This is a genomic window from Bacillus aerius (assembly GCF_029894105.1).
Taxonomy (GTDB): Bacteria; Bacillota; Bacilli; order Bacillales; family Bacillaceae; genus Bacillus; species Bacillus altitudinis.
In genome coordinates this window covers 1,320,654-1,378,324 of record NZ_JARYHO010000001.1, presented here as the reverse complement: position 1 = coordinate 1,378,324, position 57,671 = coordinate 1,320,654, and the positions used below count along the sequence as shown (strand labels likewise).

61 protein-coding genes (2 of these 61 cut by a window edge) are annotated in these 57,671 nt (G+C 40.3%); 11 read left to right on the top strand and 50 right to left on the bottom strand.

Translation table 11 applies throughout. From position 1 onward, the window contains the following. The 4 genes in view from M2353_RS07115 to yknW are tightly spaced (at most 20 nt apart) and all read right to left on the bottom strand, a layout consistent with a single transcriptional unit that may run on beyond the window. On the bottom strand, window positions 1–1,065 hold the 5' portion of the coding sequence (locus M2353_RS07115; protein WP_073414367.1) for an ABC transporter permease. It extends 129 nt beyond the left edge of the window; the window shows 1,065 of its 1,194 coding nt (coding positions 1–1,065); the start codon lies at window positions 1,063–1,065; its stop codon lies beyond the left edge, outside the window. Further along, window positions 1,052–1,753, bottom strand: coding sequence for an ABC transporter ATP-binding protein (locus tag M2353_RS07110; RefSeq protein ID WP_041507366.1), 702 nt, complete (start codon window positions 1,751–1,753; stop codon window positions 1,052–1,054). The genes M2353_RS07115 and M2353_RS07110 overlap by 14 nt, the downstream gene beginning before the upstream one ends. After that, window positions 1,750–2,856, bottom strand: coding sequence for an efflux RND transporter periplasmic adaptor subunit (locus M2353_RS07105; protein ID WP_284725189.1), 1,107 nt, complete (start codon window positions 2,854–2,856; stop codon window positions 1,750–1,752). The genes M2353_RS07110 and M2353_RS07105 overlap by 4 nt, the downstream gene beginning before the upstream one ends. A gap of 20 nt (window positions 2,857–2,876) precedes the next feature. Further along, window positions 2,877–3,497 (bottom strand): YknW family membrane protein, encoded by a 621-nt coding sequence (yknW, locus tag M2353_RS07100; RefSeq protein WP_024719557.1) that lies wholly within the window; start codon window positions 3,495–3,497, stop codon window positions 2,877–2,879. Window positions 3,498–4,014: 517 nt separating this feature from the next. On the opposite strand from yknW, the gene M2353_RS07095 reads away from it, so the two are divergent. Beyond that, complete coding sequence (locus M2353_RS07095; RefSeq protein WP_039168668.1) at window positions 4,015–4,392, top strand: Rok-like winged helix domain-containing protein; 378 nt, start codon at window positions 4,015–4,017, stop codon at window positions 4,390–4,392. Window positions 4,393–4,439: 47 nt separating this feature from the next. Here the strand turns inward: M2353_RS07095 and moaD are convergent, their stop codons facing one another. Genes moaD through M2353_RS07065 form a run of 6 tightly spaced genes read right to left on the bottom strand, consistent with a single transcriptional unit; the run spans window position 4,440 to window position 8,570 of the window. Continuing rightward, the gene (gene moaD / locus M2353_RS07090) at window positions 4,440–4,673 is read right to left on the bottom strand and encodes a molybdopterin converting factor subunit 1 (protein WP_008345159.1); all 234 of its coding nucleotides are present in this window, start codon (window positions 4,671–4,673) and stop codon (window positions 4,440–4,442) included. Beyond that, on the bottom strand, window positions 4,666–5,157 hold the full coding sequence (locus M2353_RS07085) for a molybdenum cofactor biosynthesis protein MoaE (RefSeq protein ID WP_041092418.1): 492 nt from the start codon (window positions 5,155–5,157) through the stop codon (window positions 4,666–4,668). Before M2353_RS07085 ends, moaD begins: the two co-directional genes overlap by 8 nt. Next, window positions 5,150–5,677, bottom strand: a complete 528-nt coding sequence (mobB, locus tag M2353_RS07080; RefSeq protein WP_041507370.1) for a molybdopterin-guanine dinucleotide biosynthesis protein B — start codon at window positions 5,675–5,677, stop codon at window positions 5,150–5,152. The genes M2353_RS07085 and mobB overlap by 8 nt, the downstream gene beginning before the upstream one ends. Further along, the gene (locus M2353_RS07075; RefSeq protein ID WP_284725188.1) at window positions 5,659–6,933 is read right to left on the bottom strand and encodes a molybdopterin molybdotransferase MoeA; all 1,275 of its coding nucleotides are present in this window, start codon (window positions 6,931–6,933) and stop codon (window positions 5,659–5,661) included. Before M2353_RS07075 ends, mobB begins: the two co-directional genes overlap by 19 nt. Window positions 6,934–6,942: 9 nt before the next feature. Beyond that, the gene (locus M2353_RS07070; protein WP_284725187.1) at window positions 6,943–7,959 is read right to left on the bottom strand and encodes a ThiF family adenylyltransferase; all 1,017 of its coding nucleotides are present in this window, start codon (window positions 7,957–7,959) and stop codon (window positions 6,943–6,945) included. Between the two features lie 29 nt (window positions 7,960–7,988). Further along, on the bottom strand, window positions 7,989–8,570 hold the full coding sequence (locus tag M2353_RS07065) for a molybdenum cofactor guanylyltransferase (RefSeq protein WP_019743805.1): 582 nt from the start codon (window positions 8,568–8,570) through the stop codon (window positions 7,989–7,991). An 83-nt stretch (window positions 8,571–8,653) separates the two neighbouring features. Here M2353_RS07065 and M2353_RS07060 point away from each other — a divergent pair, with 83 nt between their 5' ends. Next, entirely contained in the window at window positions 8,654–9,571 is a 918-nt protein-coding gene (locus M2353_RS07060; RefSeq protein ID WP_079920060.1) for a coiled-coil domain-containing protein, read from the top strand. A gap of 62 nt (window positions 9,572–9,633) precedes the next feature. Here M2353_RS07060 and M2353_RS07055 read toward each other — a convergent pair whose 3' ends face one another. The 3 genes from M2353_RS07055 to ahpA all read right to left on the bottom strand — a co-directional run bounded on the left by M2353_RS07055 (window position 9,634) and on the right by ahpA (window position 11,973). Next, complete coding sequence (locus M2353_RS07055) at window positions 9,634–10,215, bottom strand: Rok-like winged helix domain-containing protein (RefSeq protein ID WP_007498648.1); 582 nt, start codon at window positions 10,213–10,215, stop codon at window positions 9,634–9,636. Between the two features lie 480 nt (window positions 10,216–10,695). Continuing rightward, window positions 10,696–11,154: a TlpA disulfide reductase family protein gene (locus M2353_RS07050; protein WP_008345174.1), complete on the bottom strand. Its 459-nt coding sequence runs from the start codon at window positions 11,152–11,154 to the stop codon at window positions 10,696–10,698. Window positions 11,155–11,430: 276 nt separating this feature from the next. Beyond that, a complete protein-coding gene (gene ahpA, locus M2353_RS07045) occupies window positions 11,431–11,973 on the bottom strand; it encodes a biofilm-specific peroxidase AhpA (RefSeq protein WP_007498654.1) in 543 nt (180 codons plus the stop codon). A gap of 271 nt (window positions 11,974–12,244) precedes the next feature. Here ahpA and M2353_RS07040 point away from each other — a divergent pair, with 271 nt between their 5' ends. Next, window positions 12,245–13,054: a mechanosensitive ion channel family protein gene (locus M2353_RS07040; protein WP_284725186.1), complete on the top strand. Its 810-nt coding sequence runs from the start codon at window positions 12,245–12,247 to the stop codon at window positions 13,052–13,054. Window positions 13,055–13,078: 24 nt separating this feature from the next. Here the strand turns inward: M2353_RS07040 and M2353_RS07035 are convergent, their stop codons facing one another. The 15 genes from M2353_RS07035 to fadH form a co-directional block, all read right to left on the bottom strand. Beyond that, window positions 13,079–13,321, bottom strand: coding sequence for a YkuS family protein (locus tag M2353_RS07035; protein WP_003211408.1), 243 nt, complete (start codon window positions 13,319–13,321; stop codon window positions 13,079–13,081). A 50-nt stretch (window positions 13,322–13,371) separates the two neighbouring features. Further along, entirely contained in the window at window positions 13,372–14,550 is a 1,179-nt protein-coding gene (locus M2353_RS07030) for an N-acetyldiaminopimelate deacetylase (protein WP_284725185.1), read from the bottom strand. A 34-nt stretch (window positions 14,551–14,584) separates the two neighbouring features. Further along, window positions 14,585–15,295, bottom strand: coding sequence for a 2,3,4,5-tetrahydropyridine-2,6-dicarboxylate N-acetyltransferase (dapD, locus tag M2353_RS07025; RefSeq protein ID WP_008347987.1), 711 nt, complete (start codon window positions 15,293–15,295; stop codon window positions 14,585–14,587). A gap of 109 nt (window positions 15,296–15,404) precedes the next feature. Beyond that, window positions 15,405–15,863: a flavodoxin gene (locus M2353_RS07020; protein WP_008347989.1), complete on the bottom strand. Its 459-nt coding sequence runs from the start codon at window positions 15,861–15,863 to the stop codon at window positions 15,405–15,407. A gap of 16 nt (window positions 15,864–15,879) precedes the next feature. Next, on the bottom strand, window positions 15,880–16,773 hold the full coding sequence (locus tag M2353_RS07015) for a WD40/YVTN/BNR-like repeat-containing protein (protein WP_249670228.1): 894 nt from the start codon (window positions 16,771–16,773) through the stop codon (window positions 15,880–15,882). Beyond that, window positions 16,763–17,239, bottom strand: a complete 477-nt coding sequence (locus M2353_RS07010; protein ID WP_008347992.1) for a flavodoxin — start codon at window positions 17,237–17,239, stop codon at window positions 16,763–16,765. Before M2353_RS07010 ends, M2353_RS07015 begins: the two co-directional genes overlap by 11 nt. A gap of 199 nt (window positions 17,240–17,438) precedes the next feature. Next, complete coding sequence (locus tag M2353_RS07005) at window positions 17,439–17,828, bottom strand: DUF4275 family protein (RefSeq protein ID WP_284725184.1); 390 nt, start codon at window positions 17,826–17,828, stop codon at window positions 17,439–17,441. Between the two features lie 103 nt (window positions 17,829–17,931). Beyond that, entirely contained in the window at window positions 17,932–18,813 is an 882-nt protein-coding gene (locus M2353_RS07000) for a transcriptional regulator CcpC (RefSeq protein WP_007498669.1), read from the bottom strand. 96 nt (window positions 18,814–18,909) lie between these two features. After that, window positions 18,910–19,353, bottom strand: a complete 444-nt coding sequence (gene cbpB, locus M2353_RS06995) for a cyclic-di-AMP-binding protein CbpB (protein WP_007498671.1) — start codon at window positions 19,351–19,353, stop codon at window positions 18,910–18,912. A 146-nt stretch (window positions 19,354–19,499) separates the two neighbouring features. Continuing rightward, a complete protein-coding gene (gene abbA / locus M2353_RS06990; protein ID WP_008347999.1) occupies window positions 19,500–19,691 on the bottom strand; it encodes an antirepressor AbbA in 192 nt (63 codons plus the stop codon). A 149-nt stretch (window positions 19,692–19,840) separates the two neighbouring features. Continuing rightward, complete coding sequence (locus tag M2353_RS06985; RefSeq protein WP_142154910.1) at window positions 19,841–20,356, bottom strand: ribonuclease H-like YkuK family protein; 516 nt, start codon at window positions 20,354–20,356, stop codon at window positions 19,841–19,843. A 139-nt stretch (window positions 20,357–20,495) separates the two neighbouring features. Further along, the gene (locus tag M2353_RS06980) at window positions 20,496–20,738 is read right to left on the bottom strand and encodes a YkuJ family protein (RefSeq protein WP_003212254.1); all 243 of its coding nucleotides are present in this window, start codon (window positions 20,736–20,738) and stop codon (window positions 20,496–20,498) included. Between the two features lie 184 nt (window positions 20,739–20,922). Further along, the gene (locus M2353_RS06975) at window positions 20,923–21,819 is read right to left on the bottom strand and encodes a manganese catalase family protein (RefSeq protein WP_019743902.1); all 897 of its coding nucleotides are present in this window, start codon (window positions 21,817–21,819) and stop codon (window positions 20,923–20,925) included. 261 nt (window positions 21,820–22,080) lie between these two features. Continuing rightward, window positions 22,081–23,301 carry an EAL domain-containing protein gene (locus tag M2353_RS06970; protein ID WP_039168704.1) on the bottom strand — a complete coding sequence of 407 codons (1,221 nt, stop codon included), beginning with the start codon at window positions 23,299–23,301 and terminating at the stop codon, window positions 22,081–22,083. Between the two features lie 64 nt (window positions 23,302–23,365). Then, complete coding sequence (gene fadH / locus M2353_RS06965) at window positions 23,366–24,130, bottom strand: 2,4-dienoyl-CoA reductase (protein WP_249670231.1); 765 nt, start codon at window positions 24,128–24,130, stop codon at window positions 23,366–23,368. Between the two features lie 139 nt (window positions 24,131–24,269). Here fadH and M2353_RS06960 point away from each other — a divergent pair, with 139 nt between their 5' ends. The 3 genes from M2353_RS06960 (at window position 24,270) to M2353_RS06950 (ending at window position 27,132) form a co-directional block, all read left to right on the top strand. After that, complete coding sequence (locus M2353_RS06960) at window positions 24,270–25,127, top strand: metallophosphoesterase (protein ID WP_249670232.1); 858 nt, start codon at window positions 24,270–24,272, stop codon at window positions 25,125–25,127. A 156-nt stretch (window positions 25,128–25,283) separates the two neighbouring features. Next, window positions 25,284–25,781, top strand: a complete 498-nt coding sequence (locus M2353_RS06955) for a L,D-transpeptidase family protein (protein ID WP_008348009.1) — start codon at window positions 25,284–25,286, stop codon at window positions 25,779–25,781. 73 nt (window positions 25,782–25,854) lie between these two features. Continuing rightward, the gene (locus tag M2353_RS06950; RefSeq protein WP_008348012.1) at window positions 25,855–27,132 is read left to right on the top strand and encodes an MFS transporter; all 1,278 of its coding nucleotides are present in this window, start codon (window positions 25,855–25,857) and stop codon (window positions 27,130–27,132) included. A gap of 225 nt (window positions 27,133–27,357) precedes the next feature. Here M2353_RS06950 and M2353_RS06945 read toward each other — a convergent pair whose 3' ends face one another. Beyond that, window positions 27,358–27,534, bottom strand: a complete 177-nt coding sequence (locus M2353_RS06945; protein ID WP_173407972.1) for a hypothetical protein — start codon at window positions 27,532–27,534, stop codon at window positions 27,358–27,360. A 165-nt stretch (window positions 27,535–27,699) separates the two neighbouring features. Here M2353_RS06945 and M2353_RS06940 point away from each other — a divergent pair, with 165 nt between their 5' ends. Together M2353_RS06940 and M2353_RS06935 are read left to right on the top strand one after the other, a co-directional pair. After that, on the top strand, window positions 27,700–27,915 hold the full coding sequence (locus tag M2353_RS06940; protein WP_058337408.1) for a hypothetical protein: 216 nt from the start codon (window positions 27,700–27,702) through the stop codon (window positions 27,913–27,915). A 477-nt stretch (window positions 27,916–28,392) separates the two neighbouring features. Continuing rightward, window positions 28,393–28,854 (top strand): YkyB family protein, encoded by a 462-nt coding sequence (locus tag M2353_RS06935; protein ID WP_007498684.1) that lies wholly within the window; start codon window positions 28,393–28,395, stop codon window positions 28,852–28,854. Between the two features lie 238 nt (window positions 28,855–29,092). On the opposite strand, the gene M2353_RS06930 is transcribed toward M2353_RS06935, so the two are convergent. The 3 genes from M2353_RS06930 to M2353_RS06920 all read right to left on the bottom strand — a co-directional run bounded on the left by M2353_RS06930 (window position 29,093) and on the right by M2353_RS06920 (window position 32,050). After that, entirely contained in the window at window positions 29,093–30,001 is a 909-nt protein-coding gene (locus tag M2353_RS06930) for a chemotaxis protein (RefSeq protein WP_008348035.1), read from the bottom strand. Between the two features lie 73 nt (window positions 30,002–30,074). Then, complete coding sequence (locus M2353_RS06925) at window positions 30,075–31,385, bottom strand: MFS transporter (protein WP_268430893.1); 1,311 nt, start codon at window positions 31,383–31,385, stop codon at window positions 30,075–30,077. 125 nt (window positions 31,386–31,510) lie between these two features. Continuing rightward, a complete protein-coding gene (locus M2353_RS06920) occupies window positions 31,511–32,050 on the bottom strand; it encodes an RDD family protein (RefSeq protein ID WP_045035146.1) in 540 nt (179 codons plus the stop codon). Window positions 32,051–32,350: 300 nt separating this feature from the next. Between M2353_RS06920 and M2353_RS06915 the strand changes: the two genes are divergently transcribed. Beyond that, a complete protein-coding gene (locus M2353_RS06915) occupies window positions 32,351–32,503 on the top strand; it encodes a hypothetical protein (protein WP_017367142.1) in 153 nt (50 codons plus the stop codon). 65 nt (window positions 32,504–32,568) lie between these two features. Here the strand turns inward: M2353_RS06915 and M2353_RS06910 are convergent, their stop codons facing one another. Next, window positions 32,569–33,453 (bottom strand): cation diffusion facilitator family transporter, encoded by an 885-nt coding sequence (locus tag M2353_RS06910; protein WP_243825200.1) that lies wholly within the window; start codon window positions 33,451–33,453, stop codon window positions 32,569–32,571. A gap of 294 nt (window positions 33,454–33,747) precedes the next feature. On the opposite strand from M2353_RS06910, the gene M2353_RS06905 reads away from it, so the two are divergent. Further along, complete coding sequence (locus M2353_RS06905) at window positions 33,748–34,920, top strand: aminotransferase A (RefSeq protein ID WP_217967270.1); 1,173 nt, start codon at window positions 33,748–33,750, stop codon at window positions 34,918–34,920. Between the two features lie 25 nt (window positions 34,921–34,945). Here M2353_RS06905 and M2353_RS06900 read toward each other — a convergent pair whose 3' ends face one another. Both M2353_RS06900 and M2353_RS06895 read right to left on the bottom strand, forming a co-directional pair. Continuing rightward, window positions 34,946–36,772: a PAS domain S-box protein gene (locus M2353_RS06900; protein WP_284725183.1), complete on the bottom strand. Its 1,827-nt coding sequence runs from the start codon at window positions 36,770–36,772 to the stop codon at window positions 34,946–34,948. A 156-nt stretch (window positions 36,773–36,928) separates the two neighbouring features. Continuing rightward, window positions 36,929–39,055 (bottom strand): peptidoglycan D,D-transpeptidase FtsI family protein, encoded by a 2,127-nt coding sequence (locus M2353_RS06895; protein ID WP_024719663.1) that lies wholly within the window; start codon window positions 39,053–39,055, stop codon window positions 36,929–36,931. A gap of 336 nt (window positions 39,056–39,391) precedes the next feature. Between M2353_RS06895 and M2353_RS06890 the strand changes: the two genes are divergently transcribed. Next, window positions 39,392–40,189 carry a CAP domain-containing protein gene (locus tag M2353_RS06890; protein ID WP_284725182.1) on the top strand — a complete coding sequence of 266 codons (798 nt, stop codon included), beginning with the start codon at window positions 39,392–39,394 and terminating at the stop codon, window positions 40,187–40,189. A 113-nt stretch (window positions 40,190–40,302) separates the two neighbouring features. Here the strand turns inward: M2353_RS06890 and M2353_RS06885 are convergent, their stop codons facing one another. From M2353_RS06885 to M2353_RS06815, 15 genes are all read right to left on the bottom strand, one after another. Beyond that, a complete protein-coding gene (locus tag M2353_RS06885) occupies window positions 40,303–41,175 on the bottom strand; it encodes an NAD(P)-dependent oxidoreductase (protein WP_024719662.1) in 873 nt (290 codons plus the stop codon). Between the two features lie 13 nt (window positions 41,176–41,188). Beyond that, entirely contained in the window at window positions 41,189–41,974 is a 786-nt protein-coding gene (locus tag M2353_RS06880; protein ID WP_039169125.1) for an SDR family oxidoreductase, read from the bottom strand. A 76-nt stretch (window positions 41,975–42,050) separates the two neighbouring features. Beyond that, complete coding sequence (locus M2353_RS06875; protein WP_284725181.1) at window positions 42,051–44,012, bottom strand: methyl-accepting chemotaxis protein; 1,962 nt, start codon at window positions 44,010–44,012, stop codon at window positions 42,051–42,053. Window positions 44,013–44,127: 115 nt separating this feature from the next. Continuing rightward, window positions 44,128–45,156: a spore photoproduct lyase gene (gene splB, locus M2353_RS06870; protein ID WP_007498710.1), complete on the bottom strand. Its 1,029-nt coding sequence runs from the start codon at window positions 45,154–45,156 to the stop codon at window positions 44,128–44,130. An 80-nt stretch (window positions 45,157–45,236) separates the two neighbouring features. Further along, window positions 45,237–45,479, bottom strand: a complete 243-nt coding sequence (locus tag M2353_RS06865) for a transcriptional regulator SplA domain-containing protein (protein ID WP_034646394.1) — start codon at window positions 45,477–45,479, stop codon at window positions 45,237–45,239. A 98-nt stretch (window positions 45,480–45,577) separates the two neighbouring features. Then, window positions 45,578–47,296 carry a phosphoenolpyruvate--protein phosphotransferase gene (ptsP, locus tag M2353_RS06860; RefSeq protein WP_008348058.1) on the bottom strand — a complete coding sequence of 573 codons (1,719 nt, stop codon included), beginning with the start codon at window positions 47,294–47,296 and terminating at the stop codon, window positions 45,578–45,580. Further along, entirely contained in the window at window positions 47,296–47,562 is a 267-nt protein-coding gene (locus M2353_RS06855; RefSeq protein ID WP_003211078.1) for a phosphocarrier protein HPr, read from the bottom strand. The genes ptsP and M2353_RS06855 overlap by 1 nt, the downstream gene beginning before the upstream one ends. A gap of 93 nt (window positions 47,563–47,655) precedes the next feature. Beyond that, window positions 47,656–49,755 carry a glucose-specific PTS transporter subunit IIBC gene (ptsG, locus tag M2353_RS06850; RefSeq protein ID WP_284725180.1) on the bottom strand — a complete coding sequence of 700 codons (2,100 nt, stop codon included), beginning with the start codon at window positions 49,753–49,755 and terminating at the stop codon, window positions 47,656–47,658. 202 nt (window positions 49,756–49,957) lie between these two features. After that, a complete protein-coding gene (gene glcT / locus M2353_RS06845; RefSeq protein WP_017359435.1) occupies window positions 49,958–50,812 on the bottom strand; it encodes a glucose PTS transporter transcription antiterminator GlcT in 855 nt (284 codons plus the stop codon). A gap of 55 nt (window positions 50,813–50,867) precedes the next feature. Beyond that, entirely contained in the window at window positions 50,868–51,857 is a 990-nt protein-coding gene (locus tag M2353_RS06840) for a LacI family DNA-binding transcriptional regulator (protein ID WP_256689214.1), read from the bottom strand. 292 nt (window positions 51,858–52,149) lie between these two features. Then, window positions 52,150–53,244 carry a M24 family metallopeptidase gene (locus M2353_RS06835; protein ID WP_284725179.1) on the bottom strand — a complete coding sequence of 365 codons (1,095 nt, stop codon included), beginning with the start codon at window positions 53,242–53,244 and terminating at the stop codon, window positions 52,150–52,152. A gap of 104 nt (window positions 53,245–53,348) precedes the next feature. Further along, entirely contained in the window at window positions 53,349–55,268 is a 1,920-nt protein-coding gene (locus M2353_RS06830) for a heavy metal translocating P-type ATPase (RefSeq protein ID WP_284725178.1), read from the bottom strand. Between the two features lie 294 nt (window positions 55,269–55,562). After that, the gene (stoA, locus tag M2353_RS06825; RefSeq protein WP_008348077.1) at window positions 55,563–56,051 is read right to left on the bottom strand and encodes an endospore biogenesis thiol-disulfide oxidoreductase StoA; all 489 of its coding nucleotides are present in this window, start codon (window positions 56,049–56,051) and stop codon (window positions 55,563–55,565) included. Window positions 56,052–56,105: 54 nt separating this feature from the next. Further along, window positions 56,106–57,422, bottom strand: a complete 1,317-nt coding sequence (locus M2353_RS06820) for a polysaccharide biosynthesis protein (RefSeq protein ID WP_041507392.1) — start codon at window positions 57,420–57,422, stop codon at window positions 56,106–56,108. A gap of 113 nt (window positions 57,423–57,535) precedes the next feature. Beyond that, a protein-coding gene (locus tag M2353_RS06815) for a cell wall hydrolase (protein WP_284725177.1) crosses the window boundary here: on the bottom strand, window positions 57,536–57,671 show its final stretch. 524 nt of this gene lie beyond the right edge of the window; only the last 136 of its 660 coding nucleotides appear in the window; its start codon lies off the right edge, out of view; its stop codon occupies window positions 57,536–57,538.

Here is a 57,671-nt window from a genome sequence, read left to right as displayed (position 1 = left end):
AGGCCACCCTGCAAACAGTGACACAAGTGAAGCACCTCCTAAGCCAAGCGCGATTCCAAGTAACCCACCGATCAGTGTAAGGACGACAGACTCAATTAAAAACTGAACGAGTATTTGAGCCCTAGTTGCCCCAAGTGCCTTTCGAATTCCGATTTCTCTTGTTCTTTCTGTGACTGATACGAGCATAATATTCATGACACCAATGCCGCCGACAAGTAATGAGATACCAGCAATTGAGCCAATGATTGTTGTCATAACAGACGTAATCTGACCAATGCCTGCTGCAATCTCTTCCAGATTGATCATTTCGTAAGCATCGTCTGTATGGTGATTTTCATTTAAGCGTGCAGCCGCACTCTTTCCTACTTCTTTCATTTGATCAACATGTGCAACTTGAATAGACAACTTATCATATTCTTTCACACCAAATGCAGTTGTCAGCATTGCAAAAGGGACATATATTTCATTCATATCAAATGAAAACAGCCCTTCCTGTTTTGCTAAAACCCCGATCACCTCAACCGGCTGTCCATTCATCCAAATCAACTCGCCTACTGCCTTCTCTCCATTAAACAATTCTTTTTGTATCCCTTCTGAAATAACAGCTGCCCTTCTTCCGCTCCTAAAATCGATTTCACGTAAGTCCTGTCCTTCTGCTATATGTAAAGAATGTACATTCGTGTAGCCTTCATTAATCCCATTGACCGTTGCATCTATTGTTGTATCTTGGAATCTTAATTGCATGCCTTGTGCCGTGGAGGAGGCAACCTGTTTAACCCCATTCAATGCTTGAACACTTTGAATGTCTTCTTCAGTAAATGTGGCTTCAAATAACGCATTCGGATTCGCATTTAACTCCTCATCAGAGGGTGTATAGGTCATATCAATGGTATTGTTTGGCCCTGAAATTGATTCTTTCAGCATTTGCTCGCCGCCTTGACCGATGGCAACGACTGCAATCACCGAGCCAACCCCAATAATAATGCCAAGCATCGTTAAAATAGACCGCAATTTATGAGCAAGGACAGAATTCAGCGCTATTTTGATATTTTCAAAGAGTTTCATTCATTGCGTCTCCTTGTATCAATCTATCTTGAGCGAGGCGTCCATCTCTTACAACGACTATCCGGTTTGTATACGCAGCTATTTCTTCTTCATGAGTAACGAGCACAACCGTTGTTCCTTCCTCATTGAGCTTTGTAAACTGTTCCATAATCGAGCCGCTCGTTTTTGAATCAAGAGCGCCTGTTGGTTCATCTGCCAAGATAAGCTCCGGTTCATTGACAATCGCACGTGCGATGGCTACTCTTTGCTTTTGCCCCCCTGACAACTCGTTTGGCATATGCTTCATTCGATCTGCCAAACCAACCTTTTCAAGTGCCATTTCCGCACGTTCTTTTCTTTCCTTTTGACTGATACCAGCGTAAATCATCGGAAGTTCAACATTTCGCCTCGCATTTAATCTAGGCAGTAAATAAAATTGTTGAAAAACAAAACCAATGGATCGATTTCGAATCACTGCCAGTTCTTGATCCTTTGCTGCCGACAGCTCCATACCTTGAAAATGGTACTGTCCGGAGGTCGGGTGGTCCAGACAGCCAATGATATTCATTAACGTTGATTTTCCAGAGCCGGACGGGCCCATAATGGACATATACTCGCCTTTACCAATGACGAGGTCCACTTCACTTAATACATCAAATGTCTCCTCAGCGACTTCGTAGCTTTTTGTCACGTTTGAAAGCTGAATCATTCAGCATTCACTTCCATTCCGTCATACATATCATCTGATGGCTCTGCAATGATTTGATCTTCTTTTGTTAAACCTTTCGTCACTTCAAGATCTTGACCTGACGTTTCACCTAATGTCACTTTTACTTTCTTCAGTGCATTCTTTTCAACAACATAAACGTATGAACCATCTTTGTCTTTTTTCACAGCTGTTTCAGGAATTGTGTGCACTTGACGCTTGTCCGTTTCAATTTCCATGATCATTTTAAAGCCTGGTTTTGCATCCGGCTTTTTCCCTTTTATTTCAATTTCGACTGGATATTGTACGGTTTGATCACTAGCAACTGTTTCTGCTGTTGACTGGGTAGGCATAGCGCCCACTTTTTTCACCACTCCTTGCCAACTCTTTCCGCGAATGACATCAGACGTTACCTTTACTTTTTGTTTCTTTTTGACTTTCATAGCATCATACTCACTGATTAAGCCTCGTACAATCATTTTTTTCTCATTGCCAATATGGATTACCGGCTGTCTCTCTTCTAGCTTCCCTGCGCCAGCATCTTGCTCGATGGAGATGACTGTTCCTTCAATTTTGCTATGTATCGTTAAATCTTCTATTTGTGCCTTTACTTTTTCTTGGTTAAGCTCCGCTTGTTTTTGCTCTAATTCAGCGGCTTTGAGTTCGAGTTCAAGCTGATCTCGCTCGTTTTTCGAATCAGAGCCCGCCTTTTTTCCCTGATTTTCATCTAATGTATTGAGTCTACTTTGTAATTGTTCAAGCTTTAGTGTACTTGATTCAGCCGCAAGTGCTTGCTGCTGTTCTTCAAGCTCCAGTTCCTTATTTTCATATGTAAGGAGCGGTGTTCCAGCTTTCACTTTTTCTCCTTCTTTCACAGCGATATGATTCAGGCTTCCCTTCTCCTCTTCTGTATAAATAAATTGCTCCTCCGAGAATGAAAGTGTTCCAGGCGTCATCACCTTAGAAGTTATTTCTTTTGGTGTGAGTTTAACTGTTTTAAATGCTGCCGTAGACACAGGTTTTGATTGGTTTTTTGCAATGTTAAATCCAATAAATAAACCAATCACAATAATCAAAATGGATCCGATGATGATTTTCTTTCTCATAAAAACATTCTACCCCCAGCTTACTGCATGTTGATGGTGATCGTAGTTCCTACATATTGAAAAATTAAAGATAATACATAAAAGACACTCACAATAATCCAAGATATTCTTGGCGAAATGCGGCCGACCTTGATCAATAAAAAGCCTGTTAAAACAAGATTCCAGATCACAAAAAGGTCAATATTTCCTAACACAGCATGCCATGAACCAGACATTCGAATGAATGCGTTTAATGAGGTAATAGTGATATCTTTTGGCACATGAAACATGATGATCGCTAAATGAGAAATGATCGTACCAATGATCGTAATAGGTGTGATATAAAGCACACCTGAAAATAGCTGCTGAAACGTTGCATCACCTTTTGCTAAAAAGACGATGAACTTGTATACGGCAGTATTAATGACAATCCCAATGACCAAACCAATGAGCGTGATCACATAAACGAAAGGGATTGGTAAAATTAAATCTGCCCACATTCCTTCATTCACTAGCTGAGACAAATAAGTGACAACAACTGTTAATACAAGCACACATGATAAAGGCCACCAAACGAATGGCTGCTCCCACACTCTTTTTAAATGCTCTGATGGTCTTGTGCTTACGCCTATAATTGTGGGTTTTTGCGTTGTTTCTTTCATCAAATGTCTTCCTCTCCATGTGCTGTAAGTATGGAAACGTTTTTTCATACTCTTGTTGTTTCTATTTTATCAAAAGATTGCCAATAAGTGATAGATCATTTGATTTTCTTATTTTCATAGTGATAGGATTGAATCTATTATTCTATTTTCATGAACGACATCCTTCAAATGATACTTGGACCGACCATATTCATATGAAAAAATCCTGATTTTACTGACTGAAAAACATTTTATGAAGTAAACAACATGTCTTTCGGAATAAATATCCTTTTCCTTTGGATTCAGATGGTCTCAGTTAGACACAACAATTTTTTGTTAAAATATTCCTAGTAATTTCAATGAATCCTGGCTTTATAGGACTATGTTTAGCGCCTTTTATAGAACAGATGAGCCTTTAGTAACAATACTTTCATATTAAAAAAATAAAAATAAAAGGATTTTACTTGATCAAATGTTATTTTTTCATATAATGTAAAATAGAGGTAGGTTAAATGATAGTGGAAATGGAGTCAAGTGAATGTTAAGAGAAAAATTGAAACTGCAATTGATTTTACTTTATGAAAAGGAACAAGAAGCATGGCAATACTTTCGAAAGGAAAGAGAACTGATTTATCATGAGCTTAAATTACTTGATATGAAAGAGAGCAGACCTTCTAATGACAAAATATACTACGCAGCAAGGTGTGTAGATATTATTAAAGAAAAAAAGGGAAGCATTGTGAGCACAAAAGAATTAAAAGAACAGCTTCAAGCACGAACAGATTTCAATGTGAGACGAATCAGCGAATTGTATGATCTCATTCAACAGCTCGATCCTCACATTTCTAAAGCACGCCGGGGATGTTTTATTTACGAAGATCATACCCAAGTACCTCTACAATCTTTTCACACATAAAAAACTTGGTTACAGCCGCCGGCCATAACCAAGTCCTCTAATATCTATTATCCACCACTTACAGGAGGAATGAGTGCAACAGTGTCCCCGCTACGCACTTCAGCATTTCCCCTCGTATATATTTCGTTGACTGCAACCATCACGTTTTGTGCAGTATCAACACCATATACCTCCTGTAATTCTATTTTAATCTCATCAACCGTTGTTTGATCTTTTTGAATGATGATTTGTTGTTTACCGGCCTTCTCAGCAAGGCCGGCGAACAATAATACGCTAATCATGCCGCTTCCCTTCTTTCTCGTTAAGTTGGAGAGTACTAGGTTTTCCTTCCGGGTATGAAACGGTTTCAAGCTGATCACCTATCCAAGCCTCTCCATCTTCCCAGTATTCCTTTTTCCAAATAGGAACGATTTCCTTTATTCGTTCAATCGCATATTCATTGGCTTCGTATGCAGCTTTCCGATGAGGTGATGAAACAGCTATTGCCACTGCAATGTCACATATCTCAAGAGTGCCAATACGATGCACAATAGCAGCTTCTGTATCGGGCCAGCGTTTTTTAATTTCTTGTCCAATTTGACTCAACATATTTTCCGCCATTGGTATGTATGCTTCATATGTTAAACGCAGCGTTTTTTTGCCATTTGTCCATTCTCTTACCGTGCCTATGAATGTCGTAATGGCTCCCGCTTTGCGTCTTGTGACATGCTGAATCAATTCATTCACATCAATTGGCTCTTTTGTGATGTTAAAAAGTTCATTCATACGAGGCTTCCCCCTTCAATAAATTAAAAGCAAATGTGATCCCGCGCTTATCAAATGCTGAAAACACAGGAAACGGGTATTTCTCAGTGAATTGTATTTCTTTATTGAAATAAATGGCTGCTTGTATATGAGAAAGTGTTGAAAGATCAATGAGTTCCTGTTCGTCTTTGACACACAGGATTTTGCGGTAAGGCGCCTGTTTGTATCCTTCGATCAAGACGGCATCTAAAGGAAGATGCTGACACATATTGAGTAGTTGTGCGAATGTCATGTGCCCTATGAAAAAGTGACATTCACCTTCTCCCTCCACACCTGCGGCAAATGCCCCCGCTTGAACATATCGATCCGTATCTTTTTGTTTGAACAGACGGTCTGGCTTTCCACCATGTCCGTGATGTTTGAAGCAGCCTAGCTTCATTTCTTCTTCATCCGCCAGCTGACATAATTTTTCGATCAGCGTCGTTTTACCACTATTTTGATAGCCCACGACTTGTAGAATGTTTAATTTGTCATCCAACATGGAGCACCGCCTTCGTGGTGAAATAGCAGAACGCTGACCTGGTCACCTGCACTAAACCCTCTTGTTCCTCCGGGCAAAACAATGAAACAATCAGCATGAGCAATAGATGTCACCGCACTAGATTTATCAAGACCTGTTGGCGTCACACTCAGCTGGCTGCCAGCGAAATCAAGTGATGCTCTAACAAATCGTGTGAACGGATTGGCTTTTGGAAAATCATGTGTCAGCTTCGCCTCAGCAAAAACGGGAAATGGATTTTCTTTCAAACACCATTTATAAATGATCGGTTTGACAAATAGTTCAAAGCCAACAAAACAGGCAGCCGGATTTCCTGACAGCCCATAAAGCAATTGACCATTTGGCAACGCAGCAACGGTCGTCACACTTCCAGGTCTCATGGCCACTTTATTAAACAACACATCTGCACCTAGTTTTTCATAAATAGCAGGTAAAAAGTCAAAATCACCTACCGATACACCGCCTGTTGTGATGAGCATATCAACTTTGCTTAAGGCTGCTTTTACTGCTTCATAGCTTTGATCAAAATCATCGGATACACCGCCTAAATCAAGCGGTTCTCCTCCAGCTTCAAGAACCTGAGCGTACACCATACTTAGGTTACTATTTCTAATTTTACCGTCCACCATGGCATCACTTACTTGTAGGAGCTCGGTACCTGTTGAGATGATACCGATGACCGGTTTTTTGACGACTGGCACAACCGCATACCCGAACGTTGCCAATATCGCCGTCACGCCTGGGGTAACTTTTGAGCCTTTTTTGATCATGACGTTCCCTTTGAGGGTCTCTTCTCCTTGCCGAGAAATATTGTCTCCCTTTTTCAGAGGTCTTTTAAGTGACATCATTGATTTGCCGTCTTTTTTAAACGTTTTCGTCAATTCGAGCATGATCACAACATTTGCTCCTTTTGGAATCTTCGCTCCTGTCATGATGCGAATCGCTTGAAAAGGACCGATCGTTTTTGCAGAAACAATACCTGCCCCAATATGATCAATGACCTCAAATTCAACCGGATGCTCGCTTGATGCTTCCTTTGTATCTTCTGCCCGAAGTGCAAAACCATCATACGGAGAACGATCAAAGGCAGGAACATCATGGTCTGCTAAAATATCCTCTGCAATCCATCTTCCAAGGCTGTTCTTTAAAGGAACCCATTCGACTTGTCCATGTTTTTGAAATGGGTGGACTTTCTTTACTGCCTCTTCTACTGGAATTGGCTGTCGTCTTTCCATCACTTCTCACTCCTATATGCCTAGCAGTCTTGCTAGTAATGAATTGGCTACTCTTTCATCATTTGTCCCATGGATTAATACACGTCCTCCTTTAAAACAAACGATACGGTGTGTTTCATAGCGTATATGAATTAAAAAATCGTTCACTTCCACCTCACAAATAGAGGACAGACGCTCTTTTACATGCTGAAATGAAAGGTTTTCCAAATCCTTCGATATGATCTGAATGGTGTCACGCCCGCAAAGAATCGCTGTTTTTTTTCGCTGTTCATCTAAATATGGATACGTTCTATGTGTGCCGCAAGATGGACAGCTTTCCTGCTTCGTACGAGATACATCCATTTTAAACGAAGACGACTGCCACAAATCAAACGTGACAAACTTTCGCTCCATTTGCTCTTCATGCCCTGTTAAATATTTTAATGCCTCTGTCTGCTGATAAGCCGACACCATTTGGACAGCCGGAGAAATAATACCAGCTGTATCACATGTCAAACCCCCAACAGGCACTGAGGTAAACACACAAGATAAGCAAGGTGTTTTGCCCGGCAAAATGGTCATATACATTCCCTGACTGCTCACACAGGCACCGTAAATCCAAGGCGTATTTGTTTCTAAAGATAAGTCATTCATCACCATTCTTGTCTCAAAATTATCTGTCGCATCAATGACGATATTTGCTTTTCGGAATAAAGGTCTTAACAGCTCTACTCCTGCATCTTCAATAAGAGCGTGAATGGTCACTTCATGGTTGATCTCTTGGAGACGTTTTTTAGCTGCTGCCGCTTTTGGCACATGCATCTTTGCATCGTATTCAGTGTACAGCTGCTGCCGCTGTAAATTTGAGAATTCGACATAATCACGATCTACAATCGTCAAAGTACCAATTCCTGAACGGACAAGCCCTTCAGCAGACGCTGTTCCAAGTGCACCAGCTCCAACAATAAGGACATGACTTTCGGCAAGCGCAGACTGCCCTTTTTCCCCTACCGGAGGGAACAAGATTTGCCTTGAATATCGCTCGTTCAATATTGTTCTCTCCTCCTCGTTTTTATGTATCATATCATACCGTTTTCAGGTAAATCGCTTCTTTTATTGATATTGTGAAATTCATTTGGTGCCACGTTCAGTTCGTCGGCTGGAACAACCTGGACGTGAAGTTTTTGTAATAAGTCTTTGATAGCTAATTGATTCTCTTTTAAGCACGCAGAAATAAACGGAAGACTGCGGCGGTGATAAAGCGCAAATAACGGCTGTAATCTTTCCTGCACCATCGGGACCACAGCATCTACATGCTCATGGCAATAAGAAGATAAAGCGACGGCTGTCTCTTTTCGTATGAATGGCATATCACATGCCGTCACTAAATACCACTCTGCTTCTTGCTTTTGCATAGCGGTATATATGCCTGCAAGCGGGCCATACCCACGCACCTGTTCATCATCTAACCAAACAGCTTGTTCCCCTCTTGCTTTGAAAAAAGGCAGAAGCTTCGGGTGACTGATGATGATGGTTTCCCCTTTCAAAAGTTGCTCTTTCACATGTTCATATAGTGGTTTCCCCTGATAGACATGACTTGCCTTTGGCTCTCCAAAACGCCTAGAAGCACCTCCGGCTAGTATCACATTCACTATTCTCATCATCTCATCCCCTTTGATATGGTTGTTCTAATCGCACTCATTTCGCATACTTTATTGATAACATGAATAAGGAGGGTCTACCTATGAACCGGCGCCATGCTTCTCCCCTATTCCATGATCTGTCTCAAGAAAATCTATTTTTAAAAGCTGAAACGGCCAAATATCAACAGATGATTTCAGATTTACAGTCCACGTATACGTATGCTAAAAACAAGAAGCTATCTCAAGAATATCATGAGATGAAAAAGGATTTCACTCAATTAAAACAACAATTGGATGAAATGACCATTGACCAGGACGAAGCATCATCTAAAATACAGGATCTCTCTTATAGCAAATCGGAATTATTACATAAAATCGTCCTTCTTCATGAAATGCTGCAAAAGGAAACCTATCATAGACGAAAAGAAACAGAGGAAAAGCACCGATTGCATTTGAAGGTTGTAAAATATAAGGAAATGTCTCAGCAACTACAGGAGCGATTACTAGACCAAGATAAACAGCTTGCAAAAGAGGAGAAAAAAGGAAATACTTTATCCGCTGTGATTGAAAAACTGCAACAAACTCTAAGCGATAAAAACGCAGAGCTTCATTTATTACAAGAAGGCGTGCGGCATCTACAGGAGCGTTTTTATGAAACACAAGAAAAATTACTGCAAATCGAAAAAGCAAAAGAAGCCATTTTTTACGAAACGCTCACGAGCTACCAAAAACAGTTAGCCGAAAGCGAGGAATGGATCGCTTCTCATTTTGCTGATATCGACCAGTCAGCCCAAACAAATGCCGAGCCGTTCTCACAAGACCCTATTTTGCAAACGACCGAAGAAATAGGACCGATTTTGAAGAAACTAAACGAACAAGTAGAAACGCTCCAGGCAAAAGTTGATGCGGTGCAGCGGAGTGGAGAGGTCATGACAGTGAAGATCGATGGATTTAAAAAACAGCGCGACAACATGCCCAAAGAACGAAAGATTGTCTATACAGTTGATCAAAAAAAGTGATCCATTCATCACGTACGCAAGAAAAAACTGCTGGCATTTACGCCCAGCAGTTTCTTTTTTATTTATTCGTCTTCTGTTTGAATGTCGCCTTCTAAAATATACTGTCCGCGATAAGGTTTCTTCACTTCTGGGTACATTTTAATTAAGCTTTGCATAAACGTTGTCATATTTGGAATTTCAAGACCGCTCTCTTTTTCAATCTCTTTTTGAAGTTCAGAGCTTTTAATCGCCGCATTATGACGCTTTAATGTTTTGATTGCAGCTTCACGAAGCTTAGCTGCCTTTGATCCAGGTCTAGCTGTGCCTCTTCTGCGTCTTGTAGATCCTTCAGGAATACCTACAGGTGCACCATTTAGCTGACCTGTTCCTAAAGATGATGTAACGTTTGACTGCGTTTGCGCAGGCTGATTGTAGCTTCTCATTTCTTGTGCAGCCAGCTCAGCTAATACAGGCAACGAATCCGTTTTTCTCTCTGTACGCACTTCTTTTTTTGTATCTGTGACGAGACCTGTACCTTGACGGTCTAATTCTCTTAGTTTTGCGTAAATCGCATCTCGTTCAATTTGATATTCACGGATGACCTTTACTTCTGCTTCGTTTAATTGTTCCAATCGTAAACGTAACGCTTCCCTCTCATTAAACAATGGATTTCCCCCTCATCATATAAAAAATATTCTATAGTAAATATTAGATTAGAAAACTAATTTTATCAACTATTTTTTTATCATTTTACAGTTTGCTATCAGATAGGTATTTCCAACTAAAATTTTGCCAAAGAAGAAAAATCGGCACCCATTTCATTGCCACTATAGGCTTTTGACCACCTTTAAAATATTGTAAAAATTTTAAATAAATGCTTATACTACTTGATTTATATAGTTATTTACCAAACTGAAATTTCTTTTGTGCAAAAACGTTCTGAATAGTAAAAGTTAAAATCTTTACATTTTCATTTCAAAACGAAAATGTAAATAGGTCATAATACCTTTTTATTTCAGGAAATTTTTTTAATGAAATCCCTCATTTTCTCTTTTCTTAGGCATTCCACCTACAATCATATTCATCCAGTGCAATATGTCTCCTATTTTTCCCCATGAAAAAACCCCCATGAATGGGGGGAAAGCCTATTCTGCAGCCTTTTCAGACTCAGAAAGAACTCGATTGACACGTTTTTCAAGCATTTTCATACCGCTGCCGCCAGCTTGGAAGTGGCGTAAAGCACCTGTTTTATCGAATACATAGTAAGCTGGTACATATTCGTTCTCAAATGCTTCTGTTAATTTATGGTCGCTGTCTACAAAGATTGGCTGTGTGATTTCATGCTCATTTGCAACCTCTTTGATTTTTTCTAGATCTAGGTCATCCTCTGAACGTGGCATATGAACTGCGATCACGTTTAGTTGATCCTTGTATTCATCACGGAATTGGTTCACTTGCGGCATCGCCTCTTTACAAAGGTGACAGCTAACTGACCAGAAGTGGATCAATGTTGGTTTATCACCAATTAATTCTTCTCTTGTTACTTCTCCATTTAACCATTCTTTTGCACCAGTTAGTTCTGGCATTGGTTGACGTAATTTCATTTTGAAGCGCCTCCATCCATTGTATGTCTCGAAACAAAAAGGTCTAACATCAGTTAGACCCCAGCATGTAGACATACCCTTGCATTCTTTGTCAGTCCTGCGTGCTGATGCTCACAAATGTCACATTCGCTTCGCGCCAGTACTCGTCCTTCCTAGGGCTGCAAAGGTTTTCTATCACGCTGAAAAGAAGACAAAGGGCTAAAATCAAGTTCATTTTAGCCCTTTGTCAACAATCTGAAGGTCTAACATCAGTTAGACTGCTTCTTCAACTATCAATTAAAGTGTTTTTTGACCAGGCTTCCAGTTCGCTGGGCAAAGTCCACCAGTTTGTAATGCTTGAAGAACACGTAGTGTCTCATCTACATCACGACCGATATTGTTGTGGAATACTGTTTGATATTGAAGTTCGCCTTCTGGGTTAATGATGAATAGACCACGAAGTGCAATTCCTTCTTCTTCAATTAAAACACCGTATTCTCTAGATACTGTGTGGTTTGTGTCAGCAGCTAGTGGGTATTTTAATTCTCCAAGACCATTGTCTTTACGATCTGTGTTGATCCAAGCAAGATGCGTATGGATTGTATCAGTAGATACACCGATGATTTCTGCATCTAAATCTTCGAACTCATCATAACGATCGCTCATTGCTGTAATTTCAGTTGGACAAACAAAAGTGAAATCCATTGGATAGAAGAAAAGAACTGTCCATTTGTCATTCTTGATGTTTTCCTCTAAACTCACTTTACCAAATTCCTTATTAGCAAGTACTGCTTCCATTTCAAAACGTGGAGCTTGTTTTCCTACAAAACGCTCTGCCATATGTAAATCCCTCCAAAAATAATATCTTTATACAGACTTCTTAGCTGTATATAAAATGAGAATCAATAGGTTAAATTCTCATTTAGTTAATAACTTCACAAATATAATTATAATACTTAAGCGATTTTTAGTCAATATTAATTAATAATAAATTTAATTAACGATTTGTCACAATCTCTCGCTCCAACTATTAAAAGTTTAACATGACTTGCATAAGGGAACAAATGATTAGCTTCTCATTTCGCACATACATAGAAAGGTTTTGAAGATCATGAAAGCACTTGAACAAGTAGATTGGGTTTCCATCATCATGAATATCAGTATGATTTTGCTAAAACTCATTGCTATTTTTGTGATTTATTTTATCATCAGAGCGATTGGAAATAAGATGATTAAGCGTGCTTATTCAGCATTCTCTGAAAAGCATGATGTCTCTTTATCACGAGCTCAGACGCTGCAAAGTCTTACCTTAAATATTTTCGCCTACTTGCTGATTTTTATTCTAGTTGTGATGATCCTCGACTTATTTCATTATAACCCAACCGCCTTGCTGGCTGGGGCAGGTGTTGTAGGACTTGCCATTGGTTTTGGCGCTCAGGGATTAGTGAGTGATATTGTGACAGGCTTCTTCATACTGCTGGAAAAACAATTTGATGTCGGCGAGTATATAACGGTTGCTGGTTTCGATGGGATCGTTGAACAAATTGGACTGAGAACAACACAGCTTAGAAGCTTTGATGGCACTCTTCATTTCATTCCAAACCGAAGTATACTTAATGTAAGCAATCATTCACGAGGGACGATGCAGGCACTCGTTGATATCGAATTATCCCCAGATGAAAATGTGGATCAGATGATCACCACTTTGCAAGCAGCCTGTGATGAAGTTCGTGAGAGCATGCCGCAAATCATCGAAGGTCCTCAAGTCGTTGGAGTGGAATCATTTGGCTCCTCATCCCTCGTCCTTCGTATCATTGCAAAAACTGAAACGATGGAGCAGTGGCGTGTCGAACGAATTCTGCGCAAAAAAATGAAAGAAGCACTCGATCTAGCCAAAGAGCAAATAGAACCAGGATCATAATATCCTGGTTCTTTTTTGTTAGTTTTATTGAACACGCTGTTCTACTTCTTGACATATTTCATCAGCCGTCATACCTGACGCTGTAATAACAGATGCCTTTGTCGTTGTGTCTGAAATGCCAAGAACATTTGAATCTAACCCTGTGACCACATAACAGTCACACTGATCCATTTGCTGTTCATTTTGAATACGTACGACATCATACCCTTTTTGCTTCAAAAGTTCTTCTACATCGGATAAAGATGGTTCTACACCAATTCTTGTCATAATCAAGAACACCTCCTGTTCATAAGGTGTACAGGAGGTCATTTGATTATTCATTCACCTGCTTGCTTTTTAAAATAAGCTGTCATGACGTTCACAGCTGTTTCAATCGCATTTTCGTCAGGCGTGAGTTTTGCATGGTGCAGACCATATTCTGAATCTACCCCTAGCCAAAACATGAACCCAGGATATTTTTTCAGCATGTAGCCGAAATCTTCTCCTGTCATCGCTTCTCTGCATTCAATGACATTTGCAAGACCTTCTTCGGCTACATATGACATAAATTCCTCTGTCAAATCCTTTGAATTGTCCACTTCGTAATAAGCTGAAGGGTATCGAACTGTCGCCTTGCATTCGTAGCCAATTTCAATTCCCTTTGCAAGTGCTTCAATTCGTTTTCTCACCTTTTCCATAGACTCTGGGGAGAGCGTGCGAATGGTTCCATCCAGCTTTGCGTGCTGCGCAATGATATTTTGAGCAGTGCCACCTGTAATCGTGCCAACTGTAATGACGGCACTATCAAGAGGGTCCACATTTCGTGAAATCACCGATTGCAGCTGCCCTACTAGTGCACTTGCAGCCACCACCATATCATTTGCTAAATGAGGGTATGCGGCATGCCCGCCTTTTCCTTCAAGATCGATCACAAGCTCACTCGTATTAGCAAATAATAGGCCCGGCTTTGTTGCAATCGTGCCGACTGGATATTCAGGTGCAATATGCAGCGCTGTAATAAAGTCTGGCGTCCACTTTTTTAGAACATCACTTGCAAGCATTGGTTCAGCTCCGCCTGGCCCTTCTTCTGCCGGTTGGAAAATAAATAGCAGATCTTCTTTGATTGGCTGATGCACGAAATGATCAATGATACCAAGAGCAATGGTCATATGAAGATCATGTCCACATGCATGCATGTAGCCTTCATGTACCGATTGAAATGGGTAGCCCGTTTTTTCAGGGATAGATAATCCGTCCATATCTGCACGATACGCAAAGACACGCGTAGGATTTGTCCCTTTTACTTTCACAAAAAGTCCAGTCCGCCATGTTTCCATCTCGATTCGATCTGTTGAGTACGATTCGAGATGCTTGATGAGGTAAGCTTGTGTTTTAAATTCCTTAAAACCAAGCTCAGGAATTTGGTGCAAATCTCTTCGAATGGATATTAATTGCTCACGATTTAACAAGTGAACTCGCTTCCTTTCCTCTATACGAATAAGACGTGGATATATCATCCACGTCTATGTCTTCTGCTGCGAATTGTGTCAATTAAAGCTGACGCAGTTCTTGTTTGATTTCAGTTTTACCTTTTGTTTTTTCATCAATGTCTTTAATTTTCTTTGCAGGTGTACCTGCTACAACCGTGTAAGGCTCAACATCGTTCACAACGATCGCTCCAGCTGCTACAACCGCACCTTTCCCAATTGTCACACCTTCTAAAACAACAGCGTTTGCACCGATGACAACATCATCTTCTACTACAACTGGCTTAGCAGAAGGCGGCTCAATAACACCTGCAAGAACAGATCCCGCACCGATATGACAGTTCTTACCTACTGTCGCACGGCCGCCAAGAACAACGTTCATATCAATCATCGTACCTTCACCGATGACTGAACCGATATTAATAGAAGCACCCATCATGATGACTGCATTATCGCCAATTTCCACTTGATCACGAATAATTGCACCTGGCTCAATACGTGCTTTGATGTTTTTCAAATCCAACATAGGAATCGCAGAGTTACGACGGTCATTTTCCACGACAACATCTTCAATTTTGTCTTTGTTTGATGCTAGAGCTTCTTGAATTTCGCTCCACTCACCGAAGACAACACCTGTATTGCCTGTAATAAATGTTTTTGCATGTTCACCAAATTCAATACCTTCTAAGTCACCTTTAATGTAAACTTTAACAGGTGTTGATTTTGTACTATTTTGAATAAATGAAATAATTTCATTAGCGTCCATTTGTTTCATGTATGTATGTCCTCCTCTTAATTTATACTTCATTACTGTACCAAAGGAGAGTTTTAATGACAAGTGAAAGAATCGTCTGCGCCTTGGCAAATAAAACAAGCGGGCCTCTTTATCCCGCTTCTTGCTGGTGAAGATGAACAAATTGTCTACCAAAAGAAATCAATTCCTCTTCCTCGTTTCCTTCTGGATTCAGCTCAATTTTGATGGATGGCAGGACGATATCACCGCCCAGCTCCTTCACTTTTTCTTCAATTAAATCCACAGCTCCGCAAAAATGTTCATAAGATGTATCTCCAGAACCGAATACAGCAAATGCTTTACCCGTCAAATCAAGCTCTTCCATTTCCTCATATAGATCAATAAAATCATCTGGAAGATCACCATCTCCCCAAGTATATGCACCTAACAGAATGTGCGAGTAATCATGAAGAAGTTCAGCATCAATATCCATCGCTTCATGCCGGTCCACGCTAGCCCCAGCTTCCTTTAATCCTTTTTCGATTAAATCAGCCATTGCTTCTGTATTTCCTGACATTGTGGCATACACCAATAAAACTTTTTTCGTCACTTTTTCTTCCTCCTTATTAATGAATCAGTGCAGGTTCCTCATAAGGCCTGACAAACTTACTTTCATATAAACCCGCACAGAAAAAATTCTCCTTTTGATTGGCGACACGAAAACCATGCCCTTTGATCGTATCAAACCACTTGAGCTCTTTTTGCTCTATATCAAGCTGATACACCTTAGAAAATCCATGCTCGTCCTGTGAGGTGGTCACATACACAATGCCGTTATCCTCTGACACATCCAAAAATGATTCCTCTCGCGCAAAAGCTTGTGATTGAATATCATGCAGCATATTTGTATGTAAGTCTAAAATTTGAACAGACCCTTTTTTCCCTTTTTTAGATCCCAACGCACAGACAAGGAGGTGTTCCCCGCAAAGCAGCATAGAAGCAGTCATTCGGTGCTCTTCTCTGTTTAGGAGAAAAACCTGTTCACTTTGCAAGTCATACACCCATATTCCTCCATGCACCTCATGAATCTGTGTTCCAATATAAAGATAATCGCCCGCTACACATAATGAGCGAATAACAGGGGGCTGATTTACATGAGCAAATGGCTTCATAATTTCCCAGGAAATTCCGAAATCGGTTGACACATAAATACTATGCTTTCCATGTGCGCATACAAACCCATCTTTGCGTCCTGTAATAGACCAAACAACTGCATTTGTCGGAAAAGATGATAGCGCCCATGTGTGGCCCTCATCTCCTGATCGTATGACAGTTCCATTTTCACCAACACCGAACAAATAAGGACCAATATAACTGATAGCGTGGATTTTATGCTTAAGCTTAAAAAGCTGCTGCCATCCGCCCTCCACACTGTAATGGAAAATACCTTCTCGTTTGACAGCAACAAAGTAGCCGCCACTTTTAGACGCAGCAACAGCTGTCGCACCTTTATGAAACATGATTTTCAACTCTTTTCTCAGACAATGATGCCCACGTTAAAAAGCTCGTTGCAAACTCCTCACAGCACGCCACATCTTCATCTGTATCTGGCGCAAGTTCCATTTTCAATGTTTCAGGAAATACGGATGCACCTGTCGATTTCAGCATGTCATGAAAAGTATGAACAGCCTCGCAAAACTTCGGATAACTGTAATCCCCTGATCCAAATACCGCCGCTTTGATGTGACTAAGTTCAAGAGCTGAGACCTCTTCATAAAAATCTTCAGCTTCATAAGGTAAATCACCGTCACCCCATGTGTAAGAGCCGATCATGACATAATCGTATGAAGAAAGATCTTCTGCGCTTGTGTCGTCAAATTCCATCATCTCTGTCTCTATCCCTTTTCCTTCAAGCGTTTGTTTTAAGATCGCTGCCATATCTTCCGTATTGCCAGACATACTCGCAAATGCAATTAGCGCTTTCATCTATTGGTCACCTCATCTAAATGATAATCATTTTCAATTATTATATGTACACTTTAAATGATAATGATTTTCATTGTCAAATGTTTTATGAAAAGGTGCTGTTCAAAATAAACATGACGTACATCAAAAAACCGCTCATTCCAATTGGAAGGCGGCTTTAACTGATCATCACTCTATCTCTTTGTGATGTACTCTTTTTTTATTTCTGAATAAAATATGGACCGCAATCGGTTTCGTGCGTCATCACAAATGTCCTGACATACAGATCGCTATAGTCCATGTGTCCGTCTGTATACGGCAGTTCCTTCACTGACAGGTCAGCAGCGTTTTCAAACAGATACGCTTCTTGAGTAAATTGATAAAAAATCGTACATGTATGCTTTGATTGCTGATGAAAGGCGTTTATCGCTGCCTCTTTTTCAAGGCATTCAACTTTTCCCCAGCTGCATAAGTGCCATAGGAAACCATCCATCCCAATCTCTTTTTGTTCTTCTAAAGAAAGATGACTTGCAAAACGTCCACGCCATCTCTCGCGTAAATAAGTTCCCCACTTCGGTATATCCATCTTCTTTTTTTGTTGATTTCTCATCATTTCTTCCAGCTTTCTGCTTTTTCAGTATGAAACAGGTAAATCTATTAGAAACCTAATCAAACCACTTATCCTAAAAAAGCACCTCCTCTTCTAGAAGTACTTACACTGCCTCACTTTCAAGCATTTCTTTCACCACACCAACAAATGCTTGAACTTGTTTTAACTGAAAAGAGGCTTCATATCCTAACAGCCACGTGTCACGTCCGATTTGCTCTCCATTTGCGTCTACGAGCGGGGTTTTGTGTACGCTTTTCTCATGATCATATAAGGTGACCGAAGGCAAAATGGCGTAGCCGATACCGTGATAGGCCATTTGTTTACATGTCTCAATCTGGTCCACAAGAATCGTCTGTTTTGGCGACACTTTAAACTTTTGATGCCACCAGTGCTGAATTTCTTGATAATAGGTGCTATCACTTTTAAATTGAATAAACGGGCGTTCTGTCTCAATTAACTCATCCACGTCCTTGATGACAGAATCGACTAAATATAAATGATCGGTCATTAAGTATTCCTTTGTGCCCTTCCAATCAGGATTCCCGCGAATGATGCCAATGTGGACATGGTCTTCATACAGACTTTTAAGCATCTCACTGCTCCAGCCGGTCACAAGAGATACTTTGGCATTTGGGTATTTCTCGACATACCGCTTCAGCACCTTTGGCAGCCAGTGCTGACCAATAATGGACGCAACTGCAAGCTTGAGTGTACCGTGTATGTCTCCTTCAAGCTCATCAATTCTCTCTCGCACTCGATCCTGCTCAGTCGTAACCTCTTTGGCAAATTGAATAATTTGTTCACCTGCTGAAGTCACTGTCAAGCCTTTTTGTGAACGAAAAAAAATTTTGGTTCCCCACTCTTTTTCAATCGTTTGCAGTCTTTGAGATAAGGCAGGCTGAGAGACAAAGAGCCGCTCTGAAGCCTTTCTCATATTCAATTCCTCACTAAGTACAACAAGCATATGTAACTCTTGAAGCTGCATGGGCGCCCTCCTTCTCTTGATAAGTTTTTCTTATTTTATATAGTCATTATATAAATAATAGCTTATGAAGGCAAAAAAAATAAGCTGGGCTGCAGCTCATTTTTTTGCGGAATGAATGACTTCATTTAAGCGCTTTAATACAACACGCCGAGTGAAAATTCCTTCGAATACTTGCTCTTCATTTTCCACACAAACAAATCCATTATTCGTCACAGCGTGAACGCCTTTTAAAACAGGATCCGTCGTTTTCAGTCTTGGAATATCTGATAGCATGACCTCTTCTACCTTCAATTGGTCGAGCTTTTCAAATTCAATTCGTTCTAAACCAAAGATTTTATCCATGATCATATTTGTTCCAATTAACCCGTGAAGGTGATAAGAAGCATCCAGAACAGGTATGGCTGTATATCCTGTTTTTGTCAGGACCAATAGGGCGTGCTCAAGATTATTTCCAATTTGAACGTGTGCCACTTTATCTGCATCAATCATATGCTCAGCTACTGTTGACTCAAGTAATTGAGCCGGTTCTATCTCTATCATGTTTCTTCGACCCCTTTTCTCTCAATCATCAATCATACATTCCCCTTTAACATTAAGCATAAACTAAAACGAATTTTGTCGAAAGATTTTTTTCTGCATAAAAAAGATACTCAGCGTAGAGTATCTAATAGAATGTTCAATCGATATTAATTCTCAAACCTTACTCTGTCATACAATGTGATCAATTTCTTATACGTATTGTCGTCGACATTTTTTGTTCCACATTCTATATCATTGATCTCACTGCTTAGTAATTCGACAGCATATTCCTGATTCAGTAATACGTTTAATAATAGCTTTTTCTCTTCTTCATTAAAACGATTTTCGATGACGCTCATTCAACATCAGGCCCCCTGTTTCATATATGCTTTTATATTGATTAGCAGGCGTTTGAATGTCTGCTTCCTCTCTATACAGCTAGAATAAGGAACTAGAATCGAATCGTCAACCGCACGTTTCGACAACGTTTGGAGAAAAATGACGGAATTTATTTTGTGTATCGATTGGCGTAGCAAAATGCTGCGTATGAGTCGGGTTTTATTTTTGCTTCAATTCCCATGGCTGTGATCATTCCGGTCATTTCCTGGATCAGCTCTTTTGTACTTCCTTTTTTGCCAATATCTAGATGGACTTCAAAACGAAGGTCTGCCCCTTCCTCAGCAAACGGAAGAAGCAAATCCATCAGTTCTGTTAAAGGTCCCTCAAGGATGTCTGCACATACCTTTTGGCTAAACGCTGTCTCTAATGAAATTTTTTCTCTAAGACTTTGTACAGGCCGATTCAACACTTGCTGCGTGAGACAGCCCCAAGCTCCTTTGCCGATCCGGTGAAGATGAATTGCAGTCATAAATGTTGTGACATTCTGATTGACCTGAGAGTCCGTACCAATTGATAGTACATAAACAGATCTCGGGTCTTTTTGAATAAAGTCTTTCAATCTCATGACAACATCAGAAAACGCTAAATGCTCTTCAGAAAGATTAAAGAAAAAAGAATCACTCACAGAAAGGAACTCCTTTTTAACGGTCTCTTATCCGAATATTGCACTGAATGATCATCTTCCATTTGTTCATCACTTATGAAGTGTATGCTTCCGCAATCAACGAAGGAATTCTCAGAAAAAACATTTCATACGATTCAGCTTAGGATTGTAGAAGCTCAAAAATCTCAATCGAAATCATATCAATGTTGTCAAATGGGAAAGTGTTTGGCTTATCCCCTTGTTGAAAAACAGTCAATTCAAACGTTTGATTCTTTTCGAAATACTTAACACTACAGATTTTCTCACCGTTCACTTCGAAATAACGCTGTGCCGGCTCGTTTGCAGCTTCTGCTGTCTCTTGAAGACTTTGCAGCCTTGTAATGATACCCATTAATTGTGACATTCTAAAAAAAGACTCCTTTCAAAAAAACAACTCAAGATGAACCCGTATTGATTATACACAAGTCCTACAAAGCATCATACCATAAAGTGTTCTCAGATGATATTTTTCCTCTTGAATTCAAAAAAAGAAAAAGAATCTGTTTTTTTATTTTGAGTCTTTTTTCTTATCTCATGCATCTTGTTTTTTATAAACCGGCCGATCTCATCAGGCGTTTCGCAATTTCGTCAAAATCTTCTTTTGAAATACCTGGAGCAAACTCTTCCGGCAAATCTCTATAATCTGGCACGGGTGCACCTTTTGGCGTGCCCTCAATAACTGTCAGCGGCTTTCCATCAATCGGATGGTTTCCTTTCCAAATTTGATTGATATCCTTATAATCCGTATCACTAAATGTATACAGTTTTGTATGAATATTCTGATCTTCAAACTTTCTTGCAGAGTCAAAGTATTTATTGTCGAGATTTGGAATTGGCAGCATCTTCCCAACATCTACCCCTGTCGCTACCTCAAGGGCTTTTGCATACGCCACAACATGTACGCCGCCTCTGACAAGTAAATAACCGATCATTTCTCTTGCCGTAGGGTGATCCGTCATTTCATATACGCGCATTTTATGCGTACGAGCTCCGCACTCTAGGAAGAAGTTATGAAGAAGATCCAGAATCAGATTACCACTTGAGAACACATTCTCACCTGTCCACGGCTTTGCCATGGAGTCAAACGGATAGCCTGTTTGTGCCGTTTGGATAAAATGCTGCGTATTTCGTTTATCAACAGCCGCTTTCATCGGGGTCGTATCTGGATCGCCCCCATGGGTGGTTCCCGTAATCATGAGATTGACTGCAGTTGTCACAAGCTCTACATGACCGAATTCTTCAGCTGTAATACTTGATACAAGATCATAAAATGGTTTGAGCTTTCGTTTCCCTCTAAAGTTAAACGATTGAAACATGTAGTTATTTAATGTGGACATTTCACCAAATTTTCCGCCGAGTAATTCTTGCACAGCCGCTGCACCATTTGCATCTGGGTGATCTGGCATTGGTAAATCAATCAGCAGCCGCTTGTCACGTTTGATCATGACTTTTCCCTCCTACTGTCTAACTATCATCATTTAAGGTGTATGGATGAATTGGGATGTCCTATGCATGAAGGGAATGATTGGCGCACAAAAAAAACTTGGCGGGGGTAGCGCCAAGTTTTTTGGATCTTGATCTGATAGAGGGGTTGGGGAACAGAGAGTAGCTTCTCTCTATAACTAAATGATAATGATTATCAGTTTCATTGTCAACCATTTTTTCTATCTTTTTTCTAATAAAAAAAACAGCCACGACGGCTGCTTTTAAATTAATCCTTCCTGCTCATATAGATAAGCATACGGAAGATCTACAAACAAATACACGTCTCCCTCTAACGGATAAGAAAACGTTCGTATTCGTTCTCCAGTTTCTAAATCACTGTAGATATCGCTGAAAAATCCTTTTCCGCTAATTCTCATTTGAAGAATATTTGCTAGAAAATAAGGGCGCCAGCTCCAGTTTTTCTCTATATACTCTGGCTGAAACAGCCATTCTTTTTCTTTCTTAAACACATTTCCAGTAATTTGAAACCCTTCTTCATTACACATATAAATGCGAAAACTGCAATCGGTTAGTTCAAGTGCCAGTTTTTGTATAAGTTCATCATTTGTGCTGCATGATTTTTTTAACGTACTGACAGCTTGATGAATTCGCTTATAAAAGGTTTCAGAATGTTCATAGACAGCTTGGAGTTTCTTTTTCTCATGGGCAATGAATTGTTGAAATTCTTCTTTAAGCTGTTCTTTTCGTTTGTTACGGTCAATTAATTGTGCGGCAGGCTCGTGAAGGTAGAAGCCTTGAAAATATCTACCGCCATTTCTCCATGCATACTGCAACTGAAAATTCGCTTCAATGTCTTCATAGATTAAAGCTGCTCCTATTTTTCTTGCAAGCAGTGAAATGCTGTATAACACATATTCATAGGAAGGAGATGGAGACGAAGCCCTTAAAGCCTGTAGATCTATTTTTAATAGATCAGGTGAAAGCAGAGCAATCCGGTCAAGATTGCTGCTTTCTTTCCCTATATTAGATACGGCGATTTTGATCCCATATGTACGATAATACGTTAACGTATGGTAAAGCTGTTCAATGTCGCCGCTAAACGTATGTTCAGTAATTTCAATGACAAACCGGCTAAGCTGAATACCCCTTGCTTCATATTCTTTTAAAAGTTCTAAAAAACTTTCGCCATGATCGAGCATGAGGACATTCGCATCATGATTAATAAAGATGAGCAAATCTTCATCTGCGGTCGTGAAGAGATCAAGTGCTTGACTTAATACTTTGTGATCTACTTCCAATTTATATTCGTCAGGAATAGATGAATCCGTAAAGAAGGAGCCTAGACTAACTGTTCCCGACTCAAGCTTCATTCTTCCAAGAATCTCATAGCCTATCACTTTTTGTTCCTCCGCACTGAAGATCGCTTGATAGTGCGGGAAAACATCTTCAATATTCGTTAAAATATCCAATGGATCGACCATTTTCATCACCTGCTTCTCTCTTTGTGTGATTATACCATATCAAAAGCAGGTCTTACACGATCATTCAAAATGGTGATTGGTTGAGCCATTGGCCCCCATCCATCGTGATACAATCTCCATTCATATAAGATGCATGCTCAGATAATAAGAAACTCGCAAGTTCTGCAATTTCTTCTGGTGTGCCTAGTCTACCGAGCGGAACACTATCTAATGTTCTTTGTGCAGCCTCTTCAGATTCCCACAGTTTATCAGCACCACCTGTTCTTTCAATTGGCCCCGGCGCAATGGCATTTACGCGAATGCGATATTGCTTTCCCCATTCCACAGCAAGCGTTCGGGTAAGCGACAGTACGCCTGCTTTTGCGGCTGCTGAATGCGCTACACCAACACCAGCCCCCCATGCATATGTGGCGACCATGTTGATCATACTTCCGCTTTTCTTTTGACGAATCCAATAGTTGCCCACTGCATGGCTGCAAAAAAAGGTGCCATTTAGCACAATATCAATGACCGCTTTCCAGCCGTTAGGAGACAGTTTTTCTGCTGGAACTAAAAAGTTGCCTGCCGCGTTATTAATAAGTGCATCCACATCACCAAATGTATCTACCGCAAACTTCACCATTTGATCAGCATCTTCTGGATGTCGCACGTCCATTTGAAAAAAAGCGATCGAACCACCTTTCTGTTTGATTTCATTTGCCGTTGTTTCAAGGGTCTCTTCTGTTCTTCCAGTAATCAAAACATTCCAGCCCCCGAGTGCCAAATGAGTCGCCATCGCCTTTCCCATTCCGCTTGATCCTCCTGTGACAATCACTGTTTGCTTCGTCATTTGTTCTCCCCCTTTGTGTATTTTGAATGACTATTCATTTATTATTCGTCTATCATATCATGATTTCCCCTCCATGCACCATATAGGAGATTCATCAAAAATCATGCTATACTTAATTTTATTTTTAAAGGAGTCTTATATGAAGCAACTTTCCCGCAGGCAGTTTTTAAAAGGAGCAGCTGGTGCGAGTATTCTCGGACTTTTGGCGACCACATCCGGTTATGGCTATGCTCGGTACATTGAGCCGCGCATGATCGACGCCGTATCACTCACTATTCATGATGCTCAGCTACCGGCTTCGTTTAACCAGTTTAAAATTGCTCAATTTAGTGATGTTCATTTAAGTGATACATTTCCAGCAAAAGATTTAGAGACTGTTGTCCAAAAGATCAATGCTGCATCTCCAGATCTCATTGTGTTTACAGGTGATCTTGTTGATTTTGAAGCATCGATTGAAGAACATGAAAAAGCCAAAGCCTCTTTGTCTAAGCTTGATGCTCCGTTTGGAAAGTTTGCCATATGCGGAAATCATGACTACGGACCATTTGGCATTGATCTATATGAGGAAACGATGAAAGCTTGTGGTTTTACATTATGTAAAAATGAAGTGTTTCACTTAGAAAAAGAAGGCAGACGCATACAGATCGCTACACTGGATGATCTCATGATGAGTATGCCTGATTACCATTTCATCAAACGAGAAGTTTCTTCTGATCTCTTTACGTTATTGCTTGTGCATGAGCCTGATGCCGCACTAGAGCTTGAATCAACACCTATAAACTTGCAGCTTTCTGGGCATACGCATGGCGGTCAAATACAGCTTCCTTTCTATGGACCGATTCTCACAGCACCTTTTGGGCGTACATATGTCGAAGGCTTATACGGTAGCTATCAGCACCGTATCTATGTCAACCGCGGGCTTGGGACAACTAGACTACCGCTTCGGTTTTTAGCCAAACCTGAAATCACCTTTTTCACCTTAACATCTTACGTGTAAAGAGAAGCCAAATCACCTTTTTCTGCATATGTATAAACAAAGATCATTCTCATGACAAATGTTAGGAGAAACCTTACTGGGCCTGATCCCGTCCATATAGTATATGTGAGACGGGGATCACGGCTTCTTTTATTTGAGTAAAAGGAGTGTCCTTTCGTGCTGCGATACACGGTAAAAAGTGGAGAAACACTTGCTTCTATAGCACTTGATTTTCGAACAACGACAGATGCTTTAAAGGCTGCAAATCCGTCACTTCAAGCCCGCGAGCCAGAACAAAATGAAGTCATCATCATCCCTGGGTTACCGGATCCTAACACGATCCCTTACCGCATATCTGTGTCAATTTCAGCGAAACGTCTCGTACTGTTTTCTGGATCACAGCTCTTGCGCTCATACCCGATTGCAACTGGTAGAATATTAAACATGACACCGACAGGTTCTTATTATATTGTCAACAGACAGCCAAACCCAGGAGGTCCCTTTGGCGCCTATTGGCTGAGCCTTTCAAAAGTTCATTATGGCATCCATGGAACGAATAACCCGTCTTCAATTGGTAAAGCTGTGTCTAGAGGGTGCATTCGCATGTACAATCAGAATGTCATCGAACTTGCTTCAATTGTTCCAAATGGAACACCTGTGACCATTAGCCAGTAGGAGAAATCAATTGTACGAATGGTTAAAATTTTATATGATAGAAAGTGGGATCTTCAGGTTAAGGAGCGTATTTATGGATATTTTTAAAAACAGAAATTTTGTTCGTCTCTTTTTTGCAGCACTTGCCTCGCAAATGGGGACAACAGTAGGCAATATGGCGTTTGCCTTTTATTTGCTCGATCATTTTAGTCATCAGCCCGCTTACGCCACTTTAGCAGAGTTAATGTATTCACTGCCTACGATCTTTGTCTTTTTTATGGTCGGTGTGGTCGCAGACCGTTTTGATCGTAAAAAAGTCGCAGAGAATTGTGATTGGATACGAGCTGGGCTGACGATCGTTTTATTTATCGTCATTTATTTTAATTCACTGCCGCTTATTTTCTTGATCTTGTTTATACGAAGTGCCATTACGAAGTTCTTCTATCCAGCTGAAGCCTCTCTCGTTCAGGCCATTTTAAATAAAGATCAATATGCAAAAGCTGCTGGTTTAAATCAGATGCTGTTTAGTTTGTTTATGGTATTTGGTGTTGGAATTGGTGCCATTATGTATAAAACGATTGGACTTCACGGTGCCATTACCATTGATTTGGTCAGTTTTATTATTTCCGGTATTCTCATTCGATCATGCAATATTCCAATTGAAGCACGACAGCCTAATGGACAAGCAGGCTGGAAAGGCATGACCGTTAAAACATCTCTAAAAGATTTTAAAGAAGGCATTCTCTATATTTTAAAAAATAAATTATTGGCTTCTTTAATTTTTGGCTTTTTTGTTTTTGGTCTTGTGAATGGCGCATTTGCCGTTCTTCCGATGTTTACAATGAAATACGGTCTTTCACCGGACCATTTTGAACTGCATACATCCTTTTTTACGATCGCGATCGGTGCCGGACTTCTAGTTGGAAGCTTACTTGGCTCTATTCTTGCGAAAAAGGTAAAGATGCAATATCTCATGTCGATTCCAATTCTAGTTGCAGGTATTTTAATTTTTGTCCTTGGTTCTACCCATACATTATGGTTATTTTATGTCACATCATTTGTCATTGGTACATGTATTGGTCCAGTCAACATTGTCATTGGAGGCTGGCTCCCAAGAATTGTTCACCCTCGTCTGATGGGACGCGTATCAGGGTGGGTTGATCCGCTCACCATGTTTGCACAATCAATGACGCTAGGTTTAATTGCCGTGTTATTTCCAAAGCTCATCACCAATGTTTCTTACATTTATTACGGAATGGGTATTATTATTTTACTCGTCTTCCTTTTTTACTTCATTACACTGCCAAAGTTCAGCAGAGAAGCTGCCGACTTAGATGTACAGCGTGAATTAAAAGGTCAGGGAGTACAATAGATGAAGCAAAAAGGACTAAAATAATGTTTATTTTAGCCCTTTTTCTTCTTTTCAGCGTGATAGAAAACCTTTGCAGTCTAGGAAGGACGAGTACTGGCGCGGAGCGAATTTCATATTCGTGAGCACCAGCACGCAGGACTGACAAAGAATGCGAGGGTTTGTCTACACGCTGAGGACTTTCTTCTATAGAAAGTCCTTTTTTCATGGCAGTAACATAAACGACGCTTATTTTTTCTGCTCATCGAAATGAATTGAAGCAAAATGAACGATTCTATCGACTGTATAAATGCTAATAAATAAGATAAGAAAAAGAAGAAAAGGATGAATCGGCTGATCATCTATCACGTACACAATGCCTCCAACGACAAAAGCGACCAATAAAGGCGTTAAAATATCTTTCAATCTAAACCGTCCTTTCTGTTCTCATTGACTTTGCTCTTCTTATCTTATAACAAATTTTTCTTTTTATGAAATAAAAGGGATGTGTATAAATGCAACATTTTTAATAAAAATTCTTTACAATATTGGAAGTTTTATAGTAATATAGTCAGGTTGGAGGTGAGAGGTATGCTAAAAAGCTATTATTTTATTCATTCAAAAAATGAACAAGGACAATATGTTGTACATACAGAAGACTGCGCATTTTTAGGTGATGCAGCAAGCCGTACGTTGATTGGTCTGCACATGAACAGTGAAAGCGCCATGGATGAAGCCAAAAAAATGACGAGTGAAACTGATTTTAACGGCTGTTTTTACTGTGCTTATTCTAGCCATACGAAATAGTCCATGTTTTTAAGCCATATGTTCGACTTTGATTGTCTTGCATATGGTAAATTTTACACGATGAATCATCTATACATTGATAAACTACCCATTGATTCAAATAGGTAGTTATCTTGTTATGATAGTTCACTTTGTATACATTTCACTACATCCTCTAATGATCGAAAACAAACGATCTTTTAACTTATGCACCCCTACTGCATCTTCTACCAATGCTCAGCCAATTCCTACCACTTGAATATTTAACATAATGGTATGCTTTTTATCTAAAACAGCGAGACATTCATCATAAAAGTGATAGAAAGATGTGTCGACCTCTTCAAATTTCAGCAAGGTTTCAACATTATGATTTTTGGCTATTTTAAATAATAACCATGTAATCTCATTGCTTTTTACAATAAGACTATTTGCAATTTACTAATAAAAACGTATAATTTATACTAAGCACAGGAAGACGAAAGACAAAGGAGAGAAAAAATGGACGATTATGCTCATACTAAAGACATAGAACCTACAGCAGAAAACATCGCAAAAGCCATTTATACTGTTAACCGCCATGCTAAAACCGCACCAAATCCCAAGTTTCTTTATCTTTTGAAAAAACGTGCGCTGCAAAAACTATTGCAAGAAGGTAAAGGAAGAAAAGTGGGCCTACATTTCTCTAACAATCCCAGATATAGTCAACAACAGTCCGACGTGCTGATTGAAATCGGAGATTATTATTTTCATCTGCCACCAACTAAAGAAGACTTCGAATTTTTGCCACACTTAGGAAATTTAAATCAATCATATCGCAATCCGAAAGCGAATATGTCATTAAATCGAGCAAAACAAATACTTCAAACGTATGTCGGTTTAAAAGAAAAACCTGCCGCCACAAAACAAAAATCACATTATACAAAACCCGTCTTCAAACGGCTCGGGGAAAGTTATTTTTAAACAGAAAAAACCACTCAAAGCGAGTGGTTTTTCATATTATGGACAAAGGGCTAAAATGTTGTTTATTTTAGCTCTTTGTCTTCTTTTCAGCGTGATAGAAAACCTTTGCAGTCTTGGAAGGACAGCTACTTGTGCGGAGCGAATTTGACATTCGTGAGCACCAGCACGCAGGACTGACAAAGAATGCGAGGGTTTGTCTACACGCTGAAAAACCACTCAAAGCGAGTGGTTTTTTTCTTTAGATAATAAAATGATCTACTTTTTCAATCAACTGATGAATTTCTGGTTTACTAATTTGATCATCTGCACCGATGGTTTCTCCTTTATGACGCAGATCGTCCGTAATTAATGAAGAGAAAATGAGAATTGGAATGGACTGTGTTAAAGGATTGTCCTTCAGCAGCTTTGTTAATCGATGTCCATCCATTTTTGGCATTTCTATATCTGTAATAATCATATCAATTTCTTCTGTCACACTGATGCCTTTACTGACAAGATCCATGACATGGTCATATGCTTGTTTTCCATCTTCAAAGGTCACAATGTTTTTATAGCCTGCCTCGGTTAATTCATTTGTTAATAAGCGCATGAGAAGCGGAGAATCTTCAACAACATACAGCTTCTTCCCTGTTCTTCTCTCATCTTTCTCACCGTCAAACATATGATATGTGTCTACGCCAGATGCGGATTCAATATCATAGATGATTTTTTCGTAATCTGGAAGGAAAATCATTTTCTCGTCAAGCTTAATGATCCCTGTTAAATGACGGTCCATTCCTTGATTGAGTGCAGTTGGTTTTTCAATCTCTTCCCAGCTGACGCGGTGAATTTGTGATACCGTTCCTGTATGGAACACAAATTTCCGTTGGTTGAATTCAGTCACAATGTATTTCTCTTGTTCTGACTGATCTGACTCGACATTAAAAAAGGAAAATAGATTGATGACTGGTAAAATCTCGCCTCGTAAACTAATCATCCCTTCTACATCTTGGTGAGAGTGCGGTACAACTGTCACCTCAACTGGCTGAATAATTTCTCTTACTTTCATGACGTTAATGCCGAATTGATTTGAACCAATTTCAAACTTCACAATTTCCAATTCATTAGTACCAGAGTCAAGTAAAATTTCTTGTTTGTTTAAAGCCACGGAAATCCCTCTATTCTTCAATATAAGATTGTACTTTTTATATCGGCAGCATGGGTAAAAAGTTGACGTTTCTTTACGCTTTCTCTCGCACGAATTGATGAATCACAAGTCCTATGGCTGCAAGGATGAGCAAAGACCCTAATGCAAGACGGCTTGCGAGATTCCCATGTGTTGCAAATAGCAGTGTGACGGAGCCATAAATGATGGGACCAACAATTGAAGACACCTTTCCCGAAAACGCAAAGAGACCAAAAAATTGCCCTCGTTTATCTTTAGGCGTCAGCTCAATAATGAGGATTCGTGATGATCCCCAGCTTGCGCCAAGTGAAATTCCGAATAGACTGCCTGCTACCCAGAAGACCCATTCAGTTGTCGCTGTCACAGCTAGAATGAGCGCCACAATTAAAATGACATACACGACTGTAATCGAGCGCTTTGCCCCGATGGCCTTTGTGACATATCCGAATAGAAACGAGCCAATGATACTTGAAATCGTGGACACAAGATAAAGCAAAATAAATTGACCTGCCGTAAAGCCAATGATAATTTTTGCATAAACAGCCATCATCGCAATCGCTGTCTGCAACGCATCATTCATAAAAAAGAAAGCGATCATAAAAATAAAAGCCGGTTTGTACTGCTTCATCTCTTTAAACGTACGAATAATCTCTTTATACCCGCTGAAAAAAGACGCCTTTTTCTCTTGCTGCGGGAGAGGTTGAGGATCTTTTATAATAAAGAGAAAGGGAAGAAAAAAGAGAAAGAATAAAAGGGCTGTCGGAATAAATGCTTCATGAAACTGGTCATTTCCTACAAGTAAATAAACAGAAAGGCCGACAAGTGTACCTAAATAGCCGACAGCAATACCGAATCCAGAAATGAGGGGGATTTCATCCTTTGTCCCAAGATCGGGCAAAATGGTGTCATAAAAAACAAGACTAGAGTGATAGAAAAATTTGGCGATGACGAACAAGGTAACCACCACCAATAAGGAGACAGGAAGACCAAACCATTCGCTTGAGAAATCAATCCCAGCAAAGATCCCCATCATAAAGGTACAGGCAATACAAATCAGGGTAAACACCGTGATATACCGCTTCTTTTTCCCTGTACGATCAATCAGCACACCGTATAAAGGCGTAAAAATGACGAGGAAAAAGCTTGCAAGTGCGTTCGCATAAGAAATAAATGTACTGGCGATTTGATCCATCCTCGCACTGTCGCCTATCGTCTCCTGCAAGTAAAATGGGAAGAAAATGGTGATCATATTCGATGAAAATATCGTATTTGCAAAATCATACAATGCCCAGGCCAAAACAGGTGCTGTGAAAAAGAGCCCGAAGCTTGCCCCTTTTTTTTGAACAGTCATTTTCCCTCTTTTCAATAGATTGACTCCCTTCTCTGCTTTTATTTTCACTATCATTCTACTTTATGTGACGTTTCCCTCTTCCATACAAGCAATCTATACAAAAAGCACCCCTTACTATTTAGCAGAGGTGCTTCTTTTCATTATTTCTTTACGACAATGGTACTTGCAATCAAATCGTGAAGTGCTTGTTTTTTTTCTGTGAAAAACGCAATGATGTAGCCAATACATAAGATTGGAGACAAAAAGCCTTTTGCAAAAAAGCGGCCTGTCGCGCGCCCGAATGTTATTTTTCCACCCGTTACTTTTGTCACTTTGATTCCAAGAGCCATTTTGCCAAGAGTTCCTTGCAGCTTTGATGATTCCATGATCGCATAATACAGCCAAGTCACCGCGATACCGACTAAAATCGTTACGCCATAGAAAAAGATAAAGCCCATTATGACTGCCCATTCTTCATCCGTGATCACCGTTGAAGAATAGTAATAGCTATCATCATACATTAAAAATGCCGCCTCAGGGCTTGAGACAAAAAAGAGTGTTGCGAGAATAAATACAATGAATGAAAATGGTACACTAATAATGACACCGTCTAAAAGATGAGCAAGAAAACGATAACCTACACCAGCTAGTTCAGGATGTTTTTCTTCTTGAATAGGTGCTTCTGACATGTTTGTTTCCATCCTATTTCTCCTTTATTATGTATGTTTTCTATAAATTTCTTATAATCATTCGTTATTATATCTTATGAATATCGCAAGATCAATGGAGCTTTACATTTTTACATGAATTTTAGATCATTTTTCAAAGATGATTTATGTGAATAAATACTGAAAATTCACAGAAATCATGGCACATCTAGTTCTTTCAACGCCTGATTTTTTAACATTTTGTGATATTTTTGTCTCATTTCGATTCTTCTGTTGACAATCACGTTTCACATGGTACAATAGTCAAGGATTTTTTAAAGAAAGGTGTTCATGATGGGAACTGTCGTACTATTAAAGAACAACGAAATGACTGTGATTGAAGATATTTGCGAAGCTGATTTTTTAGATATGAAACATGGTTTATCTAATGAAGATGCTGCTTATATCTCTTGGTATGAAGATTACGATACTGCTTATGGATATTGATTTCATTTCATAGATGAAGCGTAAAAAAAAGGCGATACAACCTTCAAAGAGGTGGTATCGCCTTTTTACGTTTGTGTGCTTCTTTCACTTTCAGGTTCTACATGAATAAAGATTTGTGCATGCGGAAACGCCTGCTGAATGTTCTCTTCAATTCGATCACATAATTGGTGAACATCTTCAATGGTTGTTTTTCCATGTACAATCAAATGAAAATCAATATATTCTTCAGCACCGGATCGTCTTGTTCGAAAGTCATGATATTCAATGAATTCTTGACTGAATGTTTGAATGATGGCCTCTATCGTTTGTTCTTCTTCCGGGGTTAACCGGGCGTCGACAAGCGGCGGGAAGGCTTCCTTCATGAGCTTAAACGCTTCACGCATAATATAGAGCGCTAGCACCATTCCAATAATCGGATCGAGGAAATACCAGTCCGTTAATGCAACAAGCAATAAACTAATGGCGACCCCTAGTGAGGTAAACACATCTGTTAAAAGATGCAGTGCATTCGATTTCATGGCAACAGAATGTACTCGCTCTGCCTCTTTGTTCACAACTCTCGACACAACAAAATTGATAAGTGCCCCGATCAGCATGACCACAATACCAAGTACCGGCAGTTTAACAGGCTCAGGATGCATTAATTTATGAACACACTCATAAATGATCCAAATCCCAGCAACAAAAATCAACAAAGTTTCAATCGTTCCAGAAATATTCTCAACTTTCCCATGTCCATAAGGATGTTTTGAATCTGCCGGCTTTCTTGAAATACGAACAGAGATAAATGCAATAAAAGAGGCCATTAAATCGAGAAAAGAGTGAATGGCTTCTGATAAAACCGCTACAGATCCAGTTAACACCCCTACAATGATTTTAAGGACCACAACAAACGTATTACTCATGACGGATAAAAAGGCTATTTTCGATGTCTTTGCTGATTGATCCATCTATTATCGTCCTCCTTCAGGAGATCGTATGCCTGTGAAAGCAATTCCCATGACTTGATTCTCTCGTTCTTTCAGTTTATACCGTTTTGCCTTATTCTAATCATCTTAAGCAGAGCTGTATTTTCCGAGCAGGTTACGCTATAATAAATGTTGCTCTTTCTTCATATATCACTCATGCTGTGATGGATAGGAGAATAGACTACATATAACGATATCCGAAGCCTTTCCGCAGGTGACATTTATGCAGTGAATGGTAAAATAGGATAAAAACATAAATTTTTAAGGTGATGAGAAATGGAGCATTTGCTGAATCCAAGAGTAAAGGATATTGAAATTTCAGGCATTCGAACATTTTCAAATCTCGTATCTTCATATGAGGATGTCGTTTCATTGACCATAGGTCAGCCCGATTTTTATACGCCGCATCATGTCAAAACAGCTGCCAAAACAGCCATTGACGAGAATTTCACCTCGTATACTCATAATGCTGGATTTTTAGAGCTAAGACAAGCGATCCAGCAGTACATCAAAAAGAAAGTCCATCTTGATTATGATGCAGAGACAGAAATCATTGTGACAACAGGTGCGAGTCAAGCAATTGATGCTGCGTTTCGAACCATTTTGACTGAAGGCGATGAGGTCATCCTGCCCGGCCCTGTGTACCCTGGCTATGAACCGATCATTCGGATGTGCGGTGCGGTGCCTGTGCATATCGACACAACAAATGCCGGTTTTAAATTAAACGCCAAGCTGATTGAAGATGCATTAACGGAAAAGACAAAGTGTGTTGTCCTTCCATACCCTTCAAATCCAACTGGGGTCACGCTATTAGAAGAAGAATTGAAAGAAATTGCACAGCTTCTTGAAGGAAAGGATATTTTTATTTTATCTGATGAAATTTATAGTGAGCTGACATTTGATCGTCCGCATCACTCCATTGCTTCTTTCTTAAAGGAACAGACGATTGTCATCAATGGACTGTCAAAATCTCATAGCATGACCGGATGGAGAATCGGCTTTTTATTAGCTTCCGCTCCTATTGCTAAACATGTATTAAAAGTACATCAATATAACGTGTCTTGTGCCTCGGCTATCTCACAAAAGGCGGCACTTGAAGCAGTGACAAATGGTGTGGATGATGCACTGATCATGAGAGAGCAATATAAGAAAAGACTCGACTATGTATATGATCGACTCATTTCTATGGGGCTTCCGGTCATTAAGCCTTCCGGCGCTTTTTATATTTTCCCTTCCATTGAATCGTTTGGGATGAGTTCATTTGATTTTTGCATGGAGTTGTTAGAAAGTACAAGACTTGCGGTCGTACCTGGTTCTGCTTTCTCTTCACTCGGAGAAGGATATGTGCGCCTTTCCTATGCATATTCACTTGAAACGTTAAAAGAAGGACTTGACCGTCTCGAACAATTTGTTCTTGAAAAGCGTTCCATACAATCAATAGACGGATGAAACAACGGCTCTCTTGCCGTTGTTTTTATTTTGCGGGAAACATGATGTGAAACACAGTCCCTTTCTCTGGGTGGCTATCTACCCGGATGGTTCCGTTGTGATTTTCTAAAATATTAAATGTCACCATGAGCCCAAGTCCTGTTCCCTTTTCTTTTGTCGTTAAAAAAGGTTCGCCGATCCGCTTCATGACCGATTCAGGAATACCAATTCCTTCATCTCTAATCGTGACAAGTATCCCTTCTTTTTCGGCTTTGGCGGTAATGTCTACCTTCCCTCCGTCCGGCATGGATTCGACGGCATTTTTGATTAAATTGATAAACACCTGCTTCAGCTGGTTTTGATCCCCATTCATCAGGAGATCCTCCTCGATATCACTTGTGTTCATCAAAATTCCATTTAAGTTGGCCTGTGTTTCTAGCAGAGCGGTGACTTCGCTAATGATTTTTTTCAAATCAAGCGTCTGCATGGATGCTGTTTGCTGCGGCTTCGCAAGCATTAGTAGCTCACTTAAGATGATTTCAATCCGGCTCAGCTCAGAGAAGACAATTTCAAAATATTGATCACGGTCTTTTGTTTTTGGTTTAATGAGCTGTAAAAAGCCCTTAATCGCTGTCAGTGGATTCCTTATTTCGTGTGCAATACCTGCTGCCAATTGACCTGCGATTGATAATTTTTCAGAGCGCAGCATGAGTTCTTCTGTCTGTTTTCGTTCAGATATATCTCTTAAAATAATTTGAACGGCTGTTTCACCAAAAAATGTGGTAGGGATACACACCATTTCTGTATAAATCAACCGGTGTTTAAACGTATGGCAGCTCATCGTCACAATCTCAGAATCTGATGCTCTTTCGATTATACGTGATAAGCTCTTTTTGACTTTTTGCTGATCACATGAATGGATTTGATGAAAGATATCTTTTCCGATTAATTTATCGTAATGTTCGGCTTCAAATAATTTAATACCTGATTCATTCATAAATACCCATTTATGATCGTGGATGACGGCGATGGTATCAATAGAATTTTGGATAAGCAGCTGATACCGCTCTCTGCTTTTCTGAAGAACGGTTTGAAATTTTTTACGGGAAGAGATATCCACTAATAGTAAAAGTTCTGCCCGTTGATTTTGATAAATTGCCGGAGATGACTTCACTTCAATATGAATCATGCTCCCGTCTTTCCTTTTCCATATTTGTTCAATCATTCCGACTGGAAGGCCTTGCTGTAGTCTTTTGATTCGGCTTCTCACAATGTCATGGTACTCCTCGGCAATAAAATCAAACGCAGACTTGCCGATCATTTCATCTTTTGTACATACACCCATTAATTGCAGCATCGCATCGTTGGCATACACAATTTTCCCAAGCGCCGTAATACATAACGGATTTGGCAGCATGGCAATCAGATTTTCAGCTTCACTGACATCTTGGAAAGCCGGTAGACTGCCTAACGACTGTTCTGACACTTCTGTTGGTTGAAATGCTGCTTTTTGAGGCTCTGTATTCATTACCCTCATTTTCAGGATCATTTCTCTACTTAATTCGTTGTCTAACCCATCACAAGCAACAAAATCAATGCTTGCTTCTACCCATACAGCTGTAAGATCACTTCTAAGCAGTCTAAAGTGGCAAATCTCTAGCATGTGCTGATTATAGAAATAACTTTCGACGAGAAATTGATCTTCGGTATGAACAAAGTCTTTCAAAAAACACCCTAGTAAATCCTTTTGTTCATAGAGCAAAAGCTGCTTACAATTGGAAGAAATGTAGAGAAAGCGGCCATTAGAAGAAAGAACGGCATGTAAATCAATATTCGAGTACAGCTGATTCGAATCTTTCATTTTTTGTTCCATCGTCGTCCGACCCTCCTTTAATTTTTTTAGGGTTGTCCTTAGTTTGATGTATAAAAAGGATTCGCTAGAAAAACCGTATTTTCCTCCCAATCTCTTGTGAAACGTCCATATTTTCAGCAAAAAGGGAGCACTTTCTCTTGCTGTGCTCCCTGCTGTTTATTGCTTTTCATATTTCTTTTGTAATTCAACGTACTTATCAACAATTTTACTTGGAATGGTTTTAATGACAGGATCTTTATCTGATACATACGGTGTGACGACACTAAATGCCACTTTCGGATTGGAAGAAGGATAATATCCTCCAAAGGTTAAATTGTACGTGGCATTCCCCCACCAGCTCCGGTTGGCACCATAGTAGAAGGTTTGGGCTGTACCCGTTTTCCCTGCGACATCATGCTGACCGAACCGGCCAGCGGCAGTCCCGCCTGTTGATGTGACCATTTTTAGTCCCATTTTGACGCGGTCGATATCTGCTTTCGAGTTGTTAATGGTGTTCAGCACCTTCGGCTCATATTTCTTCACAACAGGACCTACTTCTTCCTTATTCGTTGGGAAGTGAACACTTTTCACCACTCTTGGCTGAATACGGTTACCTCCATTTGCGATGGTCGACATGTATTGTGCAACTTGAAGTGGTGTATACGTGTCATACTGGCCAATCGCTTCATCAAGTAAGAGTCCGCCGACTGTCTTAGGATGCGTCTGCATTCCGCTTGATTCCTGCGGCAAATCGATGCCTGTTTTTACGCCAAGACCGAATTGCGCATAATAGTTTCTCATTTTTTGTAAGTGTTCAGGTCTTGCCGGTAACGGGCCGTCCTTTTGATAGGTGATCCCTGCCATTCTCATCGCCACTTGGAACATGTAAACGTTGGAACTTTTTTGGAGTGCCTGAAGGTCGTTAACCCATCCAAGAACTTTGTAAGACTGTTTCGGCTTTCCTCCACTTCCCGCAAAATACAGCGGTGTATCCATATAAGATTGGTTGTGTGACATGCCATCTTGATAACCAGAGAGGACAGTAGCTCCTTTGACAACAGAGCCCATTTCATACTGAGTCGTAAATGTTCCGATCGCATAATCTGTGACGTCTCTTCCGTCCATTTTCTTCCCTGACATTGCGAGAACATCACCTGTGTTAGGGTCCATCATCACAACAAAGGCACGGTCCATCATATAGTTTCTTGCACTAGCGGATCTTAGCTCTGATTCAACGATTTTGTCGACTTCCTTTTGCAGCTCCATATCAAATGTGAGTGCAAGGTCAAGTCCTCTTCGTCCTTCTGTCCGCTTGATTTCATCAAGCAGTTTTCCGCCGACCTGTGTATATTGAACAGTTGCTTTTTCTGGATTGAGAAAATCTTCATATTGATATTCTAAATAACTTTTTCCTACTCGGTCATTTCTCGAGTAACCTCTTGCCATATAGTAATCTTCACGCTCTTTTATAATGCCTTGCTCTGGGGTGGTGACACCGCCAAGGACATTATAGAGGGTTTTTTCATACGGATATTTCCTTGTCCAGTCATTGATGACATTTACACCAGGCAGTTCATCAAGATGCTCTGATACAAGTGAGATCTCTTCGTATGTCAAACTTACGGATGATGTCTGTTTTGATTCTTTTGTTTCATCGAGTAAAGCAACTTTTTCGTCCCCTTTTTTCTCTTCGTTCGGGTCCATTGCTTTCACGATTTGAGGTTCAAAGGCATATCCGCCTGTAAACCTGCGATAGATCGCTGCAACTGCTTTTTCCTCTGCATCTTTTTCGATCGCCTTGACTTCTTTCTTAGGCACACGCTCTACTTGAAGAGGATAGACATCTTTTGCTTTAAGATTCTTTTGCTCTGCTTTTGAAATGAGCTTATCCGCTTCTTTCGGATGGCTGGCCAGCCAAAAATCTCGAATGTCACGCTCTCTCAAAAAATCTGTATCCATTTTTATATAAGTCGCAAGTTTTCTTGCTACTTTAATCTTATCCTCCGCTTTCACACCGCTTTCTGATGTATAAACGATGGCAGGTACACTTTCGTTATCAACAACGACTCTTCCTCTCGCGTCATACATTTTTCCTCTTGGAGACGGGTATGATGCTGTTTTGACCTCAGTTCGGTTGGCTTGCTTTTTATAATCCTCACCATTGACGATTTGCAGCACACCGAGCTTGATGACAAGTCCAGCAAATAAACTAAATACAGCGAAGAAAAAGAGATTAATTCTCCAGGCGTTCCGGCGCTTCATTTTTTTCTGCTCGGCAGCACCTTGATGCTGTTTCTCTCCCACTTATGTAGCTCCTCTCATCCTTTCAATCTTTTACAATTACCACTCATTATTGTAACACTTTTGTAATAGTTGTTACAGCGAAACAAGTGAAAAAAAGCTGTCAATCCCTATTCTGCAAAAAAATATACTAACACTTTAAAATATTGGTATGTTTATGTCGTTTTCTTTAAATAGAAAGATTCTCCATTCATTGATATAAGGAGACTCTTTCTATGACTTTAACAAAAATGACAAATGGGCGTTGTCAATGGAGGATGCTGGTACGTTTATAACAAAAAGTCCATGTTATGATTTTCTGTGAGAAAACAAAACAAAGATTTTAGGAGGAGTTACAAAATGAAAAAGAAATCATTCATTTTTTCAGCGCTGACAGCTGCTGCATTGATCACGTTCACTGGAGGGCATTCAGCTGATGCGAAAGAGCTTAACCTGAAACAAGTCATAAACGTACAGCATCAAGCCATTGATCTTCATACATTAGCTGCAAAATTACATATCTCTTCAGATGTAAACAAGCTAAGCACTTCAAATCAAAAAGAGATCGAAGCTCTATTAAACAAGCTGATCAAAAGTGGTCAACCTGTTACTGGAACAAAAGTGGTGAAAGAAGTAAACAAAGCAAAAAATGAGCAAAAACAAGAATCAGTCAAAAAACCAGCTGCTTCTAAACCAAGCACACCAGCAAAAGAAAACACAACGAACAACAGCTCAAAATCTGATCAAAAAGACACAACTGCAACAAAAGCAGACAGCAACTTAAATGCATTTGAACAAGAAGTGGTTGAGCTGACAAATAAAGAGCGTGCAAAACAAGGCTTAAAAGCTCTTTCTGTTGATTCTAAATTAAGCAAATCTGCTCGCGCTAAATCACAAGATATGAAAGATAAAAACTATTTCTCTCATACAAGCCCAACTTACGGATCTCCATTTGATCAAATGAAGCAATTTGGTATCACGTACAAAACAGCAGGTGAAAACATTGCTCAAGGTCAAAGATCACCTCAAGAAGTAGTAACAGCTTGGATGAACAGTGAAGGTCACAGAGCGAACATTTTAAACAAAAACTATACACATATCGGTGTAGGTTATGTAAAATCTGGTAACTACTGGACGCAGCAATTCATCGGAAAATAAGATCAAAAAACCTGTCTCTTTTCGGGACAGGTTTTTAGTTTGTCTTCTTTTTTCAGCAATGTGAGGGCTTGTTTACACGCCACAAACTGTTCCACGTAGGCGGAGCAGTTTTTTTATTTCACCCATAATTTATAGATGCTTTGTGTTCCGCTGTTTTCTTCTCCCTGTTCACTGAGCTTTTCATATAATGACTTCGCTAATGACAGGCCTGGCATCTCTTCTCCCATCAGCTCTGCTTCTTCAAGTGCAATGCCCATATCCTTAATAAAATGCTTCACATAAAATCCTGGCTCGAAATCACCTTTCAGCATTCTTGGTGCAAGGTTTGACAAAGACCAGCTGCCGGCTGCTCCTGTTGTGATGCTTTTAAGTACCTGCTCTGGATCAAGTCCTGATTTTTCCGCATAAGCCATTGCCTCAGCGACACCTACCATCCCTGCTGCGATAGCAATTTGGTTACACATTTTTGTATGCTGACCACTTCCTGCAGGTCCTTGATATTGAATGTTTTCGCCCATTTGCTGAAATAGCGGCAGGCACGCTTCATAGGCTGCTTTTTCTCCACCAATCATGATGGCCAGCGTGCCGTTTTGGGCTCCAACGTCTCCGCCAGAGACCGGCGCATCTAATGCAAATAGTCCTTTTTCCTTCGCTTTCGCTTCAATTTCTTTTGCCAGCTGAGGTTTCGATGTGGTCATATCAATGAGGTATGTACCAGGCGCAGCATGTTCCAAGAGTCCATCTTCTCCTAAATAGACTTCTTCTACATCTGATGGATACCCGACCATTGTGATGACGGCATCTGCCTCCTTTGCGATCTCCTTTACGGTCGATTTCCAAAGAGCACCTTTTTGAACCAATGTGTCTGCCTTTGCTTTTGTTCTTGTATAAACGAGAACTTCGTAGCCAGCATCCATTAAATGCCCTGCCATACTACGTCCCATTACACCGATTCCAATAAAACCAACTGTTTTGATTTGTGCCATCAAGAATTCCTCCTTATAGAGACTTTGTCAATCCACCATCAATGATGAGGGTTTGACCTGTCATATATGTATTGGCTTCAGATAAAAGAAAAGCCGCATATGCTGCAAATTCCTCTGGCTGTCCGTAACGGCCCAGCGGAATCATACGTTCAGCTTGTGCTTTGATCTCTTCAACCGATTGTTGCTCCTCTTGTGCACGGTGTTTGTCCAACTGTTTCACGCGCTCTGTTTCAATTTTCCCCGGGGCTAAGGTATTGATCAAAATACCATCTTTGGCAAGCTCCTGGGCAGCTGTTTTTGTCCAGCCGGTAATGGCCGGTCTAAATGTATTCGACAGCATCAAGCCTGGGATCGGTTCTTTGACCGACATAGATGCAATATTTAACACTCGTGCACCTTGTTTTTTTAAATACGGCAAGGCTTCTTTTAATAACCGAATATAGCTGAGTAAATGAAGCTGAAATGATTCCATCCAATCTTCATCTGTTAAGGTTTCAAGTGTTCCTGTTTGAGGACCGCCTGTATTGTTCACTAGTATATCAAGACGTTTTTCATCACCTGCTGCTGCGACGACAAGCGCTTTAATTTGCTTGGCATCAGATACATCACATACTTGATACGTCAGCTTCCCTTTTACAAGCGGGGATAATTCTTTGACCGCTTCTTGCAGCGTGTGCTCATGTCTTCCCGAGAGCATCACATCTGCTCCCTCTTTTGCAAGATGAAAGGCAATGGCTTTACCGATACCTTGACTGCTTGCTGCGACCAATGCTTTTTTTCCAGATAGATTAACATGCATGTTGGCACCCTCCTCTGTTCATATTTTATCATACAAAAAGAACCTTGCTCACATGGCAAGGTTCTTTTCTGCAAGATTATAGTTTAAACCGATTGACTGCCTGACGCAGTGCCTGACTTGATTCGTTCAACATTTCTGTTGAAGTTTTCGTTCTTTCTAAAGCTTGTACTTGTTCGTCTGTGGAAGCATGTACTTCCTCAGCTGAAGCGGCGGATTCTTGTGAAATGGCCGCAATACTTTGAATGGAATCATTCATTTTCTGCTGTTCTTCAGTCATTTCATTGATTTGTGTATGAATGCTGTCAATGGAGCCGACAAGTGCCTGCATTTCCATTGTGATACTGCTGAGTGCCTCACCTGTTGAATTGATGGCATCACCTTGTTCTTCATTCATTTTGCTTGCTGCTGTCATCGCTTCAGCTGCCTTTTTCGATTCATCTTGAATGAGTTTTACGGTTTCACTAATATGTTTCGTTGATTCTGCAGATTGTTCAGCCAGCTTTCTGACTTCTTCTGCAACAACAGCAAATCCTCTTCCGCTTTCTCCTGCTCTCGCTGCTTCAATACTTGCATTCAGTGCGAGTAAATTCGTTTGATCTGAGATTTCAGAGATCGCTGTTACGACGTTTTCAATATTTTTTGTTTTATGCTCAAGGTCAAGCAGCATTTGCTCTACCTTCTTCGATTCTTCATTCGCTTGTGTTGATTTTTGGACGAGCAGACCAAGAGCATCAAGTCCTCTATAGCTTGCATCTTCCGATGATTTTGAGTTGGTTTGCATTTGCGTGGCAAGCTCACCCATATGACGAACTTTTTCATACAAATGCTCTGATTTTTCATTAATGGTTTCCGCTTCTGATGCTTGTTTCGTCGCTCCTACAGCGACCTCTTGAATAGCCGTTGCAATCTGTTCACTAGACAGCAAGGTCTCGTTTGAAATTTGGGTCACTTCATCCGTTGATTTCACAACCTGATCTGAAGACTCTTTCACTTTTTCAATTAAATCCCTGATGCCTTCAGTCATTTGATTAAAGCTTTTCGTCAGGAACCCTATCTCATCCTGAGACTTCGACTCAAGCGAGCTGGTTAAATCGCCTTCAGACACTTTACGAACATGCTCGATGAGGCGTTTAATTGGTGTTGTAATGCTTCTAGCCAATAAGTAGCTTAGAATCATGGCAAGTATAATGGCAATGACAGAAATAATGATACTTGTCTGATTCATTTGTTCAGTGATCCAAAGAAGTTTCTTTTTCTCGAAGCTCACACCGATCGTCCAGTTTGCCTCTTTAATTTTTGAGATGACGGTCAGCTGTTTGTCATCATCAATACCCGAGTTGTCGATCGCTTTTTTCACAGAAGCGACTTTTGAGATATTTTTTCCTTGCTCTGTTGGATGTGCCAAAATGGTCCCTGTGCCGTCAACTAAGAAAGCCGTTCCCATGTAAGGAATCTTTTGTTCATTTATAAAGGACTGAATGGAAGCCAGTTTCAAGTCAAGTCCAGCGACACCGACTACTTTCCCATTTCGTACGATCGCCTTCGTGGCTGAAACGACCATTTCACTTGTTGCTTTATCAATGTACGGATCTGTCCATAGGACGTCGTCAGGCTTTTCAGCCGCTTGAATATACCAGTCTCGTTTAGACGGATCATACCCTTCACCAAAATCGGACTCCGGGAAAGCAAACATTTTACCATCACTTGTTCCTATATAGGCAAGCGAGATGAGTTCATCCTGCTCCTGCAATCCTTTTAATTCATCGTTTTCAAATGCCAATGTCTGCTTTGTTTGTTTCTGTGCAAATTCTTCAGTAAGTGTACTTGTTGCCAATTGGTTAATCGTATCACCGTAATTCTCAAGCTTTAGTGCTATGATGTCTCTCATGCTTTCTGCCGTTGCTGCTGTCGTTGTTTTCGCATCTCGTTCAATCAGTGGTCTTAATACTAAATTGGAACCCACTTGAACTGCGACAACGGTTAAAATTAAAATAACTGAGATGAAAACAGCTATTCTCACTTGAAGTTTCTTAAACATCTCATCACCCCTACATCCTACTTTCGCATCTTAATGTGTATATCGGCAAAATTGGTACCGCATTCAATAGTTGTAAGAAAATTTAAATAGAAAAAACAAGCCATAATGACTTGTTTTAAGTAAAATATTCAATTTTTGCAGACGGAAAGTACTGTTCTATATATGATTCTAATGTCTGTCTAAGTTCTTGTTCTTCATCTTTTTGATAGATATATTTTCCAATTCCGTATCTACCCCACTTATATCTTCTCTTTTCTTCATCTAGTTCTAGTTTTGTTTTTGGATAGTTTTTTTGGATGACACGCTTCGCCGGTTTTGTAAAACGGTGCTGAATCATTTCAAAGGTGATATCTTGTCTCACTTCTTCAGGGAGAGCTGCATCGAGTTTTTCAAATAGGACTTTATAGCCCTCTTGCCACCCTTCATGAATGTAAATAGGGGCAATAATAAAGCCAAGTGGATAGCCTGCTTTTGCTACCTTTACAGCCGCTTCAATCCGCTGATCGAGTGGTGATGTTCCAGGTTCGAAATATTTAATGACATAATCGGCATTGATACTAAAACGGAATCTTGTTCGTCCATTGTGTTTTGCATCTAACAAATGGTCTACATGATGAAATTTCGTAACAAAGCGTAGTTTGCCAAGATCGGTTTGACCAAAGTATTCAATCGCTCGTTTGAGTGTGTGAGTCAAATGGTCAATTCCTACGATATCAGATGTACACGAGGCTTCAAATCGCGTGATATCAGGCGCACGCTCGTTCATGTACTGTTCAGCCTGATCTAAGATCTCTTCTACATTGACATATGTGCGAATGTACGGCTTACTCCCCATAGTCGTTTGCAGGTAGCAATAATGGCAATGCCCCATGCATCCTGTCGCAAACGGAATGGCATACTCTGCAGATGGTTTAGATGTATCAAATTTTAAGGTTTTTCTCACGCCGATAACGAGCGTCGACTTTGCATTACGGTACTTTTGCAAATCATTTTTCCCCGGAATATTTCTCACTTGGTTGTGTGAGGTTGTTTCTCTAATTTCAATTCCCATGCCTTCAAACTTTTCTTTCAGCTCTTGTCCTAATGGGTACTCTAGCGCCCGAGGTTCAATATACACAAGCTGGGGAACGAACGGTTTGATCATAATTAGCACATCCTTACCTTATAGGTTCATATCGTTACTTTAACCTCTCAGGATGGCTTCTATCCTTTCTAAAATCTCCCTTATTCAAACAGATCTTGATAAAGGGCTTCTGCTTCTTCGTATGTTGGAAATACGGCATCATCAGGGGCTAATGGGTGATATGTTTCAAGTAGAAATAGCGCAAGCTCTTGCTCATTGTAAGGGTGTGAAACGATTTCCGCTTCTTTAATTTGTGCGACATTGGCTGCATGTGGATTTCGATAAATGACATATACTTGATCACCCGGCTTATAGTTAGAGAAAGACAAACTGGTCACCTCCATTTTTTATTTTAGGATGCCCTTCTCTTCATGCGATATGACTGATTATGATAAAATTCGACAAAAAAACCAGACAGTTTGACCTGTCTGGTTCACATCACCTAGTTATGTTGAAACGTTTTTTTCACGAAATCAACCACTTCTTCAGTTGTACTAAGTGATAAGATATGCTCTTTAAATGATGCAGCTTCTTCCTTAGAAAGCTTGCTTAACTGCGTTCTTGCTGGAAGAATCGATGTTGCGCTCATTGAAAATTCATCTAATCCTAATCCAAGTAGGAGCGGGATTGCGATTTCATCTCCTGCCATCTCACCGCACATGCCAACCCATTTACCTTCTTTATGCGCTGCTTCAATCACAAGCGTTATGAGGCGTAAAATAGCTGGATTGTATGGCTGGTAAAGATAAGACACTCGTTCGTTCATTCGATCAGCAGCCATTGTGTATTGAATCAAATCATTTGTTCCAATACTGAAGAAATCTACTTCTTTTGCAAATTGATCTGCGATAACAGCTGTTGATGGAATTTCTACCATCATTCCGATTTCAATGGAATCAGATACTTCTGTACCAGCAGCAACCAATGCTTCTTTTTCTTCAAGTAAAATAGCTTTTGCTTCTCTAAATTCTGATAACGTCGCGATCATAGGGAACATGATTTTCAAGTTTCCATATGTACTTGCACGAAGTAACGCGCGTAGCTGTGTTCTGAAAATCTCCTGCTCTTCAAGGCAAAGGCGGATCGCTCTATAGCCAAGGAACGGGTTCATTTCTTTTGGAAGCTGCAAGTAAGGAAGTTCTTTATCGCCACCAATATCTAGTGTGCGGACAACCACTGCTTTGCCTTCCATCTTCTCTAAAACGGTTTTATACGCATCGAACTGCTCTTCTTCTGTTGGGAGCTGATCTCTGCCCATGTATAAAAATTCTGTACGGTACAATCCAACTGCTTCGCCGCCATTTTCAAGTACACCTTTTACATCTTCAGGTGTTCCAATATTCGCAGCTAACTCTACGTGAACGCCGTCTTTTGTGACCGTTGGCTGGTCAACAAGTTTCGCCCATTCCGCTTTTTGAGCTAAGTAGTCTTCATGCTTTTTTTGATACGCTTTCACTTCATCTTCAGAAGGCTGAATGATGACGTCTCCACTAATACCATCAACAATGATCAGATCATTGTTTTTCACCGTTTTTGTTGCTTCTTTTGTCCCAACAACTGCTGGAATTTCCATTGATCTAGCCATAATCGCTGAGTGAGAAGTACGACCACCGATATCTGTCGCAAAACCTTTGACGAATTGTCTGTTCAGCTGAGCTGTATCAGAAGGTGTTAAATCTTCAGCAATGATAATGACTTCTTCAGAAATCATACTTGGGTTTGGAATGTCAACGCCTAGCAAATGACCAGTGACACGTTTTGTAACGTCGCGAATATCCGCTGCACGTTCTTTCATGTATTCATTGTCCATTGCTTCAAACATTGTAACAAACATTGTTGCTGTTTCTTTTAAAGCAAATTCAGCATTTACTTTATCCGATGTGATTTTATCCTTCACTGGGTTGAGCAGCTCTGGATCACTTAACACAAGAAGGTGTGCAGAAAAGATATCTGCTTTGTCTTGGCCAAGCTCTTTTAGCGCATGTTCTTTAATTGCTTCAAGTTCTTGTTTAGAAACATGAATTGCTTCTTCAAAACGCTTCACTTCTGTCTCTGGATCATTGATGTCTTTTTGGTGAACTGTTAAATCTGGTTCTTCCAGACGATATGCTTTTGCAATCGCAACGCCTGCTGAAGCACCGATTCCTTTCAGTTGTTGCATTACTCGCCTAGGCCTTCACTTTTCATTGTGTCTTTAAGTGCAGCAAGTGCATCATTTTCATCAGAACCAGAAGCAGAGATAGTGATTGTAGCACCTTTCGCAATTCCTAGAGACATTACACCCATAATAGATTTCAGGTTCACTGTTTTACCATTATATTCTAAGTTGATATCAGCATCATATTTACTAGCAGTTTGTACAAGAACTGTTGCAGGACGTGCGTGAATTCCAGAATCTGCAGTTACTTTGAATGTTTGTTGAGCCATTTTTATCAATCTCCTTTTTATACATTTCATACATCCACAATATTATATCATACTGCCGAGCTTGTCATCTAACAAGAACGGCAGTTATGAAAATTATTTTGAAATTTTCATGATGTTTTCTTGACCAGCTTTGATTTCACCGGATTCTTGAAGGTCAATAAATTGTCCTTCACTTAAGTTTGTAAATACAATTGGTGTCATTAAAGATGGTACTTCTGACTTAATTTTATCAATATCAACCTCTAAAAGTTTTTGACCGATTTCTACTTGATCTCCCTCTTGTACAAATGCTTCAAATCCTTCTCCTTTGAGGCTGACTGTATCAATCCCGAAGTGAATCAAGATTTCAAGTCCACCATCAGACTGGAGGCCGATGGCGTGTTTTGTTGGGAACACATTTAAGATTTTTCCTCTTACTGGTGAAACCACTGTTCCCTCTTTTGGCAAGATAGCAAAACCGTCACCCATCATTTTCCCTGAGAATACTTGATCTGGCACATCTGTAATTGGATGCAGCTCCCCTGTAATTGGTGAAGCAAACGTTTCTTCCCCTTGTTCGTTTTGAAGCGGTTTTGCAATGACTTCTTCAACCTGCTGACTGACTTCTTCTTTTGCAGAAGGGTCTTTCGCTGGTCGAGGTGTGCGCCCTGCAATAATGTCTTGCATTTGTGTTTTTAAATTATCAGAGCGTGGTCCAAAGATGGCCTGAATGTTATTCCCTACTTCAAGGACACCTGAAGCGCCAAGCTTTTTCAAGCGGTCTTTATCCACTTTTTTCTGATCATTTACAGTGACACGTAAACGCGTAACACAAGCATCTAGGTGTTTAATGTTTTCTTGGTCACCCATTGCTTCAAGAATTTCATAAGGTAAGTCATCGCCTTTTCCAGATTGAGCGCTGCTTGCACCGTCAGCTGCTTCATCTTCTCGTCCTGGCGTTTTCAGATTAAACTTGCGAATCGCAAATCTGAATCCGAAGTAGTAAATGACAGCCAGTACGAGACCGACTGGAATAACAAGCCACCAAGCGGTTCTATTCGGCAGGATACCAAATAGGAAGAAGTCGATTAACCCTCCTGAGAAGGTCATCCCGATTTTCACGTTTAGAATATCCATTATCATAAAGGATAATCCAGCAAATACACAGTGAATCGCAAATAATATCGGTGCAACAAACAAGAATGAGAATTCAAGCGGTTCAGTGATCCCTGTTAGGAAAGAAGTAAGGGCCGCTGACCCCATAATTCCTGCTACAAGTTTTTTATTCTTAGGTTTTGCTTCATGGTAAATCGCAAGTGCTGCTGCTGGAAGTCCAAACATCATGAACGGATATTTCCCTGTCATGAATGTCCCGGCTGTCAGCTGAACACCATCTTTGATTTGCGCCATGAAAATACGCTGGTCACCACGGATAATATCTCCTGATAAGCTCTTATAGCTAAAAAATTCATACCAGAATGGTGCGTAGAATATGTGGTGCAGACCAAACGGAATTAATGAGCGTTCAATGACACCGAATACAAAGGCAGCTAGCGGCTCATTCGCTGCAAGCAGTCCAGTTGAAAATGAGTTCAATGCACCTTGAATTGGCGGCCAAATGACGAGCATCAAAAGCCCTAAAATAAGTGCTGAAATCGACGTAACGATTGGAACAAAACGCTTACCAGCAAAGAAGCCAAGATATTGCGGGAGCTCAATTTTGTAAAATTTATTAAACATATAAGCGGCTAATACCCCGACAATAATCCCGCCAAACACGCCGGTAGACAAGGTCGGTATGCCGAGCATATTCACATACGCTGGATGACTTTCCTTAAAGAACTTAGCCAATTTGATTGAATCGGATGGAATGGAACCGTTGGCCATTAATACGGCACTCATCGTTACGTTCATGACAAGGTAACCGATGATCGCGGCAATCCCTGCCACACCGTCTCCATTGGCAAGACCGATGGCAACCCCTACAGCAAATAGGAGTGGAAGATTCGAGAAGACAATATTCCCCGCATTCTCCATAACACTTGCAACAAGCTGAATTGTATCATTGCTTAAAAATTGAGCGACATCAATCAGCTGCGGATTTTGCATCGCATTTCCGAGTGCTAGTAAAATACCAGCAGCAGGAAGGATCGCAACTGGAAGCATAAGTGCTCGTCCAATTTTTTGCAACACACCAAAAAGTGATTTAAACACTGGTTGAACCTCCTTTTGTTTTCGCTTACAACATGCATTTCAATTACACACTGACGTACATTTCATAATTAACCGTTTACATTTCACTTTCAGAACACAAAAAAGGCATGGTGATATAAGGTTGCGCAAATAACAGGATCTTATCCTGTATTTACCTTAAGTCACTCATGCCTGATCGAATCAGTTACACGTTTCAAGGAAACTATGAAATTTTATTCGTCAATCTGTACAGGTGAAGTGTCAAATAGACAGCTTCGGCATCTTGTACAGGCTTTTTCAATGCATGTTGCAAAATTTTGATCATTTTCCAAGCAGTATTGTAGCATAAAGGATATTCATTTTTCAATAGATGAAGCAACTTTTCTGGCTCCTCTAATGATTCTTCCCGTTTAATACGCTCAATCGAAAACGTAATATGGCGCAGTAAGCGTAAATAATGAATACTTTCTCTATCTACTTTCATATGAAATGCATCTTCTATGACTTGGACCATTTGTGTCATGAGCTGCGAATGACGGTTGACCTCGGATAAAGGCCGGTTCGTTAAAGCAGAGTGAATGTGGAGCGCAATAAACCCAATCTCTCCTTCGGGCAGCTTTGTTTCAACATCTGGCCGCGCATTTATCAGTTCCACGACTTCCTTTGCGACCTCGTATTCTTTCGGGTATAAGGATTTCGTTTCAAGCATAAAAGGATTGGTGATATCATAGCCTTGCTTAACTCGCTTAAAACTAAAGGCAATATGATCTGTCAGTGCAATATGAATATGCTCATTTAAACGATGCCCCATTTTTTCTCGTATATGATAAATGACGTCATTGGCAAGCTCAATCATGTCCTCATTAATGTGGTGCAGCAATTGTTTGTATTCTGTTTGCTCTTTTGTATTCTTTAACACAAACATTTTCTCAAATGCCGCTTGATCGAGAACGTCACCCGATTTTTTCCCAAAGCCGATCCCTTTATCAATCAGGACCACTTCGCCTAAAGAAGGGTGTTTTGCGATGATGACATTATTATTTAACGCTTTATCAACGGTGAAGGATTCCATGAACATCCCCACCTCCTTCTTATTCAATCCTTCTTATCGTACAAAACAGATGAAACGTGCGTCAACGATTGTTTTTCAAAATAGTCGTTGTGCGCTCAACGAGTCGATATGACAGCACCCTTTTTTCTGGTGCCTCACCTTGTAATACTTGATTGAACAAGTCAAATGCTTCCTGCCCCATTTGTTTGAGGGGAATGTCTATACTAGAAATCCCCAATGCTTCACTCAATTGATCGTTTTGAAAGCCAAGTATGGCTGGTGATTCTCCAACGTTTATTTGGTGACGCTGTGCCTCTAGTAAAAAACCTGCTGAGACATCATCGTTTGTAATCAGTAAGGCTGTCGGACGATTTTTCATCTCTTTCCATTCTGTAAATAATTGCTTGCCATCAAAAATGGTTAGTTTTCCTTCAATGACCCATTCATCATCAATGTCCTGCCCAAGCGACCGCATCATTTCTTGATAAGTCTGAATGCGAACTTGGCTGTTCTCCCCTTCTGTTCTAGCAAGAACGATTGCGATTCGCTCATGACCGCATGCCGCTAAGTGTTCAAGCCCTTCCTTAAAAGCCTGATCATGCGCAATCGATACCGATGAACATGTATCATGCGGAGTAGGATGACAAAAGATAATAGGACCAGATTCCTGCCACTTTAAAATTTCTCGATCACTTAACGCATTTGAGCAAAAGATTAAACCATCCACACGCTGCTCTTTTAAGCTCATTAATGCTTCTTTTTCCTTTAATGGGTCATATCCTGTTTGAAACAAGGCAAAATGCATTCCGCACTCCTGTGCTTTCTCTGCAATCCCTGTGACAATTCCGCTGAAATAGGAGTGATCAATTGTCGGAAGTACAATTCCAAGCATATTGGAATAGCCCTTTGCTAAATGCACTGCCTGAATATTCCGTGTATATTTGAGCTCTTTCATCGCACTAAGTACGCGCTCTCGCTTTTCTTCTTTGACATAAGGATGATCATTCATCACTCGTGATACGGTGGTAACAGATACACCCGCTCTTTTCGCAATATCCCTTATGTTAGGCATTTTTTCTCCTACTTTCTCTTGATATGGTAAGCGTTTCATACTTTAAGATGTATGTGAGCTGAACAAATCACTGGGTGGAAAGGGGAATTCAAGATGGGTATTATCATATGGATCATATTATGTTTGACTATTTTGTTTTCTGCTCGATTCGCACTACATCCTTTAGGAAAAGAACATAAAATCAAGCCGTTTCAATCAATTGATGATTTTTTTGTTGATAAGGATCGCAAAGAGTGACAAAAAAATCACGATGACGCTCCCAATACTTGGACGTTCATCGTGATTTTTTTCATTACTTGATGATCGTCAACTCTTTTGGATAATTGGTTAAGGTGACTGGGCCATCTTTTGTAATGAGAACATCGTCTTCAATTCTAACCCCGCCGACTCCTGGTACATAAATACCCGGCTCGATCGTATAGACCATCCCTTCTTTTAGAAGGTCATCATTTGCTTGACTCATAGAAGGGAACTCATGAACAGAAACCCCGAGTCCATGCCCTAGACGATGCGGGAAGTATTCGCCATATCCTGCTTCTGCGATCAGCCCTCTTGCTTTTAAGTCAAGGTCACCAATTCTCACACCCGGCTGGCTCATATCAAGTGCTGCCAATTCGGCTTTCAAGACGGTGTTGTAAATATCTTTTTGTTGTTCAGACGCTTCTTGATAGATGAAGGTTCTTGTAATATCTGAACAATAGCCATCCACAATCACGCCGAGGTCAAATAAAACAAAATCACCTTTTTTCAAGGCTGCCTGCCCCGGATTTCCATGAGGTTCTCCTGATTTTTCTCCGAATAGTACCATGGTTGAAAAGGACATGCCCTGAATGCCTTTTTTCTTCAGTTCATATTCGATGACAGCAAGAACTTCGGTTTCCGTCACCCCTTCTTTTAGGGCATGAATCCCAATTTTGACGCCTTCGTCTGCCAATTGAGCTGCTTTTTTCAATGTTTCAATTTCAGCTTCGTCTTTAATTAGTCTTAGCTGATTGAGCACATCTTCTGCCCGGACGAATGTTTCTGCCCCAGTGACAGCTTGAAGCTGCTCTGCTCTTTGCAAAGGAATGGATTCTTTTTCAATCGCTAGGCGAGTCGCTTTTACTCCTCGTTTTTCTAGTGCCTTTTGTATGAAATCAAAGGGGTTTTCATGGTCTTCATATCCAATGAGATCTCCAGCCCATCCCGCATTTTTTGCTTGCTCAACTTCCATCTTAGGCAAAATGAAAAATGGATCTGCTTCCTGAAAAACAAACAGCCCCATCACTCTTTCATGCGGCTCTGTGAAGTATCCAGATAGATAGAATACATTCTCCTTTGTATGTATAAATGCACCTTGAATGTCTTTTTTCTTAAGCCAAGAAGACAAGTTTTTCATTCGATTCATCGTGATCCTCCTCACACGTTTGACTACTGATCTATTGTATCAGTTTTCACTGTATTTCGCACAAAAGCGCACTGGCCTAAAGCCAGTGCGCTTTTGTGATTTGCTTAAGAAGCACGAAGCAAACGAAGTCCGTTTAAAATAACTAAAATCGTACTGCCTTCATGCCCAATGACACCAAAAGGTAAATCAAGAACTTGTAAGAAATTCGCACAGATTAACAAACAAATAACTGTTAATGAAAAGATGATGTTTTGTTTAATGATTCGGTTCATCTTTCTTGAAAGACGGATCATCTTTGTTAGATTGTTTAAGTTATTTTTCATTAAAATGAGATCTGCTGTTTCTAAAGCAACATCTGTGCCTCCGCCCATTGCGACGCCAACATCCGCTGTGGCGAGTGCAGGTGCATCATTGATTCCATCTCCGACCATAATGATCGAATCACCTTGTTTTTTCAGTTGATTGACTTCGTGTACCTTTTCATCTGGAAGACATTCAGCGACAACGGTTTGGATGCCTGCTTCCTCTGCAATCGCTTCAGCTGTTTTTTGCTGATCCCCTGTGAGCATGACGGTTTGGATGCCTAAATCATTCAGCTCCTGAATCATTTTTTTGGCCTCAGGTCTGATTTGATCCTTCAAACCGAGACAGCCGACGACTTCTTGATTTTTTTGAACATAGACAACTGTATATCCTTTGGATGAAAGAACATCACCATTCTCTTCAATATCACGATCCATTGAAGCTTTCCCGGCAAAATCTTTCTTCCCAATCCGCCATGTGTCCTCATTTAATTGTGCTTCCACACCAAAACCTGATGTTTCTTCAATGGTTACGTGGGCTGCCCGCTCTGTATGATGCTCTTTTGCCATATCAGAAATGGCTTTAGCTAATGGATGGTTTGACTGACTTTCAATTTGATAGAGTGCATGATAAAAGGTCGATTCATCTTGCCCTTTTGCCAAGACCACTTTTTCAACAGCTGGTTTTCCACTTGTAATCGTACCCGTTTTATCAAATGCAATCATCGTACTTGTGCCCAGTTTTTCTAAAAAGACACTTCCTTTTACAAGCATACCGTTTCTTGCACCGTTTGAGATGAGTGAAAGAGCTGCTGGCATAATTGAGGCAACAAGTGCACAAGGCGAGGCAACCACCATAAACACCATCGCACGGTAAAACGTTTCACTCATGCTCCAGCCAAGTACAAAATGAGGCAGGAACATTAAAATCGCCACAGTGATGAGCACACCTTTTACATAGGCACCTTCAAATTTTTCAATAAATGCTTGGCTTGGCGATACACTTTCTTGTGCAGATTCCACCAGCTTAATGATTTTATGAAAAAGTGTTTCTTCATTATGTTTTGTTACTTCTACTGTTAATGAACCATTTAAATTCACTGTTCCTGCAAACACATCTTCCCCTTGCCCTTTTTCCTGAGGCACCGATTCACCCGTTAAGGCAGATTCGTCTACACTTGTTCTTCCGCTCATGATCACACCATCTGCTGCAATTCGTTCGCCCGCTTTGATTAAAATACGGTCGCCTGGCGTAAGTGAAGAAGCAGCGATTTGGATGGTGGTGCCATCTTCTTCAATTAAAGTGGCTTCATCTGGAGCGATACTCATTAAGGCCGTTAAGTCTTTTTTACTTTTATTTGACGTATACGTTTCTAGCGCACCGCTAAGCGAAAAAATAAAAATTAAAATGGCGCCCTCTGCCCAGTAGCCAATGATCGCTGAGCCTATCGCAGCAAATATCATTAAAAGTTCTACATTTAATGTCTTGGATGAAATGGTTTCTTCAATTCCTTCCTTTGCCTTTGCAAAACCACCAATAACAAAAGCAAGAATGAAAAGAGGAATACTCCACATCGTTTCATCCTTTAGAAACCATCCAATCAAGATGAGAATCCCCGAAATGCCTGCTGCGATTAATTCCCCGTGCTGTGCCCATTTTTGAAAGAGCGAGTTGGATCCCTTTTGATCTGTCGTTTGATAAAGTGCTGTATTCTCATTCATGATTACTTTCTCCTCTCTAATTGATAATGATTTTCACATTATCAATCGTTGCCCGTTCCGTTTATCATCTATATTTTCTGCTATTTCAAGCTTTTTATAGGTCTGTAACTCATTATAACAGGTTCTGATCAATTTTCAATTAATAATTATTATAATTTCTTTTTGATAATAATTATCATTATTAGTGTCCGACATTTCTTCCTCTTTCTGAGCACATTTTATTCATCTGAAAGGTAATTGAACACAAAAAAGAACCAACGGATCGACCATTGGTTCTTACAGAAAGCTTGTGTTCTACGAATTTGTCCACTCTTTGATTTGTTTTTTCGTCAGCGGACCTACATGGTTTTTGACCACTTCACCCTTTTCATTGATGAAAAAGGTCGTCGGGATCGTAATGATTTGGTATTTCTTCATCATTTCTCCGTGCTCATCGAGAACGATTGGAAATGTAAACTTTCTGTCTTTCACAAATTGGGCAACTGCATGCTTGCTTTGCTCAGCACCAAGTAAATTCACAGTCAGTATGTCTACATCACTTTGATTTTCTTTCACGATCTGTTCAAAGGCTGGCAGCTCCATTTTGCAGGACGGGCACCACGTTGTCCAAAAATGCAGAATGGTCCGCTTCCCTTTCACCGGGATCACCTGCGTTTCACCTGTTAATGTAGGAGCTTCTATCCTCGGCGCCATTACAGGCTCTTTTGCTTCAGCCTCTATGTTCATCAGAAATAAAAGAAGGGTCATCATGAGAAGACTGGCGGGTAGATATTTACGATTCATCAGCATCTTCCTTCCTGATTTTCCTATAGCTTGCCCGCTAGCTGCACATGACATTCAAGCTTTTTTCAATGTAAGAAACATGGAGACGCCGAGTTCCTTGCAAATCGTCGCATAATGCAAAGCCGTTAATAGCAGCATCCCCGTGTTCATTCCTAAGATAACACCCATCATATTTAAGGATTCGATGGATCCTAGGAAATACACCATAGAGAACGATACCACGTGTACCCATATATTATGTAGGAACACATCTTTAATGAGACCCATACCGATTAAACACGCTTGAAACGGCATGACGAACAAGTGGCATAAGAAGTATGGCCATAGCAGCTGCAAGTAGACGGCTGCTTGAGGTGAGTCAAAAAAGAGCTGCGTGAGCGGATAAGCGAAATAATACATGATCATCACGGCTGGCACCCCATAGCCAAACGTAATGAGAATCGCTTGTCTGACACGTTTTTTCACGAGATCATACTGCCCCAAAGCATAGGCTTCTGATACATTCGGAATCATCACAATCATAATGGAATGAGCGATAAACGCCGGAAAAAAACCAATCGACATCGCTACGCCAGCAAGCATTCCGTAATGATCAACCGCAAGCGTACCAGAAATGCCCGCTGCAACGAGGGCTCCTTTGATTAAAAACGGTTCAACCGCATTGGCAATGGCATGAAAGATACGCATACCTGTTGTCGGAATGGAGACTGCTAACAAACGTTTTCTGACGTCAATTCCTCTTAACTCAACCGATCTGACATTCACAGCATTTTTCGCCATGACGTATTGGGAATATAAATAGATAAAGACGACGAGATCACTTGCAACAATCACACCAATCGCGATAAGCACCGCTGTTTCAATATCAAACGAATACCAATGAAAAAACAAAAACAAACAGATAAGCTGGATCGTTTTTTTCAGCATATTGGCTAGAGCAATTCTGCCCATTTGCTGCTTGCCCATAAAATAACCGCGTGCAATGGACGTAAATGCGATGATTGGAATGAGTGACAGAACCAAGCCCTTCATCAGCGGATGATACGATTGAAATACAGGAATGAAAGGCAGTACAATGGCTGCTATTGTCGTTGTTGTGCATGTCACCACAAGCGTCATTTTAAATGCATGGCGAAGCATACTTTTATGAAGCCGCTCATGCGATTCTGCAATGAATTTAGAAATGGAGACTGGCAGCTCCAAGCTGGCGATCACAAGCACAAGCATGATGATGGGAAGGATGCTCATATATAAACCCATTCCATGTTCTCCAAGCTCTCTCGCTAAAATCATATTGACTAAAAACTCGATACACTCAGCAATGAAAGCTGCGACAGATAGCAGAATGACCCCTTTTACAAATCGATTCATGTAGCCTCCCCTTGTCTAAAAGCAAATTCTTTTCACATTCTATGAGACAAGTCCTGAAAATATTTTAATAATTGAAGACAAAAAAACAGCGACTGATTGATCGCTGCTTTTCTTTACACTGCAAACACGTGACGGCCAATGCGTTCTACAATTTTACGAGAACGAATCCAGTTATCTGTCGCCGTTTTTGGATTATAAAAATAAATCGCCTTTGTTGTTCTGTCAGCTTCTTTGACAACCTGCTTCACA

Bases quoted from the DNA above. Each gene is read 5' to 3' on its own strand.
- M2353_RS07110 (WP_041507366.1), bottom strand. From the start codon at position 1,753: ATGATTCAGCTTTCAAACGTGACAAAAAGCTACGAAGTCGCTGAGGAG.
- M2353_RS07105 (WP_284725189.1), bottom strand. From the start codon at position 2,856: ATGAGAAAGAAAATCATCATCGGATCCATTTTGATTATTGTGATTGGT.
- yknW (WP_024719557.1), bottom strand. From the start codon at position 3,497: ATGAAAGAAACAACGCAAAAACCCACAATTATAGGCGTAAGCACAAGA.
- M2353_RS07095 (WP_039168668.1), top strand. From the start codon at position 4,015: ATGTTAAGAGAAAAATTGAAACTGCAATTGATTTTACTTTATGAAAAG.
- moaD (WP_008345159.1), bottom strand. From the start codon at position 4,673: ATGATTAGCGTATTATTGTTCGCCGGCCTTGCTGAGAAGGCCGGTAAA.
- M2353_RS07085 (WP_041092418.1), bottom strand. From the start codon at position 5,157: ATGAATGAACTTTTTAACATCACAAAAGAGCCAATTGATGTGAATGAA.
- mobB (WP_041507370.1), bottom strand. From the start codon at position 5,677: ATGTTGGATGACAAATTAAACATTCTACAAGTCGTGGGCTATCAAAAT.
- M2353_RS07065 (WP_019743805.1), bottom strand. From the start codon at position 8,570: ATGAGAATAGTGAATGTGATACTAGCCGGAGGTGCTTCTAGGCGTTTT.
- M2353_RS07060 (WP_079920060.1), top strand. From the start codon at position 8,654: ATGAACCGGCGCCATGCTTCTCCCCTATTCCATGATCTGTCTCAAGAA.
- M2353_RS07050 (WP_008345174.1), bottom strand. From the start codon at position 11,154: ATGAAATTACGTCAACCAATGCCAGAACTAACTGGTGCAAAAGAATGG.
- ahpA (WP_007498654.1), bottom strand. From the start codon at position 11,973: ATGGCAGAGCGTTTTGTAGGAAAACAAGCTCCACGTTTTGAAATGGAA.
- M2353_RS07040 (WP_284725186.1), top strand. From the start codon at position 12,245: ATGAAAGCACTTGAACAAGTAGATTGGGTTTCCATCATCATGAATATC.
- M2353_RS07035 (WP_003211408.1), bottom strand. From the start codon at position 13,321: ATGACAAGAATTGGTGTAGAACCATCTTTATCCGATGTAGAAGAACTT.
- M2353_RS07030 (WP_284725185.1), bottom strand. From the start codon at position 14,550: ATGATATATCCACGTCTTATTCGTATAGAGGAAAGGAAGCGAGTTCAC.
- dapD (WP_008347987.1), bottom strand. From the start codon at position 15,295: ATGAAACAAATGGACGCTAATGAAATTATTTCATTTATTCAAAATAGT.
- M2353_RS07015 (WP_249670228.1), bottom strand. From the start codon at position 16,773: ATGTTTCATAAAGGTGCGACAGCTGTTGCTGCGTCTAAAAGTGGCGGC.
- M2353_RS07010 (WP_008347992.1), bottom strand. From the start codon at position 17,239: ATGAAAGCGCTAATTGCATTTGCGAGTATGTCTGGCAATACGGAAGAT.
- M2353_RS07005 (WP_284725184.1), bottom strand. From the start codon at position 17,828: ATGAGAAATCAACAAAAAAAGAAGATGGATATACCGAAGTGGGGAACT.
- M2353_RS07000 (WP_007498669.1), bottom strand. From the start codon at position 18,813: ATGCAGCTTCAAGAGTTACATATGCTTGTTGTACTTAGTGAGGAATTG.
- cbpB (WP_007498671.1), bottom strand. From the start codon at position 19,353: ATGATAGAGATAGAACCGGCTCAATTACTTGAGTCAACAGTAGCTGAG.
- abbA (WP_008347999.1), bottom strand. From the start codon at position 19,691: ATGAGCGTCATCGAAAATCGTTTTAATGAAGAAGAGAAAAAGCTATTA.
- M2353_RS06980 (WP_003212254.1), bottom strand. From the start codon at position 20,738: ATGTCACAATTAATGGGTATCATTACAAGGCTGCAAAGTCTTCAAGAG.
- M2353_RS06975 (WP_019743902.1), bottom strand. From the start codon at position 21,819: ATGATCAAACGTGACAAGCGGCTGCTGATTGATTTACCAATGCCAGAT.
- M2353_RS06970 (WP_039168704.1), bottom strand. From the start codon at position 23,301: ATGGTCGATCCATTGGATATTTTAACGAATATTGAAGATGTTTTCCCG.
- fadH (WP_249670231.1), bottom strand. From the start codon at position 24,130: ATGACGAAGCAAACAGTGATTGTCACAGGAGGATCAAGCGGAATGGGA.
- M2353_RS06960 (WP_249670232.1), top strand. From the start codon at position 24,270: ATGAAGCAACTTTCCCGCAGGCAGTTTTTAAAAGGAGCAGCTGGTGCG.
- M2353_RS06950 (WP_008348012.1), top strand. From the start codon at position 25,855: ATGGATATTTTTAAAAACAGAAATTTTGTTCGTCTCTTTTTTGCAGCA.
- M2353_RS06940 (WP_058337408.1), top strand. From the start codon at position 27,700: ATGCTAAAAAGCTATTATTTTATTCATTCAAAAAATGAACAAGGACAA.
- M2353_RS06935 (WP_007498684.1), top strand. From the start codon at position 28,393: ATGGACGATTATGCTCATACTAAAGACATAGAACCTACAGCAGAAAAC.
- M2353_RS06920 (WP_045035146.1), bottom strand. From the start codon at position 32,050: ATGGAAACAAACATGTCAGAAGCACCTATTCAAGAAGAAAAACATCCT.
- M2353_RS06915 (WP_017367142.1), top strand. From the start codon at position 32,351: ATGGGAACTGTCGTACTATTAAAGAACAACGAAATGACTGTGATTGAA.
- M2353_RS06910 (WP_243825200.1), bottom strand. From the start codon at position 33,453: ATGGATCAATCAGCAAAGACATCGAAAATAGCCTTTTTATCCGTCATG.
- M2353_RS06905 (WP_217967270.1), top strand. From the start codon at position 33,748: ATGGAGCATTTGCTGAATCCAAGAGTAAAGGATATTGAAATTTCAGGC.
- M2353_RS06900 (WP_284725183.1), bottom strand. From the start codon at position 36,772: ATGGAACAAAAAATGAAAGATTCGAATCAGCTGTACTCGAATATTGAT.
- M2353_RS06890 (WP_284725182.1), top strand. From the start codon at position 39,392: ATGAAAAAGAAATCATTCATTTTTTCAGCGCTGACAGCTGCTGCATTG.
- M2353_RS06885 (WP_024719662.1), bottom strand. From the start codon at position 41,175: ATGGCACAAATCAAAACAGTTGGTTTTATTGGAATCGGTGTAATGGGA.
- M2353_RS06880 (WP_039169125.1), bottom strand. From the start codon at position 41,974: ATGCATGTTAATCTATCTGGAAAAAAAGCATTGGTCGCAGCAAGCAGT.
- M2353_RS06875 (WP_284725181.1), bottom strand. From the start codon at position 44,012: ATGTTTAAGAAACTTCAAGTGAGAATAGCTGTTTTCATCTCAGTTATT.
- splB (WP_007498710.1), bottom strand. From the start codon at position 45,156: ATGATCAAACCGTTCGTTCCCCAGCTTGTGTATATTGAACCTCGGGCG.
- M2353_RS06865 (WP_034646394.1), bottom strand. From the start codon at position 45,479: ATGGAGGTGACCAGTTTGTCTTTCTCTAACTATAAGCCGGGTGATCAA.
- ptsP (WP_008348058.1), bottom strand. From the start codon at position 47,296: ATGCAACAACTGAAAGGAATCGGTGCTTCAGCAGGCGTTGCGATTGCA.
- M2353_RS06855 (WP_003211078.1), bottom strand. From the start codon at position 47,562: ATGGCTCAACAAACATTCAAAGTAACTGCAGATTCTGGAATTCACGCA.
- glcT (WP_017359435.1), bottom strand. From the start codon at position 50,812: ATGTTCATGGAATCCTTCACCGTTGATAAAGCGTTAAATAATAATGTC.
- M2353_RS06840 (WP_256689214.1), bottom strand. From the start codon at position 51,857: ATGCCTAACATAAGGGATATTGCGAAAAGAGCGGGTGTATCTGTTACC.
- M2353_RS06835 (WP_284725179.1), bottom strand. From the start codon at position 53,244: ATGAATCGAATGAAAAACTTGTCTTCTTGGCTTAAGAAAAAAGACATT.
- M2353_RS06830 (WP_284725178.1), bottom strand. From the start codon at position 55,268: ATGAATGAGAATACAGCACTTTATCAAACGACAGATCAAAAGGGATCC.
- stoA (WP_008348077.1), bottom strand. From the start codon at position 56,051: ATGAATCGTAAATATCTACCCGCCAGTCTTCTCATGATGACCCTTCTT.
- M2353_RS06820 (WP_041507392.1), bottom strand. From the start codon at position 57,422: ATGAATCGATTTGTAAAAGGGGTCATTCTGCTATCTGTCGCAGCTTTC.